Origin of the sequence: Vibrio sp. 99-8-1, assembly GCF_013114595.1 — a bacterium.
Taxonomy (GTDB): domain Bacteria; phylum Pseudomonadota; class Gammaproteobacteria; order Enterobacterales; family Vibrionaceae; genus Vibrio.
In genome coordinates, this window is the sequence record NZ_VTXE01000002.1 from 173015 (window position 1) to 229073 (window position 56059).

At 42.6% G+C, this 56059-nt stretch carries 54 protein-coding genes, 1 tRNA gene, 1 pseudogene and 1 riboswitch (1 of these 57 only partly in view); of the genes and pseudogenes, 20 read left to right on the forward strand and 36 right to left on the reverse strand.

Annotated features, from left to right (window positions below; genetic code table 11):
- Window positions 1-598, reverse strand: partial view of a methyltransferase gene (locus F0227_RS01605; RefSeq protein ID WP_171751460.1) — the 5' portion only. Its footprint begins 533 nt before the window's first position; only the first 598 of its 1131 coding nucleotides appear in the window; its start codon is at window positions 596-598; its stop codon lies beyond the left edge, outside the window.
- Between the two features lie 195 nt (window positions 599-793).
- On the opposite strand from F0227_RS01605, the gene bolA reads away from it, so the two are divergent.
- The 9 genes from bolA to nqrM all read left to right on the forward strand — a co-directional run bounded on the left by bolA (window position 794) and on the right by nqrM (window position 8798).
- Entirely contained in the window at window positions 794-1102 is a 309-nt protein-coding gene (bolA, locus tag F0227_RS01610; protein ID WP_171751461.1) for a transcriptional regulator BolA, read from the forward strand.
- Window positions 1103-1550: 448 nt separating this feature from the next.
- Window positions 1551-2891 (forward strand): Na(+)-translocating NADH-quinone reductase subunit A, encoded by a 1341-nt coding sequence (locus F0227_RS01615; RefSeq protein ID WP_171751404.1) that lies wholly within the window; start codon window positions 1551-1553, stop codon window positions 2889-2891.
- Window positions 2892-2894: 3 nt separating this feature from the next.
- On the forward strand, window positions 2895-4136 hold the full coding sequence (locus F0227_RS01620) for an NADH:ubiquinone reductase (Na(+)-transporting) subunit B (protein ID WP_171751405.1): 1242 nt from the start codon (window positions 2895-2897) through the stop codon (window positions 4134-4136).
- On the forward strand, window positions 4126-4902 hold the full coding sequence (locus tag F0227_RS01625; protein ID WP_171751406.1) for a Na(+)-translocating NADH-quinone reductase subunit C: 777 nt from the start codon (window positions 4126-4128) through the stop codon (window positions 4900-4902). The genes F0227_RS01620 and F0227_RS01625 overlap by 11 nt, the downstream gene beginning before the upstream one ends.
- A complete protein-coding gene (locus F0227_RS01630) occupies window positions 4902-5537 on the forward strand; it encodes an NADH:ubiquinone reductase (Na(+)-transporting) subunit D (RefSeq protein ID WP_171751407.1) in 636 nt (211 codons plus the stop codon). The genes F0227_RS01625 and F0227_RS01630 overlap by 1 nt, the downstream gene beginning before the upstream one ends.
- A 5-nt stretch (window positions 5538-5542) precedes the next feature.
- Window positions 5543-6139 (forward strand): NADH:ubiquinone reductase (Na(+)-transporting) subunit E, encoded by a 597-nt coding sequence (nqrE, locus tag F0227_RS01635; RefSeq protein WP_171751408.1) that lies wholly within the window; start codon window positions 5543-5545, stop codon window positions 6137-6139.
- A gap of 35 nt (window positions 6140-6174) precedes the next feature.
- Entirely contained in the window at window positions 6175-7401 is a 1227-nt protein-coding gene (gene nqrF, locus F0227_RS01640; protein ID WP_171751409.1) for an NADH:ubiquinone reductase (Na(+)-transporting) subunit F, read from the forward strand.
- Window positions 7402-7502: 101 nt separating this feature from the next.
- Window positions 7503-8540 carry an FAD:protein FMN transferase gene (locus tag F0227_RS01645; RefSeq protein WP_171751410.1) on the forward strand — a complete coding sequence of 346 codons (1038 nt, stop codon included), beginning with the start codon at window positions 7503-7505 and terminating at the stop codon, window positions 8538-8540.
- Window positions 8541-8564: 24 nt separating this feature from the next.
- A complete protein-coding gene (gene nqrM, locus F0227_RS01650) occupies window positions 8565-8798 on the forward strand; it encodes a (Na+)-NQR maturation NqrM (protein ID WP_171751411.1) in 234 nt (77 codons plus the stop codon).
- Window positions 8799-8907: 109 nt separating this feature from the next.
- Here the strand turns inward: nqrM and F0227_RS01655 are convergent, their stop codons facing one another.
- Window positions 8908-10137 carry a response regulator gene (locus F0227_RS01655; protein WP_171751412.1) on the reverse strand — a complete coding sequence of 410 codons (1230 nt, stop codon included), beginning with the start codon at window positions 10135-10137 and terminating at the stop codon, window positions 8908-8910.
- A 175-nt stretch (window positions 10138-10312) separates the two neighbouring features.
- Between F0227_RS01655 and dinB the strand changes: the two genes are divergently transcribed.
- The 3 genes and pseudogenes from dinB to F0227_RS01670 all read left to right on the forward strand — a co-directional run bounded on the left by dinB (window position 10313) and on the right by F0227_RS01670 (window position 12752).
- Window positions 10313-11395, forward strand: a complete 1083-nt coding sequence (gene dinB, locus F0227_RS01660; protein ID WP_345775787.1) for a DNA polymerase IV — start codon at window positions 10313-10315, stop codon at window positions 11393-11395.
- 46 nt (window positions 11396-11441) lie between these two features.
- Window positions 11442-11947, forward strand: a pseudogene (locus tag F0227_RS01665) (GreA/GreB family elongation factor).
- Between the two features lie 52 nt (window positions 11948-11999).
- Window positions 12000-12752 carry a DUF2884 family protein gene (locus tag F0227_RS01670; RefSeq protein ID WP_171751413.1) on the forward strand — a complete coding sequence of 251 codons (753 nt, stop codon included), beginning with the start codon at window positions 12000-12002 and terminating at the stop codon, window positions 12750-12752.
- A gap of 86 nt (window positions 12753-12838) precedes the next feature.
- Here the strand turns inward: F0227_RS01670 and F0227_RS01675 are convergent, their stop codons facing one another.
- From F0227_RS01675 to metN, 13 genes are all read right to left on the reverse strand, one after another.
- A complete protein-coding gene (locus F0227_RS01675; protein WP_171751414.1) occupies window positions 12839-13030 on the reverse strand; it encodes a DUF4250 domain-containing protein in 192 nt (63 codons plus the stop codon).
- A gap of 14 nt (window positions 13031-13044) precedes the next feature.
- Window positions 13045-13248 carry a YaeP family protein gene (locus tag F0227_RS01680; protein ID WP_171751415.1) on the reverse strand — a complete coding sequence of 68 codons (204 nt, stop codon included), beginning with the start codon at window positions 13246-13248 and terminating at the stop codon, window positions 13045-13047.
- Window positions 13249-13424: 176 nt separating this feature from the next.
- Entirely contained in the window at window positions 13425-14102 is a 678-nt protein-coding gene (locus tag F0227_RS01685; protein WP_171751416.1) for a tellurite resistance TerB family protein, read from the reverse strand.
- Window positions 14103-14410: 308 nt separating this feature from the next.
- Entirely contained in the window at window positions 14411-16126 is a 1716-nt protein-coding gene (locus F0227_RS01690; protein WP_171751417.1) for a proline--tRNA ligase, read from the reverse strand.
- A 90-nt stretch (window positions 16127-16216) separates the two neighbouring features.
- On the reverse strand, window positions 16217-16915 hold the full coding sequence (gene tsaA, locus F0227_RS01695; protein ID WP_171751418.1) for a tRNA (N6-threonylcarbamoyladenosine(37)-N6)-methyltransferase TrmO: 699 nt from the start codon (window positions 16913-16915) through the stop codon (window positions 16217-16219).
- Between the two features lie 175 nt (window positions 16916-17090).
- Window positions 17091-17756, reverse strand: a complete 666-nt coding sequence (gene tenA / locus F0227_RS01700; protein WP_171751419.1) for a thiaminase II — start codon at window positions 17754-17756, stop codon at window positions 17091-17093.
- Window positions 17757-17853: 97 nt separating this feature from the next.
- Window positions 17854-18780: an ABC transporter substrate-binding protein gene (locus F0227_RS01705; protein ID WP_171751463.1), complete on the reverse strand. Its 927-nt coding sequence runs from the start codon at window positions 18778-18780 to the stop codon at window positions 17854-17856.
- Window positions 18781-18926: 146 nt separating this feature from the next.
- Entirely contained in the window at window positions 18927-19727 is an 801-nt protein-coding gene (locus F0227_RS01710) for an ABC transporter permease (RefSeq protein WP_171751420.1), read from the reverse strand.
- Window positions 19720-20499, reverse strand: a complete 780-nt coding sequence (locus tag F0227_RS01715) for an ABC transporter ATP-binding protein (protein WP_171751421.1) — start codon at window positions 20497-20499, stop codon at window positions 19720-19722. Before F0227_RS01715 ends, F0227_RS01710 begins: the two co-directional genes overlap by 8 nt.
- Window positions 20500-20501: 2 nt before the next feature.
- Window positions 20502-21311 carry a bifunctional hydroxymethylpyrimidine kinase/phosphomethylpyrimidine kinase gene (thiD, locus tag F0227_RS01720; RefSeq protein ID WP_171751464.1) on the reverse strand — a complete coding sequence of 270 codons (810 nt, stop codon included), beginning with the start codon at window positions 21309-21311 and terminating at the stop codon, window positions 20502-20504.
- Window positions 21312-21346: 35 nt separating this feature from the next.
- Window positions 21347-21455: riboswitch (TPP riboswitch) on the reverse strand.
- Between the two features lie 234 nt (window positions 21456-21689).
- A complete protein-coding gene (locus F0227_RS01725; RefSeq protein WP_171751422.1) occupies window positions 21690-22499 on the reverse strand; it encodes a MetQ/NlpA family lipoprotein in 810 nt (269 codons plus the stop codon).
- Between the two features lie 80 nt (window positions 22500-22579).
- Window positions 22580-23257, reverse strand: a complete 678-nt coding sequence (locus tag F0227_RS01730; RefSeq protein WP_171751423.1) for a methionine ABC transporter permease — start codon at window positions 23255-23257, stop codon at window positions 22580-22582.
- Complete coding sequence (gene metN / locus F0227_RS01735) at window positions 23247-24281, reverse strand: methionine ABC transporter ATP-binding protein MetN (RefSeq protein ID WP_171751424.1); 1035 nt, start codon at window positions 24279-24281, stop codon at window positions 23247-23249. The genes F0227_RS01730 and metN overlap by 11 nt, the downstream gene beginning before the upstream one ends.
- Window positions 24282-24543: 262 nt before the next feature.
- On the opposite strand from metN, the gene gmhB reads away from it, so the two are divergent.
- From gmhB to treC, 4 genes are all read left to right on the forward strand, one after another.
- On the forward strand, window positions 24544-25098 hold the full coding sequence (gene gmhB / locus F0227_RS01740; RefSeq protein ID WP_171751425.1) for a D-glycero-beta-D-manno-heptose 1,7-bisphosphate 7-phosphatase: 555 nt from the start codon (window positions 24544-24546) through the stop codon (window positions 25096-25098).
- Between the two features lie 55 nt (window positions 25099-25153).
- A complete protein-coding gene (gene treR / locus F0227_RS01745; RefSeq protein WP_171751426.1) occupies window positions 25154-26098 on the forward strand; it encodes a trehalose operon repressor TreR in 945 nt (314 codons plus the stop codon).
- A gap of 358 nt (window positions 26099-26456) precedes the next feature.
- Window positions 26457-27881, forward strand: a complete 1425-nt coding sequence (treB, locus tag F0227_RS01750) for a PTS trehalose transporter subunit IIBC (protein ID WP_171751427.1) — start codon at window positions 26457-26459, stop codon at window positions 27879-27881.
- Window positions 27882-28108: 227 nt separating this feature from the next.
- Window positions 28109-29788, forward strand: coding sequence for an alpha,alpha-phosphotrehalase (gene treC, locus F0227_RS01755; protein ID WP_171751428.1), 1680 nt, complete (start codon window positions 28109-28111; stop codon window positions 29786-29788).
- Between the two features lie 90 nt (window positions 29789-29878).
- Here the strand turns inward: treC and F0227_RS01760 are convergent, their stop codons facing one another.
- Together F0227_RS01760 and F0227_RS01765 are read right to left on the reverse strand one after the other, a co-directional pair.
- Window positions 29879-31021, reverse strand: a complete 1143-nt coding sequence (locus F0227_RS01760) for an amidohydrolase (protein ID WP_171751429.1) — start codon at window positions 31019-31021, stop codon at window positions 29879-29881.
- 69 nt (window positions 31022-31090) lie between these two features.
- Window positions 31091-31699, reverse strand: coding sequence for a YitT family protein (locus F0227_RS01765; protein WP_171751430.1), 609 nt, complete (start codon window positions 31697-31699; stop codon window positions 31091-31093).
- Window positions 31700-32079: 380 nt separating this feature from the next.
- Between F0227_RS01765 and glyA the strand changes: the two genes are divergently transcribed.
- Entirely contained in the window at window positions 32080-33330 is a 1251-nt protein-coding gene (gene glyA / locus F0227_RS01770; protein WP_171751431.1) for a serine hydroxymethyltransferase, read from the forward strand.
- A gap of 130 nt (window positions 33331-33460) precedes the next feature.
- Here the strand turns inward: glyA and F0227_RS01775 are convergent, their stop codons facing one another.
- Window positions 33461-33787 (reverse strand): hypothetical protein, encoded by a 327-nt coding sequence (locus F0227_RS01775; RefSeq protein WP_171751432.1) that lies wholly within the window; start codon window positions 33785-33787, stop codon window positions 33461-33463.
- 311 nt (window positions 33788-34098) lie between these two features.
- Between F0227_RS01775 and dcuC the strand changes: the two genes are divergently transcribed.
- Window positions 34099-35469: an anaerobic C4-dicarboxylate transporter DcuC gene (dcuC, locus tag F0227_RS01780; protein WP_171751433.1), complete on the forward strand. Its 1371-nt coding sequence runs from the start codon at window positions 34099-34101 to the stop codon at window positions 35467-35469.
- 68 nt (window positions 35470-35537) lie between these two features.
- Here the strand turns inward: dcuC and lipA are convergent, their stop codons facing one another.
- The 12 genes from lipA to leuS all read right to left on the reverse strand — a co-directional run bounded on the left by lipA (window position 35538) and on the right by leuS (window position 48278).
- The gene (gene lipA, locus F0227_RS01785) at window positions 35538-36503 is read right to left on the reverse strand and encodes a lipoyl synthase (RefSeq protein WP_171751434.1); all 966 of its coding nucleotides are present in this window, start codon (window positions 36501-36503) and stop codon (window positions 35538-35540) included.
- A 2-nt stretch (window positions 36504-36505) separates the two neighbouring features.
- On the reverse strand, window positions 36506-37150 hold the full coding sequence (gene lipB / locus F0227_RS01790; RefSeq protein ID WP_171751465.1) for a lipoyl(octanoyl) transferase LipB: 645 nt from the start codon (window positions 37148-37150) through the stop codon (window positions 36506-36508).
- A gap of 333 nt (window positions 37151-37483) precedes the next feature.
- Complete coding sequence (gene ybeD, locus F0227_RS01795; protein WP_171751435.1) at window positions 37484-37753, reverse strand: DUF493 family protein YbeD; 270 nt, start codon at window positions 37751-37753, stop codon at window positions 37484-37486.
- A gap of 224 nt (window positions 37754-37977) precedes the next feature.
- Window positions 37978-39150 (reverse strand): serine hydrolase, encoded by a 1173-nt coding sequence (locus F0227_RS01800; protein WP_171751466.1) that lies wholly within the window; start codon window positions 39148-39150, stop codon window positions 37978-37980.
- 126 nt (window positions 39151-39276) lie between these two features.
- On the reverse strand, window positions 39277-40053 hold the full coding sequence (locus F0227_RS01805) for a septal ring lytic transglycosylase RlpA family protein (protein WP_171751436.1): 777 nt from the start codon (window positions 40051-40053) through the stop codon (window positions 39277-39279).
- Window positions 40054-40076: 23 nt separating this feature from the next.
- Complete coding sequence (rodA, locus tag F0227_RS01810; RefSeq protein WP_171751467.1) at window positions 40077-41198, reverse strand: rod shape-determining protein RodA; 1122 nt, start codon at window positions 41196-41198, stop codon at window positions 40077-40079.
- A gap of 2 nt (window positions 41199-41200) precedes the next feature.
- Window positions 41201-43084, reverse strand: a complete 1884-nt coding sequence (gene mrdA / locus F0227_RS01815; RefSeq protein WP_171751437.1) for a penicillin-binding protein 2 — start codon at window positions 43082-43084, stop codon at window positions 41201-41203.
- Between the two features lie 6 nt (window positions 43085-43090).
- Window positions 43091-43561 carry a 23S rRNA (pseudouridine(1915)-N(3))-methyltransferase RlmH gene (gene rlmH, locus F0227_RS01820; protein WP_171751438.1) on the reverse strand — a complete coding sequence of 157 codons (471 nt, stop codon included), beginning with the start codon at window positions 43559-43561 and terminating at the stop codon, window positions 43091-43093.
- 3 nt (window positions 43562-43564) lie between these two features.
- The gene (rsfS, locus tag F0227_RS01825) at window positions 43565-43882 is read right to left on the reverse strand and encodes a ribosome silencing factor (RefSeq protein WP_171751439.1); all 318 of its coding nucleotides are present in this window, start codon (window positions 43880-43882) and stop codon (window positions 43565-43567) included.
- 80 nt (window positions 43883-43962) lie between these two features.
- Window positions 43963-44976 (reverse strand): DNA polymerase III subunit delta, encoded by a 1014-nt coding sequence (gene holA / locus F0227_RS01830; protein ID WP_171751440.1) that lies wholly within the window; start codon window positions 44974-44976, stop codon window positions 43963-43965.
- 13 nt (window positions 44977-44989) lie between these two features.
- Window positions 44990-45565 (reverse strand): LPS assembly lipoprotein LptE, encoded by a 576-nt coding sequence (gene lptE, locus F0227_RS01835; protein WP_171751441.1) that lies wholly within the window; start codon window positions 45563-45565, stop codon window positions 44990-44992.
- A 139-nt stretch (window positions 45566-45704) separates the two neighbouring features.
- Window positions 45705-48278 (reverse strand): leucine--tRNA ligase, encoded by a 2574-nt coding sequence (gene leuS, locus F0227_RS01840; protein WP_171751442.1) that lies wholly within the window; start codon window positions 48276-48278, stop codon window positions 45705-45707.
- A gap of 147 nt (window positions 48279-48425) precedes the next feature.
- On the opposite strand from leuS, the gene F0227_RS01845 reads away from it, so the two are divergent.
- Window positions 48426-48896 carry a zinc ribbon-containing protein gene (locus F0227_RS01845; RefSeq protein ID WP_171751443.1) on the forward strand — a complete coding sequence of 157 codons (471 nt, stop codon included), beginning with the start codon at window positions 48426-48428 and terminating at the stop codon, window positions 48894-48896.
- Window positions 48897-48954: 58 nt separating this feature from the next.
- Here the strand turns inward: F0227_RS01845 and lnt are convergent, their stop codons facing one another.
- The 5 genes from lnt to miaB form a co-directional block, all read right to left on the reverse strand.
- On the reverse strand, window positions 48955-50496 hold the full coding sequence (lnt, locus tag F0227_RS01850; protein WP_171751444.1) for an apolipoprotein N-acyltransferase: 1542 nt from the start codon (window positions 50494-50496) through the stop codon (window positions 48955-48957).
- A gap of 19 nt (window positions 50497-50515) precedes the next feature.
- Window positions 50516-51412: a CNNM family magnesium/cobalt transport protein CorC gene (corC, locus tag F0227_RS01855; RefSeq protein WP_171751445.1), complete on the reverse strand. Its 897-nt coding sequence runs from the start codon at window positions 51410-51412 to the stop codon at window positions 50516-50518.
- 66 nt (window positions 51413-51478) lie between these two features.
- The gene (gene ybeY, locus F0227_RS01860; protein ID WP_171751446.1) at window positions 51479-51937 is read right to left on the reverse strand and encodes an rRNA maturation RNase YbeY; all 459 of its coding nucleotides are present in this window, start codon (window positions 51935-51937) and stop codon (window positions 51479-51481) included.
- Window positions 51937-53007 (reverse strand): PhoH family protein, encoded by a 1071-nt coding sequence (locus F0227_RS01865; RefSeq protein WP_171751447.1) that lies wholly within the window; start codon window positions 53005-53007, stop codon window positions 51937-51939. The genes ybeY and F0227_RS01865 overlap by 1 nt, the downstream gene beginning before the upstream one ends.
- An 87-nt stretch (window positions 53008-53094) precedes the next feature.
- Complete coding sequence (gene miaB, locus F0227_RS01870; RefSeq protein ID WP_171751448.1) at window positions 53095-54519, reverse strand: tRNA (N6-isopentenyl adenosine(37)-C2)-methylthiotransferase MiaB; 1425 nt, start codon at window positions 54517-54519, stop codon at window positions 53095-53097.
- Window positions 54520-54728: 209 nt separating this feature from the next.
- Here miaB and F0227_RS01875 point away from each other — a divergent pair, with 209 nt between their 5' ends.
- Window positions 54729-55892, forward strand: a complete 1164-nt coding sequence (locus tag F0227_RS01875; protein WP_171751449.1) for a 2-octaprenyl-3-methyl-6-methoxy-1,4-benzoquinol hydroxylase — start codon at window positions 54729-54731, stop codon at window positions 55890-55892.
- Window positions 55893-55956: 64 nt separating this feature from the next.
- Here F0227_RS01875 and F0227_RS01880 read toward each other — a convergent pair.
- A tRNA-Leu gene (locus tag F0227_RS01880) sits at window positions 55957-56041 on the reverse strand.
- Window positions 56042-56059 lie beyond the last annotated feature (18 nt).

Sequence of the window (56059 nt, forward strand, 5' to 3'; positions counted from 1 at the left end):
AGTTTTCTCCGTCAACATGCCACTCAACGACAGAAGGAGCTTCGGCTGGATTGATATTATCTGCACGACTAAAGATGAGTCGATGCTTTTTCTTGGCTAAAGAGGTTGTTGTAGTGCCCAGGTGCTTTTCAAAAAGAGCTAAGGTTGAGTTATGAATATCCTTCGCTTTATTAACGGCAATGACTGGACAGTCTTTCCTTATACTTCTCTTTAACTGAGATAACTGCCAGGTTAGTAAGCGGTTACTTTTGGGTAGTTGGAATAGCACCAAATCAATATTGTCAGCGATATTGTCTAAGCAGTGCATAAACTGGATGTGAGGTGATTGGTTTCTTTTTAAATTGTTAAGCGTACCTTGGTGAGAAATGTAAGAGTCGCTCATTAAGGTGACATTGTGCTTTTCGGCAAACCAACAAGAAAGAGCACCGAAATGATCGTTGAGTATGAGAATATTTCGCTGCTCTTTGAGGTCCATCTCTTCAACGTAGTGAATTAAATATTCATCACCAGCATCCCAAGCTTGAAAAGATTCATTTGCTCGTTTAGGGAAACGCAGCAGCGTCAATATGCGTTCATTATATGTAAACTGTGTTTTAATTTCGTTCATTTATAGGATCGGTACTGAAAGTATCTGTTTATTGTCTCAAAAGTGCTGTAAACAGTGAACCAAAAATTACATAGTTGTCTACGGTGCTTTTTTGTGATGGTAACGTAAGCAATTACTCATAATTAGGTATTAAGGTCGTATAGAATGATAAGTATCATTACTCGGCTAAGGTTTAGAGATAAAAACATGCTACAAGAACAGATAGAAACCAAACTACACAATGCGTTTTCGCCAATTTATCTTCAAGTTATAAATGAAAGTTATATGCATAATGTACCGGCAGGATCAGAAAGCCATTTTAAAGTGGTGGTGGTCAGTGATGACTTTGACGGAGAGCGATTAATTAGTCGGCACCGTAAAGTTAATCAAGTTTTGATGTCGGAGTTGCAAGAAAATATACATGCTCTTTCCATTCATACCTATACTCAGTCAGAGTGGAAAATTGAAAGCGGCTTGGTCCCTGACTCTCCGAACTGTATGGGGGGCGGAAAGTAGCCAGTCAATAATGCATCTGAGTAGCGGTGGCTACTCGGTTAACCTGCTGAAGGTTGAATTTCATCTAGCACATACTTATTTCAGTAACAATGTAAAAATGTTCAGTATTATTAACAAAAATGCAAGATATAAAGAAATGCGATGAGGTAATATATAATGTTTTTTAACAATTGTGCTTAACTTCAAAGTTATTAGGATTAGATCCCATTCTGAACGAAATGTGCATAAGAAATAGTGTTTATCAATAGGATTGGTATTGGCGTCTAGACAACAAAAAATGCTAAACTACCGAACCTGAAAATTCTTCTTACATTTTATGTAAAGAGAATTTTAACGAAATGTTGCGATTTTGGTGCCAAAGAAGCGCCGAAACCGGACACAATTCATGTCGTGTCTATAAGTTACGCAATTAAAGAATCTTTTTTCCGATAAAATAGTGCAAGTGCGTATGATTACAATAAAAAAGGGTTTAGACCTTCCGATCTCGGGAGCTCCTGCCCAGGTGATTAATGACGGTAATCCCGTCAAAAAAGTCGCCTTGCTAGGCGAAGAGTACGTGGGAATGCGTCCAACAATGCATGTCCGCGTAGGTGATGAAGTGAAGAAAGGGCAAGTTCTTTTTGCAGATAAAAAGAATCCTGGTGTTATTTTCACTTCACCTGCAAGTGGTAAAGTTATCGAAGTAAACCGTGGTGCTAAACGTGTACTCCAATCTGTTGTGATTGAAGTAGCCGGTGAAGAGCAAATCACGTTTGATAGCTATGCAGCCAATGAATTAGTTTCTCTTGATCGTGATGCGATTAAAAAGCAACTGATTGATTCTGGCATGTGGACTGCTTTGCGAACTCGTCCGTTTAGTAAGGTTCCGGCAATTGATGCCCACACTAAAGCGATCTTTGTCACTGCAATGGATACAAATCCATTGTCTGCTGATCCTGAAGTGATAATTAATGAACTATCTGACGCCTTTGTGGCAGGGTTGGATATTCTCTCCCGTCTGTCTGATGACAAAGTGTATGTATGTAAGAAAGGCACAAGCCTTCCTAAGAGCAACGCCTCTAATGTGGAAGAGCATGTGTTTGACGGCCCTCACCCTGCAGGGTTAGTCGGTACACATATGCATCATCTATATCCTGTTAGTGCAGAGCATGTCGCTTGGAGCATCAATTACCAAGACGTTATTGCTTTTGGTCAGTTATTCTTATCTGGTGAAATTTATACTGATCGCGTCGTGGCATTAGCGGGTCCTGTTGTGACTAACCCTCGTTTAGTCAGAACGCATATGGGTGCATGTATTAATGATATCGTTGAGCGCGAGATCATGCCGGGTGAGGTACGTGTTATCTCAGGTTCGGTGTTGTCTGGTGTTCATGCTCAAGGGCCTCATGCTTACTTGGGTCGTTATCATCAACAAGTCTCTGTACTGCGCGAAGGCCGTGAAAAAGAACTGTTTGGCTGGGCGATGCCGGGCAAAAACAAGTTCTCAGTAACGCGCTCTTTCCTTAGCCACCTGTTTAAAGGTCAGCTTTTCAATATGACGACATCACTGAATGGTGGTGAGCGTGCCATGGTGCCAATTGGTAACTATGAAAAAGTGATGCCTTTAGATATGGAGCCAACGCTTCTCCTTCGTGATTTATGTGCTGGCGACAGCGATAGCGCTCAACGCCTAGGGTGTTTAGAGCTAGACGAAGAAGATTTGGCATTGTGCACCTATGTATGTCCGGGCAAATACGAATTTGGCGTCATGCTTCGTGATGTTCTGGATACGATTGAGAAGGAAGGGTGATCCATGCTTAAGAAATTATTTGAGGACATAGAACCGCATTTTGAAGCGGGTGGTAAACTTGAAAAGTGGTACCCACTTTTTGAAGCAACCGCAACTCTGTTCTACACCCCGGGTACAGTAACCCAAAGAAGTTCACACGTACGTGACAGTGTTGACCTTAAGCGCATCATGATTATGGTGTGGTTTGCCGTGTTCCCAGCAATGTTTTGGGGCATGTACAACTCTGGTCATCAAGCTGTTGTTGCTTTGAATCATATGTATCAAGGCGCGCAATTGGCAGAAGTCATTGCGGGTAACTGGCACTATTGGTTGGTCGAAGCTATCGGTGGTACGGTGAGTAGTGAGGCGGGCTGGGGCTCGATGATGCTACTTGGTGCAACTTACTTCTTGCCTATCTACGGTGTGGTATTTGCTGTTGGTGGTTTCTGGGAAGTACTGTTCTGTATCGTGCGTAAACATGAAGTGAATGAAGGCTTTTTTGTTACTTCTATCCTGTTTGCACTGATTGTTCCGCCAACATTGCCACTATGGCAAGCAGCACTGGGTATTACTTTTGGTGTTGTTGTCGCTAAAGAGATATTTGGTGGTACTGGGCGTAACTTCCTTAACCCTGCATTAGCTGGTCGTGCTTTCCTATTCTTCGCTTATCCTGCACAAATTTCGGGTGACGTTGTATGGACAGCAGCAGATGGCTTCTCTGGTGCAACTGCATTAAGTCAATGGGCGAATGGTGGCAGCGGTGCGTTAATCAATAACGTCACTGGCGATACCATCACTTGGCTTGACGCTTTCATCGGTAACATTCCTGGTTCTATCGGCGAAGTTTCTACCTTAGCACTTATGATTGGTGCTGCGATGATCGTTTACATGGGCATTGCTTCATGGCGTATTATTGCTGGCGTTATGCTGGGTATGATTGTTACTTCAACGCTGTTTAACGTTATCGGCTCTGACACCAACCCGATGTTCCAAATGGCTTGGCATTGGCACTTAGTGCTTGGTGGTTTTGCATTCGGTATGTTCTTTATGGCTACGGACCCTGTATCCGCATCATTTACCGATAAAGGTAAGTGGGCTTACGGGATACTAATTGGTCTTATGTGTGTGTTGGTTCGTGTGGTTAACCCTGCGTACCCAGAAGGAATGATGCTAGCAATACTATTTGCTAACCTGTTTGCACCACTGTTTGACTACTTAGTAATTGAGAAGAATGTGAAGCGGAGGCTGGCGCGCTATGGCAAGTAATAACGATAGCATTAAGAAAACGCTGTTTGTTGTTATCGCATTGAGTTTAGTGTGCTCAGTTGTCGTATCGGCAGCCGCAGTATTCTTACGCGATAAACAGCAAGCAAACGCAGTTTTAGATAAGCAGAGCAACATTGTTGAAGTTGCGGGTCTAACTGGAAAAGAAGGCTCTATCCCTGAGTTATTTGCTCAATATATTGAACCTCGTTTAGTTGATTTTGCCACAGGTGATTTTGTAGACGGTGATGCCGCTACATATGACCAACGTAAAGCGGCAAAAGAAACCAAAGGTGATGTATCTATCAAGCTTAGCTCTGATGAGGATACCGCTAAAATTATTCGTCGTGCCAATACAGGCCTTGTTTACCTTGTAAAAGAAGATGATAAGATTTCGAAAATCATTCTTCCTGTTCATGGTAACGGTCTATGGTCAATGATGTACGCATTCGTTGCCGTTGAAACCGATGGTAATACAGTTGCGGGTATTACTTACTACGAGCAAGGTGAAACTCCTGGGCTAGGTGGTGAGATTGAAAACCCTCGCTGGCGTGGTCAGTTTGTTGGTAAGAAATTGTTTGATGATGAAGACAAACCAGCAATTGAAATTGTTAAAGGCGGAGCACCAGCGGGCTCAATGCATGGTGTAGACGGTCTATCTGGCGCTACATTAACAGCGAACGGCGTGCAAAATACCTTTGATTTTTGGTTAGGTGATATGGGCTTTGGTCCTTTCCTTGCCAAAGTTCGTGATGGAGGACTGAACTAATGTCAGCAGATATTAAAGACATGAAAAAGAACCTTCTTGCTCCTGTAATGGACAACAACCCGATCGCCCTACAGGTGTTAGGTGTTTGTTCTGCATTAGCGGTAACTACAAAACTAGAGACGGCGTTCGTAATGACCTTAGCGGTTATTTTTGTAACCGCATTCTCTAACTTCTTCGTTTCGGTTATCCGTCACCACATTCCAAACAGTGTGCGTATTATCGTACAGATGGCGATTATTGCCTCTTTGGTAATTGTTGTCGATCAGGTATTGAAAGCGTACCTATATGACATCTCTAAACAGTTGTCAGTATTTGTTGGTCTTATTATTACTAACTGTATCGTAATGGGACGTGCGGAAGCATATGCAATGAAGTCTGCGCCGCTACCATCATTGATCGATGGTATTGGTAATGGCCTAGGTTATGGTTTCGTATTAATTACCGTAGGTTTCTTCCGTGAGCTGTTTGGCTCAGGAAAACTGTTTGGTATGGAGGTTCTTCCTCTCGTTTCTGAAGGTGGTTGGTATCAACCGAACGGTATGATGCTTCTAGCACCATCGGCCTTCTTCTTGATTGGCTTTATGATTTGGGGTATCCGAATCTTAAGACCTGACCAGATTGAAGCGAAGGAGTAGGCATAATGGAACATTATATTAGTTTGCTGGTTAAATCGATTTTTATCGAAAACCTAGCTTTATCGTTCTTTTTGGGTATGTGTACTTTCCTTGCGGTATCAAAGAAAGTAAAAACATCCTTTGGTTTAGGTGTTGCCGTTATCGTGGTATTGACTATCGCGGTACCAGTGAACAACCTACTTTATAACCTAGTATTGAAAGATAGCGCCCTAGTTGCTGGTGTTGATCTGAGCTTCTTGAACTTTATTACCTTTATCGGTGTTATTGCTGCGTTAGTTCAGATTCTAGAAATGGTTCTAGACCGTTTCTTCCCGCCGCTGTATAACGCGTTAGGCATTTTCCTTCCGTTGATTACCGTAAACTGTGCCATCTTTGGTGGTGTGTCATTTATGGTTCAACGTGACTATAACTTTGCTGAGTCTGTCGTGTACGGCTTTGGTTCTGGTGTAGGTTGGATGCTAGCGATTGTTGCACTTGCGGGTATCCGTGAAAAAATGAAATATTCAGACGTACCTCCAGGGTTACGTGGATTGGGTATTACATTTATCACAACGGGTTTGATGGCGTTGGGCTTTATGTCTTTCTCCGGTGTTCAACTGTAAGTCGGGTAAACGACACAATAAATAAGGAATAGTCAATGCAAAGCATTATTCTTGGTGTAGTGATGTTTACCGTGATTGTACTCGCGCTTGTGCTCATCATTTTGGTGGCCAAATCTAAGCTTGTACCATCAGGTGACGTTACTATCACCGTTAATGGCGATCCGGAAAAAAGTTTTATTACTTCTCCGGGTGACAAGCTACTGAGCGCAATGGCGGGCAGTGGTATCTTCGTATCTTCAGCATGTGGTGGCGGTGGCTCTTGTGGTCAGTGTCGTGTGAAAGTGAAAGCGGGTGGTGGTGACATTCTACCTACTGAACTGGATCACATCACCAAAGGTGAAGCTCGTGAAGGCGAACGTCTAGCTTGTCAGGTTGCTGTGAAAGCTGACATGGATATCGAGCTACCAGAAGAGATCTTCGGTGTTAAGAAGTGGGAATGTGAAGTTCTTTCTAATGACAATGAAGCGACCTTTATCAAAGAACTGGTTCTTAAAATTCCTGAAGGGGAAGAAGTACCGTTCCGTGCTGGTGGTTATATCCAGATCGAAGCTGACCCTCATCATATTAAATACTCTGATTTTGATGTACCTGATGAGTACCGCGAAGACTGGGATAAGTTTAACTTATTCCGCTACGAGTCTATCGTTAAAGAGCACTCTATCCGTGCTTACTCAATGGCTTCATACCCAGAAGAGAAAGGTCTGATTAAACTGAACGTGCGTATCGCAACGCCTCCGCCAAACAACCCAGACGTACCACCGGGCATCATGTCCTCGTATATCTGGTCATTAAAAGCGGGAGATAAGTGTACTATTTCTGGACCATTTGGTGAGTTCTTCGCTAAAGAAACAGATAATGAAATGGTATTTATCGGTGGTGGTGCAGGTATGGCTCCAATGCGTTCTCATATCTTTGACCAGCTACTGCGTCTTCAGTCTAAACGTAAAATGACATACTGGTACGGTGCTCGTTCTAAGCGTGAAATGTTCTACATCGAAGATTTCGATAAGCTAGCGGCGGACAACGATAACTTTGAGTGGCATGTTGCGTTATCGGATCCATTACCAGAAGATAACTGGGACGGTTACACTGGCTTTATTCACAACGTAATTTATGAAAATTACCTGAAGGATCATGATGCTCCTGAAGATTGTGAATACTACATGTGTGGTCCACCAATGATGAATGCAGCCGTGATCGGTATGCTGAAAGATCTTGGTGTAGAAGATGAAAATATCTTACTAGATGACTTTGGTGGTTAATTTATACCATTAATGGATATCGGATGTGGCTGGCCCTTTAGGGTCAGCCATTTGTTTTTGAGCAATGCCCAACTACCTTATATAACAAAAAGGAGAAGGCTATGAAGCCTCGCTCTAATACGTTCGTAACGAAATTTAAATTATTGCTACTGGCGCTAAGTTCGCTGTTGTTTGTAACAGCTTGTAGTGACAGTAGAGAGCAAACGCATTTAACAGGCCCAACAATGGGGACCTCTTATAACGTTAAATATATTAACGCGGACTCGGTTCCGGCAAGTGACGTTTTGCAGAAGGAAATTGACCGCCTGTTAGAGCAGGTCAATGATCAGATGTCTACTTATCGAAAGACATCAGAATTAAGTCGTTTTAATCAGTATAAAAGTTCAGATGAGTTTGCCGTATCTAAAGAGACGGTACTTGTCGTGAAAGAGGCGATTCGCCTTAATCAGCTCACTCTAGGCGCATTAGATGTAACGGTTGGTCCCTTGGTGAATCTATGGGGTTTTGGCCCTGAAGGACGACCTGAAGTGGTACCAAGCGATGAAGAGTTAGCCGCACGCCGTGCGAATGTCGGCATAGAGCATTTAACCGTAACAGAGAAGGGATTAAGTAAAGATATTCCTGATTTATACGTTGATCTTTCCACTATCGCAAAAGGGTGGGGAGTGGATGTTGTTGCCAACTATATTGAGTCTCAAGGTATTGAGAACTACATGGTAGAAGTAGGCGGAGAGATCCGCATGAAAGGCAAAAACCGCGAGAATATCGGTTGGCGAATTGCTATTGAAAAACCTGATGTTGATCAACGAGCGGTTCAAGAAATTATTGAGCCGGGTGATATGGCCGTGGCAACTTCTGGTGATTATCGAAATTACTTTGAGCGTGACGGTATCCGTTATTCACATATCATCGACCCAGAAACGGGCAAACCAATCAATCATAAAGTCGTTTCAGTCACCGCATTACATCCTTCTTGTATGACGGCAGACGGCTTAGCTACTGGATTGATGGTGTTGGGCGAAGAAGTTGCGATGAAAGTGGCAAACGAACATGATCTGGCCGTTTTTATGGTTGTTAAGACAGAAGACGGCTTTAAAGAAGTCTATTCAGATGCGTTTTCCCGTTATCTGAAGAAGTAAGTTAATTAATTAGTAGGTGTTTTAGTGAATACATTTCTTATTACATTTGGTGTGTTTTTATTGGTAATTACCGCTATGGCGGTAGGCTATATCTTCCAGAAGAAAGTTGTTAAAGGCAGCTGTGGTGGACTTGGCGCTGTGGGTATCGACAAAGTGTGTAACTGCCCTGAACCGTGTGATGCACGTAAGCGTAGAGAAGCAAAAGCTGCTGCAAGAGCAGCTAAAATGGCTGAATGGGATAAGGATCGTATTGCTTAGTCATTTGTAATATCGCTTCTGTAACCTCAATGTGGGATAACAGAGTTGTCGTCGCTTGTTTTTGCAATGAATAAACCAGCACAACGACTCAAATTATCCTAGATTGAGGTTAAACTAAGCAATCATCGTTATAAATCACTTGGTTTCGACCATTCTCTTTTGCCAGATACAACCTATCGTCTGCATGGCGTATCATGGTATCCAAGTTGCGAATTGCTCTAGTTGCACCAATGCTAATCGTGAGATTAATCTGCTTGTTGAGATAGTCAATCGGCGTTTTTTCTACCCGCGTGCGTAACCGTTCTAGTCGCTGTACGAACTGCTCATAATCGCCGTAATTGATAATACAAAACTCTTCCCCTCCGAATCGAGCCACCAAATCTTCGGAAAAGTAGATAGAGATAATATGGCTTAAAGTCACTAGCGCTTGATCGCCTCCCTCATGGCCATAATGGTCGTTTATTTTCTTAAAGTAATCGATGTCCAACATGGCGACATTACAGTTATCTTTGGATGTTGAAGCATGCTGGAACAGATAGCGTCTATTCCATAATCCAGTCAATGCATCTTGGTTGGCCATTTTATACAACTCATCACTGATGTCTCTCATCTCCAGCATATTGTTGATACGGCAAAACAGCTCTTCTTGGTTAAATGGCTTATGCAAAAAGTCATTCGCGCCAGCTTTAATAAAGCGCGCCGTAATGTTGTGAGACTCACTACTGGATATACCTAATATGGCCAATTGAGATCGATCATATTGTCGACGAATCTCTCTTGTCATAGTAATTCCATCTTTAACGGGCATATTGTGATCTGCGATGATCAAGGTAATATCTCGGTGTTGTTGCAGCAATTCAATCGCCTGCTGCCCGTTCTCCGATTGCAGTGTGGTGATATATTGATGTTCTAATAGTGTGGCTAAATGTTGTCTGACAACGTTAGAATCGTCGACGATGAGCGCCTTATGATGTTTATTATTGTTTAAGCGAGATATTAAAGGCAATAGATAGGAAACAGATGCCATATTCTCTTTTAATATGTAGTCTATGACTCCTTTTTCTAAAACGGAATCTCTTGTCTGCTCGTCAAAATTAGCGGTAAGAACAACCACTTTTAACTTTTTGGTTAGTGCATAATCGATGACTTCGCCATGTTGGGCGTCTGGTAGGCAATAATCTAAAACTGCACAGAGGAAGTTTACGTCTTTATCGATGATCTCTTTGGCCTGCTGAAATGACTCACACAACACCACTTGTAAGTCGATTTTCGAAAACTGGGATTCAAGATAGCTGCGATAAACCTTGCTATCTTCCACAATCAAAACTCTATTGTTCAATGTACTCTCCTATATAAGTTATATAAAATATAGCCTGTATAACTATGAGTGTCTGGTGCAATTTCAAATATTTAGAATGTCAGCAAAATAGATTATACTGTATTTATGTACAGTTTATGGTTTTGTAATCGTGCCAGATAAAAGAGTTGTGGCAGAGAGCGATGTGGCAGAGAAAGTGACAGTTCAAGAGAAGAGCACTAAGCAGAGAAAAATTATTCATGTGGACATGGACTGTTTTTATGCTGCGGTAGAGATGCGAGACAATCCTGACTATCGTGATCGCCCTATAGCGGTGGGTGGAAAAGAGCGTCAGCGAGGTATTATTAGTACTTGTAACTACCAAGCGCGTGAGTTTGGTGTGCGCTCAGCCATGCCGACCGGCCAAGCGATTAAACTCTGTCCTCAACTGTTGGTTGTTCCAGGCAGGATGCAGGTATATGTCTCTGTATCTGGTCAAATTAGAGAGATCTTTCAGCGTTATACTCAATTGATTGAACCGCTTTCATTAGATGAAGCGTTTTTAGATGTGACGGACTGTGAAAAGCTACACGGTTCCGCAACACTGATTGCCGAAGCGATACGCAGGGATATATGGCAAGAGTTACATCTTACGGCTTCTGCCGGCGTTGCTCCGATTAAATTTTTGGCTAAAGTGGCTTCTGATATGAACAAACCTAATGGTCAGTTCGTGATTCCACCGGAAGAGGTACAAAAAGTAGTAGATAAATTGCCATTAGAGAAAATTCCCGGCGTGGGGAAGGTCGGTCTAGAGAAGCTTCATCAAGCAGGCTATTTTATTTGCGAAGATATTAAAAACAGTGATTACCGTGAGTTGTTGCTTCAATTCGGTCGACTCGGTGCTTCGCTGTGGAATAAAAGTCACGGTATAGATCACCGCTCAGTTGAACCAGAGCGAGAACGAAAATCGGTGGGAGTCGAACGAACCTTCAGCCAGAATATCGCCACTTATCAGCAGTGCTGGCAAGTGATTACCGATACTTTATATCCCGAGTTAGACAAACGTTTAGCGAAAGTGGATGCCAATAAACGGATTGTAAAACAAGGCATTAAAGTGAAGTTTGCGGACTTTCAACAAACCACGATAGAACATGTTCATAATGAGCTGGATCTCGATTACTTTAGTCAATTGTTAAAAGAGATTCTTAAACGTCAGAAAGGTAGAGAGATACGCTTACTTGGATTAAGTGTTATGCTGAAACCTGAAGACCAAAATCGTCAACTGACGTTGCAGTTGTAACCATTAAAATAGAATTTGGATGTAAGAACCTATCTTGAATGTAAATGTGAATAAGACAGAACTACTCAATGTAATTTTAGATGAGTTATATGCTATACATAAAATCGCCTGTAATGCGACACAAAGGGCGATTGAAGCGGCGACCGACGAAGAGACGATACCAGAACACAAATATGATACTTTGGCGTTGGAGGCTTCTTATTTAGCGCATGGGCAGGCGTTGCGAGTACAGCAGAGTGAAGCAGATATCGCGGCATACCGTACATTAGCTGCGAGCCCGCATCATGTTAAACATCGTTGCGAAACGGATAGCCAAGCCACTGTCTCATTAGCAAGTATTGTCACCGTATGCGATGAAAACGATATCGAGCAGCTTTTTTTGTGGGGCCGCGTGCCGGTGGTGTGTCGGTTTGCCATCAGGGAAATAAAATTGTTATTGTTACCAGCAAAGCGCCATTAGGTGGTGCTCTACTAGGGAAAAGTGTCGATGATGATGTTGAACTTGTGCTAGGAAACAAAAAAGTTTGCTATACCATAGTCGATATTATTTAGATTTCGTCTCAGATTAGACTTAACCTTAACTTACCAGCGTATTGAGGGAACCATGAAAAAAACAGTGTTAGCGTTAATGATGTTTGTAGCAGTTAATGCTCACGCCCAAGTTCAAGGGCAGTGTAATGTGGACATTCAAAACGAAGTGCATTTAGATGGCAATAAAGTGGAGATTTATCAGCAAGACTCTCCTCAAGTACTGATTGATAAAGACAATAATGTTTTTATTAATGGTGAAAAGCTGGATTTAGACGCTGTTCAGCGGGAAGCGGTTGAGAAGTATCGTCAAAGCATGAACGAGTATCTGCCTAAAGCGAAAGAGATTGCCAGAAATGGCTTAGATCTTGCGAAAAGTATATTAGATGATATATCTGCTAGTTTCAGTGATTCAGCAGCATTTAATAGTGTTAAAGAGGCGCTTGAAGAGTTCTTTAATGGTCTAGAAAAACGTTACCAAAAAGGCAACGAGTTTGTATTGCAAGAAGCTGCTTTTAGTGACGCAATGGCAAATTGGAAAGAAGATTTTGCCGAAGCGAAAAAGACCTTCAATGCAGAGTTCTTTAGCAGTGCTTTTGATGCATTGACGGAGAAGATGAAGCAAGAGGGCGGTATTAACTTAACGGAGTTAAAGGATAAACTGGCTGACCTGCAAAGTACCTTGGATGATAAAATTAGCACGCAATCTAAAGAGATTAAGCAGGATGCAGAGCAGTATTGTGATGATCTAGAAAAAGTAGCAGAAGAAGAGAAAATGCTACATGAAAAAATTCCACAACTGAAAGATTACAAAGTGTTTTTGATTTAGCCCGGTGTAGCGGTAACAACAGAGAATAGAGAGGCGAGCCATTACGGCTCGCCTTTTCACTACTTTAACCCGCCGAACATAGCTATTTATCTAAACTGTTTTGCTTCAGGCAAAAACTCAAACCCCGCAGTTGCCAACTTCTCTTCCAACGCCTTTCGGTCAATATCGAAAAACTTGACCAACTCATCTAGGTCGCCATCAAAATCATCTCTAAGTTTTAAATTAACGATACTCATAAGCATTATGGTATCCATGCTGGCGAAGTTCGACAAATCCATAATAGGTACCTTAATTAATCTTGATGATCGGATATAAGCAAGTTTGCCGCGGCAAAGGCTGCTCTTTCTCTACTTGCCAAGGGAAGTGACTCATCCGCAGCAATATCATTTAATGTTTTTAAAGCACAGGTGATGGCTTGAGGTATATAACCTTGGTCGCCACTGCCTATTTGAGCATAAAGTTCGCGAACCAGATTGCAACAGTCGTATATTTTCATTATCAATTCCTAAATGGCAATATCCGTACAACACTTATTGCTGGTTTAGCACCTTGCTGAACAAGTATGTTGTACGGAGATATACTCAAAAACTTTGAGCTTACTGAGGTATATCCGTGTCTAATGGCAAAGAATATACCGCTATAGCGGAACAAGCTCAAGGTTGAGAAATAATGTTAGCTACTTACTTGCTGCTCAAGTTGCAAAACCAGATCATCCGCTAGACCTAACTGTGTTGCGAGCTCTTTTAAGTAGGCTTTTTCCATAAAATTCTGCTCATCTGCAACCAATAGTGAAGCGAGGTAAACTTCTGCAGCTTGTTCTGGTGATGAGACATTTTGTGCCACTTCACTTGGATCAAGAGGTTTCTCTAGTTCGGCGGTGACGAGGTTATTAACTGCGTCATCAGCGCCTAAGCTGGCAATGGCTTGCTGGATTTTCTGTTTCTCTTCTTCATCCACATGACCATCAGCCTTGGCGGATGCAATCATCGCTTTGAGAATTAATACGCTGTGTTGGTTTTCGTCAAGAGATGAACTGGAACTGGGTTCTGTCGCCGTTTGTGGCTGATCTCCTTGTTGAGACTGCCAGTCGTTATAAACTTTAAATGCTAATGCGCCAAGTGCTGCCGCACCACCGACACCAGCTACCTTTTTGCCCATTTTGCGTGCCTTTTTTGAACCCATTAATAACCCAACTAATCCGCCACCGACGGCACCAGCACCAAGTGCAGAGAGGTTATTTTTATCTTTTGCCATATTGCCAAGGCCAGATGCGCCCTGTTTAAGTGATGTTGAGCCCTGTTTGACTAGATCAGAATTTAAAGCTTGGTTGAGTAAGTTTTTTAAATCCATTGTTCACCTCATTATGTATTAACACCGATCGCATTAATTATGTCGCGAAAACAAGTTCGACGACGCAGACCTTTCTTAGAACTTGATGTCTCAAGGGGCAAAATTCAATCATATTTACATTTCTATACAAAATTTACCGTCTTGTTCACTTTATTGCGGTTGTGCTTTGTATGGTCTAAGGAAAAGTGTTTATCTAATTTATGTCTTAGGTTAGTAGCAGAGGCGAGAATTTGGCAACAATAAGAAGAGACTAGGCAAAAAAAAGCTGCCATTGGCAGCTTTTTTAATCAGTCACTATAAATAACGAGCTATTTAAGTTGGCTGCGAATATGTTCTACAGCACTGCTCATTTCGATAGCCACTTTCTCACCGTTACGACGGTTCTTATATTCGAAGTTGCCTTCGTCCATGCTGCGATCACCGATAACGATAGTATGAGGAATCCCGATGAGTTCCATGTCTTTAAACATGACACCCGGACGCTCTTTACGATCATCAAACAGTACTTCAATCCCTTGTGCCGTTAGATCGCTGTACAGCTTCTCTGCGGCCTCTTTCACTCGCTCGGATTTATGCATATTCATCGGTACAATCACAACTTGGAATGGCGCTATGGCTTCTGGCCAGATAATACCGAACTTATCATGGTTCTGTTCAATTGCAGCAGCGACAACGCGTGTACAACCAATACCATAACAACCCATTTCCATTACTTGGTTTTTGCCATCAGCACCAAGAACGGTTGCATTCATTGATTTAGAGTAGTTATTACCTAGCTGGAAAATATGACCAACTTCGATGCCACGCTTAAGTTGAATAACACCTTGGCCACATGGGCTAGGATCACCTTCAACAACGTTACGTAAGTCTTCAACCTGACCTAATTCAAGGTCACGATCCCAGTTAATACCGAAGTAGTGTTTGCCGTCAATATTTGCGCCGGCAGCGAAGTCACTCATGGCAGCGACACTGCGATCTACGATAAATGGCAGTTTAAGTTCTACGGGACCTAATGAACCAGGGCCGGCACCAACTAGTGCTCGAATCTCTGCCTCTTCAGCCATCTCTAACGGAGAAGCAACTTGAGGTAAGTTTTCTGCTTTGACTTCGTTTAGCTCGTGATCGCCGCGAATAATGAGGGCAACAATATCGGCATCAACTTCTTCAGACGCTTTTACATATAGCGTCTTCACGGTTTTCTCGATAGCAAGACCATGTTGTTCAACCAGTTCTGCGATGGTTTTTGCATTTGGAGTATCAACCAGTACCATCTCTTGGTTTGGTGCTTGACGACCTTCGGCTGGAGCTAGCGCTTCTGCTTTTTCTATATTGGCGGCGTAATCTGATTCGCTTGAGAAAGCGATCAAATCTTCACCACTTTCTGCTAGTACGTGGAATTCATGAGAACCACTACCGCCAATAGAGCCTGTATCAGCTAAAACCGGACGGAAGTCTAAACCCATGCGGCCAAAGACATTACAATATGCTTGGTGCATTTCGTTGTATGTCTCATTCAAGCTCTCTTTATCTAGGTGGAAAGAGTAGGCATCTTTCATGATGAATTCGCGTGAACGCATAACACCAAAACGTGGACGAACTTCATCACGGAACTTGGTCTGAATCTGATAGAGATTCAGCGGAAGTTGTTTGTATGATTTCACTTCATTGCGAATCATATCGGTAATGACTTCTTCGTGTGTGGGGCCCAGTACAAACGGTCGTTCATGGCGATCTGCAATTCGTAGTAATTCGGGGCCAAATTTGTCCCAACGCCCTGTTTCTTGCCATAGTTCAGAAGGTTGAACTACGGGCATCAGCGTTTCTACAGCACCTGCATTGTTCATCTCTTGGCGAACAATATTTTCGACTTTACGCAGAACACGTAGACCGGTTGGTAGCCAAGTATAAAGACCTGAAGCTAGCTTGCGGATCATACCTGCACGTAACATTAACTGGTGGCTAATGACTTCTGCGTCGTTTGGAGTCTCCTTCAGAGTTGAAAGAAGATATTTACTGGTACGCATTTATGGTATCCGTTTGTCTTGATTAAAAGAAAGGCGACAGCGTGTGCGGTGGCCAATTAAGCCAGTAATAGTAGCAGCCATTTGCTTTTGTCAAAAGCGTTCTATTGCCGTGACGGTAACTATTTGTGCCGATATTTTGAATTTTACGTTTAAATCGAACAGGTTTACCGCATATTCTTTTGTATCGACCTTATTTTTTTTATAGGCAGGCCTCGGATCTTGTGCCAGTACCTCACTGATAACGGCTCTAACTTGAGCTTGGTTAGCGTGAAAACGCAACTGTTGATCGGCATGCTGGCTAAAGGTGACCGGCAGTAAATCTGGCTGGGTTTGTGCAAAGCCACCATTGGCATCGCTAATAGAATCTGAATAAGGAATATAGGGTTTGATGTCGATAATGGGTGTGCCGTCTACAAGGTCAACGCTGCCCAGTTCAAGCCATACTTGGTTATCTTCTATCACAACATTTTTTAATTCTACAGCCGACATACCGATCCCATTGGGACGAAAAGGGGCTCTTGAGGCAAATACGCCAACTCTTTCGTTACCACCCAGCCTAGGTGGGCGAACGGTAGGGTTCCATCCTGCTTCTAAGTTTTTATCAAATAGAAACAGTAACCATATGTGACTAAACTGCTCAATACCACGAACCGAATCGGGAGAGTTTGCGGCTCCGGTAAGAAGAAGCTTAGACGTTGCGCTAGCAGTCAATCTAGGTTGACGCGGCACAGCAAATTTTTCTTTAAATGGTGTTTGTATTACGCCAATAGGTTCTAGCGAGTAAGTCATCGATTACCAGTACTTAATTACAATGACCACCAAAATAGCATAAACAATGCGGGTTATTCCAACTAGCGATCATTGAACAGAGTGAAATCAATCTATAAGCGCTAATTTTGGTGGTGAGCGACATTGTGCTTGGCGGTTAAATGCCTTATCAGAAAACGGAGCTTGTTAGGCCGTATTACTTTTCAGCATCCAACCCCTGTTGCCAAAACGCTACTTCCATACGAGTTGCTGTTGCAAACACTTGACACAGTTGCTGGCCACGTTGACTGTTCCGATCGATCTCAGAGAGTAATTGATCTAGTTGTTCAGCCGCTAATTTCGCGCCCGCTTGAAATTCTTCACCACTGTATAAATCTATCCAGCTTTGGTAAGGATTTTTGTCATCTAAACAAGATGATTGGCTGTTAAGGTTTCTGCCAATTTCAGCATAGCCTAGCGAGCAAGGCGCTAGTGCGACATAGAGGTCAATTAGATCTCCGGTCATTCCAGCATCGAGGACGTAGCGAGTATAAGCCACGGTGCCAAAGCTCTCTTGCTCGGCTTCCATATCTTGTTCAGTTAATCCCCACTTCTCACAGTATTCTACGTGATGGGATATTTCTGTTGCCAATAGTGCTTGAACACTCGGCAGTGCCATACGCATGTGAGCAAGGGTGCGAGCCTTATAAATAGCAAGAGCATACGCGCGTGCATACTGCTTTAGAAACAGGAAATCTTGTTTTAAATAATGGATGTAGGCGTGGTGGTTTAAGTTTCCAGATGAGAGTTGATGGACAAAGTCGTGTTGAATGTACTGCTGCCAATCACATTTGCATGCATTAATAAGATCTTGATGATTCATTATGTATCCTTGGATTACTGAGCTGGGTGAGAAAGTGATTTAGTCGTTTGAACACCTGCTATGTATGCAGGTGTCCATAGAATCGACATGGTCGCGATTAGAGAGTGGGTACTAAGTCGCGAGCGTTGGGTTTGCTGTTGATAATGCCATTTTGAAATAGAAACTCGGTGAAATGGTCGTAACGATTAAGATCCACCGCTGATGGACGAAGGTCGAAACGGGTTAACGTATCATTCCAGGCGCGTTTATTTAGTTCATTGTCCAGTGTGTCTGGCGAGTATGCGACAAACTCGGCCCATGACTCTTTGGGATGATTGATGATATAAGTGGTGGCTTGTTCGATGGCTTGATTAAAGTGTCGGATGGTGTTGGCATCGTAGTTTTCTGAATTGGCAACAACAACCAACTCATCGTAAGAAGGAACACCATGCTCTTCAGGGTAGAAGGCTTTGGATTGATACCCTTCAATCGCTAACTGGTTTGATTCGAAGTTGCGTAATCCTCCCCAAATGGCATCCACTTTTCCAGATGCAAGAGAAGAAGAGAGTGCCCAACCAACATTAATGATCTCCACTTCATCAAATCTCACACCTGCGGTTTTTAACATGGTACCAATGGTCGCTTCTTCATTTCCCGCAATCGCAATACCAATCTTTTTACCTTTAAGATCCGCTAAGCTGTTTATCTTGCCATTGTCCAGCACCATTAAGGTATTTAACGGGGTAGAGATCAGCGTTGCAGCCCGAATTAATGGTAACCCTGCTGCTGCATCTATGGTTAAGCTTGTTTGGTAGGAGATGGCCATATCAATTTTATCGGCCGCAACGAGTTTTGCCGGAACGCTAGGATCTGCAGGTTCTTGAATGGTGATGTTTAAACCTTGTTGAGCGAAGTAGCCCTTCTGTTGTGCAATAACGATAGGACCGTGGTTAGGATTGACAAACCAATCTAACATCAAGGTGACTTGTTTCTCTGCGGCATTAACGGAGAGAGAGAAACATAGCGTGATAATGGCGATAGTCATTTCAGCAGTCACTGCTTTTTTACGCGGCTTTTTAGAGAAAAAAGTCATCATAGTGGTGTTTTCCTTTTCAATTTTCTGTGTGTGTTTGTTAGCTAATATTTGGGAAACTATCTGAGGTGCAGATAGGTGAGTTACTCGGTTTACATTTATGGTTGCCATGGAATCAGGCGTTTTAATAGTTTGTCGGTAATAAAATAGAGAGAGACGGAAAATGTCGCTAAGATAAACAGTGCCGCGAACATTTCATCGATCATCATGCGGGCGTTGGCTTGCAGCATGAGGTAGCCCAGCCCTTCACTTGAACCAACCCACTCTCCAACCACGGCCCCAATCGGAGCGACCACCACTGCGACTCGTATGCCTGATGCGATCGCTGGTAATGCAGCGGGAAAGCGGATATAGCGAAGCGTGGCCCATTTGGTGGCAGACATGGTTTTGGCGAGATCTAAATAACCTTGTGGCGTTGAGCGAAGTCCGTCATAGCAACAAGTTGTTACGGGAAAGAAGATAATGAGTGCGGCCATTACGACTTTTGAGGCAATGCCATAGCCGAGCCACAGCATCAAAACTGGCGCTATAGCGAATACTGGGATGGCTTGGCTGGCAATAAGAAGGGGTAACAACCAACGTTTAACGGGCTTGAACAGTAACATTTGTAGGGCGAAAAAAAGTCCAAATATCAGACCGATAGCCAGCCCTAATACAATCTCTTTGCCGGTGACCAGCGCGTGATAGAACAGAACATCAACTCTTTGTACAAGCTTGCTGAAGACGGCAATAGGAGAAGGGAGGATGAAACTGGGCATGTTAAATAGGCTAACCGTCAGTTGCCATAAACTAAGTAATACTGCCGCGGTAATGACAAACTGAATGAGGGTGCTGTGTGGATAGCTCACTTGCTGCTTAAGACTCATTTGGCGTTGTTGAAGTTGACTCATCTCAGACATAATCGTGCTCCAGATTATTGAGAATAGATTGCTGATAACTGGCTAACTCAGCGGTATATTCTCTAGGGATAGTAGCGTTAGGTGGTGTGAGTCGGATCGCTTCTGCCGGGGTGCCACGCATAATATATATTTGCTCGCCAAGCCGAAGTGCTTCTTGAGGATCGTGAGTGATGAGAACGACGGTTTTGTTCTTTAGTAGATGAGCAGACAGGTTTTGCAATTTATGGCGTGTCACCGCATCTAGCGCGGAAAAAGGCTCATCCATCAATACAACGGGCTTATCCTGCATAAGCGTACGAGCAAGGGCTACACGTTGGCGCATTCCTCCGGACAATTGCTGGGGCAATTTATCGATGTGATCAGAGAGTTCTACCTGTTCGATTAACGATAAGGCGAGCTGTTTCTCTCGCTGATTAGGCTGGCGGTGCGCTAAGCCGATATGTAAGCAGACATTGTCAAATACATTCAGCCACGGCAGTAGCAGATCTTGCTGGGCCATATAGGCGAATTCTGGTTTAATGTGCCGGTTTTCATGCGGGGTATTTTCGCTGCTATTGCTTAGCAAACGGATCTCTCCGCTCCACTCTATTTTGTCGTCGAGCAGACCTGCTAAGTAGCGCAATAAAGTCGATTTCCCACAGCCACTCCTACCTAAAATACAACTCCAACTATTGGCTGATAGTTGCATATTCAGATTGGCTATCACGGCGGTATTATCATCGAGATACTGCAAGCGGCCGTCGACAATGTTAATGGCAATCGTATTTGTCATGGCTACTGCTCTGTCTCTTCATTGGTTGCGCTTGTAAAGGGATGTGCAGCAAAAAAATGATGAACAGGCCCATGCCCATGACCAATTTGCAACTCATCCGCATGAGCAATCGCGCCTGTAATGTACTTTTTCCCTTGCTGAACGGAATGCGATAATGAGTGACCTTGTGCGAGATAACTTGCAATAGCGGAAGAGAGCGAACAGCCCGTTCCATGAGTGTTAAGAGTATGAATACGTTTAGTCGTAAAGGTGGTGGTGGTGTGTTTATCAATAAGAAGGTCATTACTCGAACAGTCATGCTGCAAATGACCGCCCTTTAGTAGTATTGAGTTGTAATTTAAAGTGCCAAGCTTTTCAACCAAGGACAGCATTTCACTGCTAGTGCGGGGAGTACTGCTACCTACTAGGGTGGCGGCTTCTGGAAGGTTAGGTGTGATGATATCTGCGAGAGGAAGTAGCTCACTTTTTAACGTGCTAATGGCGCTCTGTTCTAATAGCAAGTCGCCACTGGTAGCAACCATCACCGGATCAACCACGATATGCTTGGGGGTGTATTTTTTTAGAGCGTTGGCAACAGCATGAATAATGTTTGTATCTGCCAACATGCCGATTTTTACCGCTACGATGTTAAGGTCGGAAAATACAGAATCTAGTTGCTTCGAGACAAAATCAGCACTAATGGGATAGATGGCGCTAACACCTTGTGTGTTTTGCGCAGTAAGGGCTGTGATGACAGAACAAGCATAGCCACCAGTGGCGGATATGGATTTTATATCGGCTTGAATACCAGTTGTACGTATAGGAAATAACAGCTGCCAAAAAAAACCGCTACCGTTGGGCTGGGTCGATGGCAAGACTACTAGTTCCCTACGTCAGTGTTAACTGCATCAGGTTCAACGGGTCCCATCGAAATGGTCTCAGCTTTAGGTTTCCCCTTAGCTCCCCGACTAATATCAAAATCAATTTGTTGTGAGCAAGAATAGCACATACGGCTGCGACTTCAATAGCCTTGTTTGAGCAATATTTATCTTCCCTTCAGTGTGTGAGTGATTGTCAATTTAGCGGGCAAGGGTAGCTTGTTGGTGGAACAGATATGGAACGAGAAGAAAGACAAAAAAGGCTGAATGAATCATTCAGCCTTTCGGTTAGAAGAGGAGGTTAATCGAATGGTTCGTATTAACTTCTATCCATTACCAACCTTTAACCACACCGCCTTTAAAGATGTCTGATGCGGCGCTGTATACATCTTCAGTTTGGTACGCTTTTACAAAGTTCTGTACGTTTTCTGCTTGAACATTGTCTTCACGAGCAACGATTAGGTTTACATAAGGTGACTCTTTATCTTCAACAAATAGCCCATCTTTTTGCGGAGTTAAATCAATGCTGCTTGCGTAAGTTGTATTGATGATGGATAGCGCGACGTCGTCAAGAGAACGAGGAAGTTGTGCTGCATCCAGTTCAACAATGGTGATGTTTTTAGGGTTCTCTACGATGTCGCGAACGGTTCCTTGCAGGCCGACATTTTCACGCAGTTTAATTAAGCCCTGCTGCTCAAGAAGAAGCAGTGAACGTCCAAGGTTTGTTGGATCATTTGGTACTGCAATACGTGAACCTTCAGCAATAGCATCCACAGATTTAACTTGCTTAGAGTAGCCTGCAATTGGGTAAACAAATGAGTTACCAGCAATAGAAAGTTTGTAACCACGGTCAACAATTTGTTGATCAAGGTATGGTTTATGCTGGAATGCGTTAATATCAACGGAACCATCATCCAATGCGGCGTTAGGGGTGACATAGTCAGTAAACGTAACGAGCTCAACCTCAAGACCATATTTCTCTTTAGCGACTTTTGCGGCTACTTCAGCGACTTGAGCCTCTGCACCTGCCATTACACCTACTTTGATTTTACTCACATCTACTTCTTTCTCTCCACACCCTGCTAAGATAAGTGCAGAAGCTGCGGTGGCAATGGTTAATGCGCTTTTAAGACTAAATTTCATATGGTTTTCTCCTGTATAATTTTTATGCTGTTTTGCAATAATGTGCTGTTTTTACCGTAAGTTGAGGTAACAGCTTTAATTTATCTATGATCTACACGGCGTACAACGGCGTCGCCAAGAGACTGAATTATTTGAACAAGTATGATTAACATAACCACGGTAACGGCCATAATGACGACGTCATAACGGTGAAACCCGTATCTAATGGCGACATCACCTAGGCCACCACCACCAACGGTTCCTGCCATTGCGGAGTAGCTAACAAGGGTAACCAAAGTGATGGTGACAGAGTTAACAATGGTAGGCAGCGCTTCCGGTAGCAGAACCTTAGTTATGATTTGAGTTGGGGTCGCCCCCATTGACTGAGCCGCTTCCACTAGGCCAGAAGGAACTTCTAACAGTGCGCCTTCAATAAGACGAGCAACAAATGGGATGGCGCCAATAGTCAAAGGTACGATTGCAGCGGTAGTACCAATAAAAGTGCCGACCAGTAGTTTAGTGACCGGGATGATGGCAACCATTAGAACAAGAAAAGGTACAGAACGACCAACATTAACAATGGCCCCTAAAATTGAATTTAGTTTGCTGTTTTCTGCCAGTCCGCCTTTTTTGCTGATATGCAAAATAACCCCTAATGGAATGCCAACAGCGAAGCCCACAATGCCAGACACCGCAACCATGTATAACGTTTCTCCAGTGGCACCAATTAGTAAGCTACTATTTAGGCTTAACCATTCTGTGATTGAACTAAAGGACATAACCTAGCACCTCTACTTTTACTTTATGTTGCTTGAGAAACTCAATAGCTTGTTGCTCATCTTCTTCGTTGCCGAACAGTTCAGCCACCATCATGCCGAACTTAACCCCTCCGGCATAATCAAGGTCTGAACTTAAGATACTGATATCAATATTGAATTTTCTTGATATCTGGCTTACCAGTGGGGCATCAACCGTTTCGCCCGTAAATTCTAGTCGTACCAGAGGATGACTATTGCTTACACGTTCGGCTTGTAATCTGGCTTGGTAATCTTCAGGGATAGAAAGATCCAAAGTGGAACGAATAAATTGGTGCGCTAAGTTTGTTTTAGGGTGAGCAAAAATTTCACCCACACTGCCTTTTTCAACTAATTCGCCATCACCGATAATCGCCACTTGGTGGCAGATGCTTTTAACCACATCCATTTCATGTGTAATCAGCAAAATAGTAATATTCAGCTTACGATTGATCTCTCTTAACAACTCTAAAATAGATTGGGTTGTTGCTGGGTCAAGTGCGCTGGTGGCTTCGTCACACAGCAGTACTTTAGGATCAGAGGCTAATGCTCTAGCAATCGCGACTCGCTGCTTTTGACCACCGCTTAAATTCGCAGGGTAGGTATCTCGTTTATCTAATAAACCTACCAGAGAGAGAAGTTGGTTGATCTTATCTTCAATCTGCTGCTTATTTTTTCCTGCTAACTCTAAAGGTAGAGCGATATTGTCAAAGACTGTACGAGACGATAACAGGTTAAAATGCTGAAAAATCATGCCAATATTCTGCCGAGCCTGGCATAAGTCGGCTTGGGTCAGAGTGGTGAGGTCTATACCATCTACAACAACATTTCCCGACGTTGGTGCTTCAAGCATGTTCACGCATCGAATTAGGGTACTTTTTCCTGCACCAGACGAGCCAATTACTCCAAATATCTGGCCTTGAGGGATAGTTAGGTTGATCTCTCTCAGGGCATTGATCTGTTTTTCACCCTGATAAAAAACCTTATTTACATTACTGATCTTAATCATGCATCAACCTATTTAGAATAAAATTTTGACTTGCGTCTCACTTAGTAGATGATGCTATTGCTTCCCCAATTTATTGTCAATAGATATTTTTACGTCTAGACGTCTAAATTGCCAATTAGTAAGATTTGATTTGTTATGAGATATAAAATTTAGTTATATAATGAGCTGGTTAAGAGGAATGTTATGCTTTCTTGCATAAATGATGTTAAGTGTTGGAAAGCGTGTAATAATCTGAAATTAAAAGGTGTTTGAGGGTAAGACTTTGGCTAAACCAGCGGTGTTTTTAGATAGAGATGGCGTAATCAATGTTGATCATGGTTATGTACATGATGAGCATGATTTTGAATTTATTGACGGTGTTTTTGCTGCTACCAAGAAACTGCAGCAGATGGGTTATCTGTTAGTTTTAGTGACCAATCAATCAGGTGTCGCGCGCGGTATGTTTAGTGAAGAGCGCTTTCTTTCGTTAACAGAGTGGATGGATTGGAACTTTGTTGATAACGGTGTAGAACTGGATGGTATCTACTATTGCCTTCATCACCCAGAACATGGAATTGGTGAGTACAAGCAAAATTGTGATTGTAGAAAGCCTAAACCGGGGATGTTTATTTCTGCTAGAGACTTTCTCAAAATAGATATGGAAAAGTCAGTCATGGTAGGAGATAAAGCGGAAGATATGATGGCGGCAGATGCGGCTGGAGTAGGAACGAAAATTCTTGTTCGCACTGGTAAACCGGTTACTGACGCTGGAGAAAAATTAGCATCAGTGGTATTAGCCAGTATCAAAGATGTTCCTGACTATTTATCAGCAGAATGATTTACTAGAATAATCTAACTAATTGAATTTATATTCTACGGGACAAGTAAGATTTATGAGCAAAAAACTGACCATTCTTGATATTGCTAAATTGGCCGGCGTTGGTAAATCTACGGTATCTCGTGTTTTGACTAATGATCCAAAGGTAAAGCCTGCGACACGAGAATTAGTTGAAAAAGTGATTGCAGAATCAGGCTTTGTTCCCTCTAAGTCGGCCCAGTCTATGCGAGGAGGAAGCCAAAAAGTCGTTGGCGTGATTATCTCTCGTTTGGATTCCCCATCCGAAAATCGTGCTATTAGTAGCATCCTTCAACGTCTATATGCTGCGGGTTACGATGTTGTGATAATGGAAAGCCAGTTTGATCGAGATAAGACCAATGAGCACTTGGCGGTGTTAAAGAAACGCAATGTCGATGGTGTGATTGTTTTTGGTTTTACCGAGTGCGATATTGACCAACTGGTGAGCTGGAAAGACAAAATGGTGGTTATTGCCATGGATGTCGATGGTGTCTCTTCCATTAATTATGATAACCATGGGGTGATACATCAGTCGCTGGATTATCTTTTTAAGAAAAAATTGACCAATATTGCTTATATTGGTGTCGATCCTGCGGATAAAACGACCGGGGAAGCTCGGCTTAACTCCTATTTGAGTTGGTGTAAAGAGAGAGAGATTAAGCCAAGTTATCAAACTGGTTTGCTTGATCATGAAAGTGGCTATTGTCTATTAGATAAAGTGTTAACAGAGGATACTCAAGCTGTGGCGTGTGCTAGTGATACGCTTGCCTTGGGGGTAATTAAGAGGCTTCAAGAGTTAAATAGAGAAGAGGTTTTAGTGACAGGTGTGGGGGGAAATACCATGCTCTCTTTCCTATTCCCTAATACTTATAGTGTTGATCCAGGCTATCAGCAAGCTGGTGAGGCCGCCGCTAGTTTATTAATCGAGCAACTTTCTGGTGCCGTTGGTGAACAGCATTTAACACAGAAACCACTCAGTTAATCTGATTTCATAAACCGAGCAGGATTCGTTCCATCCTTATCCCTTTCTTATGTCTAAGGTCAACAGACCTTAGACATAAGCGACTCAAATAATATTTTATGATTTTCAATCTAGTGATTCTGCCCTGTTTGGCATGCTATCGCGTTTCTTGTTAGTTCATATTTTCTACTTGAATGTCTCTCTTGAGCTAAGGTGATTTGACAAAATTGATGTGATCTTGCTCAATTAATGGGAATGTTCCCATTTTATCTTTCTTTATTATGGTGCACTATATAATTCACTTTTGGGAATGTTCCCATTTTAATGCCGTCACTTTGATGGTGTAAACTTTAATTAGCCAATAAAACGGGTGAGAATGATGAGTAAGATTGCAAAACAAGACATTGCACGTCTTATCGAGTTAGTAGGTGGAAGTGACAATATTGCGAGTGTGAGCCACTGCCTGACACGATTGCGTTTTGTTCTTAGTGACACAGAAGCTGCTGATGTTAAGAAATTAGAAGAGTTACGCATAGTAAAAGGATGTTTTACTAATGCTGGTCAGTTTCAGGTTGTGATCGGAACCGAAGTTGACGAAGTCTATAAATTACTGATTGAGATGTCAGGCAAGAGTGCGTCTTCTAAAGATGATGCGAAAGTAGCGGCACGTCAGAATATGAATATTCTGGAACGAGGTATCTCCCATTTAGCTGAAATTTTTGTACCTCTGCTACCTGCTATCATCACTGGTGGTTTGATTCTTGGGTTCCGTAATGTCATTGGTGACATCAAAATGTTTGATGGCCAGACGCTGACGCAAATTAGTCAGTTTTGGGCAACGGTACACTCATTCTTATGGCTGATTGGTGAAGCGATATTCTTCTTCTTACCTGTAGGGGTTTGTTGGTCGACAGTGAAGAAGTTGGGTGGAACACCTATTTTGGGTATTACTTTGGGTGTCACTCTCGTTTCGCCGCAATTAATGAATGCTTATGCGATAGGTAAAGAGGTGCCACAAGTGTGGGACTTTGGTCTGTTTGTTATCGAAAAAGTGGGTTATCAAGCACAGGTTATTCCTGCAATGTTAGCGGGTGTCGCTCTGGCGTTTATTGAGACCAACCTTAAGCGAATTGTTCCTTCCTATTTGTATCTTGTGGTTGTGCCATTTGTTTCCATCATTTTGTCTGTGATTCTTGCGCACTCTCTGATTGGCCCTATTGGTCGTACCATTGGTGACGGTGTTGCTTTTGCTGCTAAGGCTGCAATGACAGGTGATTTTGCAATACTAGGTGCAATGGTATTTGGTTTCTTCTATGCACCATTAGTTATTACTGGTGTGCACCACACAACCAATGCGGTGGATCTACAACTTATGCAAGAGTTGGGTGGCACACCTATCTGGCCATTGATTGCACTGTCAAATATTGCGCAAGCATCGGCTGTTGTCGGCATTATCATCATCAGCCGTAAGCATGGTGAACGCGACATCTCTGTTCCAGCGGCTATTTCTGCGTATTTAGGGGTAACAGAGCCTGCAATGTACGGTATTAACCTTAAATACAAGTTCCCTATGTTGAGTGCGATGGTTGGTTCTGCAGTTGCTGCTGCAATCTGTGGTAGTGCTGGCGTGATGGCAAATGGTATCGGTGTCGGTGGTCTGCCGGGCATTCTATCGATTCAGCCGCAATACTGGACAATCTATTCTATTGCAATGCTGGTTGCGATTTTACTTCCTGCTGCATTAACTCTTTTCTTCTATAAGCGTGCAGAAGCGAAAGGCGAACTACAAGTCGCTAGTGCGTAATTGTTGTATCAATTGTTGAGTGGTCAATTTGACCACTCTTTTCTGTTGTTTCAATGGCATTAATTTAGTGTTCAAAATGAGTTCGATAAGCTGAGCCGTGAGTGGCAACCTTTTTTTAAGGTTGTACCGCTAACCTATTTAGTTTGCTTTAGTGAGGCTAACTTAATTTGGTCAGAGTCGTTCAGAAAATTAGTGACATTGATTTAGTTGGTGAGAGAGTTTTTCAAATGAGTACAATCGATCCGCAGTGGTGGAAGACTGCTACGATTTATCAGATTTACCCAAAAAGTTTTTGCGATAGCGGTGACAAAGGCACGGGTGATCTACAGGGTATTATTTCTAAGTTAGATTATTTGCAACTTCTCGGTGTTGATGCGATATGGCTAACTCCTGTTTATGAGTCACCAATGGTGGACAATGGCTACGATATCTCGGACTACTATGCCATCAATCCACAGTTTGGTTGTATGGATGATTTTGATGAACTGTTAGAAAAAGCGCATCAAAAAGGTATTCGTGTTGTTATGGATATTGTGGTTAACCATACATCCACGCATCATAAATGGTTTCAAGATGCTCTGGGCAATCTCGATAGTCCTTATCGTGATTACTACATTTGGAAGGATCCAATAAATGGCCTGCCACCCAATAATTGGCAGTCAAAATTTGGTGGTAATGCTTGGGAGCTGGATAGTGAGACCGGCCAGTACTATTTACATCTGTTTGCTAAAGAGCAGGCAGATCTTAACTGGGAAAATCCAACAGTTAGAGAAGAAGTTAAACAGGTCATTAGCTTTTGGGCAGACAAAGGGGTAGATGGGTTCCGCCTTGATGTAATCAATCTTATTTCTAAGCAGCAAGATTTTGTCGATGACAACATTGGAGACGGTCGACGTTTTTATACTGACGGTCCTAGAGTTCATGAATATCTTCAGGAGATCAGCGAAGCGGTATTCCAAAAATATGGTTCGGTCACGGTTGGGGAGATGTCTTCAACATCCCTTGAGCACTGCCAACAGTATTCTAGTTTGGATCAGCGTGAGCTATCTATGGTGTTCAATTTTCATCATTTAAAAGTGGATTATACCGATGGAGATAAATGGACCAAAGCGCCTTTTGATTTCTTACAGCTTAAGCAGATCTTCAATCATTGGCAGAGAGGCTTAAATAATAATGGTTGGGGCGCTCTATTTTGGTGTAACCATGATCAACCTCGGGTAGTTAGCCGATTAGGTGACGATAAAACATTTCGAGTCGAGTCGGCAAAAATGCTGGCGGCCTCTATCCATATGATGCAAGGCACACCTTATATCTACCAAGGTGAAGAGATCGGGATGACCAATCCTCATTACCGCCATTTGTCGCAATACCAAGATGTTGAAAGTACCAATATGTATGACATTATGGTTAATCAGCAAGGTGTAAACGCTGACGATATGATGGCAATTTTGGCGCAAAAATCTCGTGATAATTCACGGACACCAATGCAGTGGAATCGTGAAAAAAATGCGGGATTTTCTCAAGGGAAACCTTGGCTTGATATTGCAGAGAACTACTTAGAAGTGAATGCAGCAAGTGCAGTAGACCAAACTGACTCCGTATTCTACTTTTATAAAAAGTTGATATCGTTGCGTAAAGAGGTTGCGGTGATTACTTTCGGTGATTATCAAGATCTACTGCCAGATCATAAACAGGTGTTCTGTTATAGCAGAAGTGATGAGTCCAGCACGCTAATTTGTATCAATAATTTTTATGGTGAGCGTACGAGTTGTGTATTGCCGAGTGATATAGATGTTCATTCAGCAAGCTGTCTGATTTCTAACTATGCAACGAACGATAAATTTGAACATTTAATAACGTTAGAACCCTATCAAACATTGGTGCTATTGATTAGCCATACTTCATAATATTGTTGATATTGCATTCGGACTTTTGAGGCTCAGTAGGCAGACAACCTATTGAGCCTTTTTTGTTGTTTACTAAGGCCAGTTAGCCATTCACTTATGTAGCCTCTGCGCAATTGAAATGAATAGTGAACTCGCTGTAGCTAATATCTCATCTGGGAAATCATAGTCAGGATTATGTAGTTGTGGATGAGACTCTCCACTGCCGATACAGAAAAGTGCGCCCGGCCATTTTAATAAAAACTGTGAAAAATCTTCTGACCAGCGCATCGGTTCTGACAATTGAATAACTGAAAGTCCGAGTTCTTCCGCTTGTTCTGCGACGATATCGCAGTGTTTAGCACTGTTTACCGCTGCGTTAAAAGGTTCATCCCACTGTAGGGTTATTTTAATATCACTGTTATTTTCTAACTCACTTAGCGTGTTAAGCAACTTTTTCTTCATCTGTTCAAAAGTCGTATTGCATTCGCTACGAAGTGTTGCCATTACTTTGGCGTAACCGGGTGAAACACCAAATGCTTCTTCTCCTAGTTGAGCATGAACAATGGTGACCAAAGTGAAAGTATCAGGGTAATGCTCAGATAGAGTTTGCAGTTGGCGTATTACCGTCATCATGACTTCAACTGGACTGATTCCATTTTCTGGTCGCGCTGCATGAGAGGTTTTGCCTTGAAACTCAATACTGACCCCGGTCGATGCGCAAGCGAAGGTGTCCGGCTTTACTAATATCGAGCCCAGCGGATGTCCGGGCAAGTTGTGGTAAGCAAAAGTGTTATCGACACTTTGTTTATTTAACCAAGAATGTTTCAACATCTCCTCCGCACCTGTACCTGTCTCTTCAGCAGGTTGAAACAGTAAAATGATCTTTCCGCGACTTGGTGGGTGATTCGCGAGGTGCTCTGCCACCATAAGTAATGATGCGGTATGCCCATCGTGACCACATGCATGCATTACACCACAGTGCTGAGAAACATGTTGGTGAGTGGATTTCTCGACAATAGGTAGCGCATCAAAATCGGCTCTAAACAGAGTGGTTTCTCCTGTATTACCGCTGTCAATTACGCATACTATACCGTTACCACCAATGTTTTCTTTAGCGGTTAGACCAAACATGGAGAGCTGTTTTACTATCTTGGCCGCGGTGTTTACTTCTTGGTTTGATAGCTCTGGAAACATATGAAGTTGGCGACGAAACTGCGTGGCATTAAAGGTGTGCGGGTGTGATAAACGAGTCATAAGATGAGTATACAAGAGAGTGAATAGAATATTTGTATACTCATTTTAGCGACTTTTCAATGACTATTTTTAAGTGGCTTTGTTGTAGTTAACTTGATATCTGGTTGGCTTATGGTTCATTGCCAAGACCAGATTTAACATTATTGCACCTAATATAGATATGACGATAATCAGTGGAGAAACAAAGAAAAATGAGGCGATGAGGATAGTGCAATCAATAGCCAGTTGCGTTTTTCCTACTGAAATGCCGGTTTTATCTTGAACGACGAGACAGAAAACATTAAAGCCACCCAAGCTCGATTTATGCCTAAATAGAATGAGCATACCCAAGCCCATTAACAAGCCTCCAGCAATAGCGCAGTACACTGGATTGGCAAACTCTAAACTGATGACTAAATTAAGATGATCGACGAAAATAGACACCAATCCACCGGAAATCGCACTGTTTATAGCAAACTTTTTACCAAACCGCCTCCAGCCTAGCAGATAAAATGGTGTGTTTAGCAAAAAATAGAGTACGCCAAAAGTTAAAGGGACAAATTGGCTGATAAGCAAAGCAAGCCCTGTTGTGCCACCGGTCAAAAGATCGGCAGACTGGAGAAAGAACACCCCTTGTGCCGTGACAAATGTTCCGGTCAATATGGCGATCCAATCTTCTTTACGTGAGTGTTTTTCCATCATGTTTCAATTATGTGGCAGAGAATAGCGCGAATATTAGAGAAAAACTGTTTATTTCGATAGCTTGGCGCGGTAAATTAAAGGTAAGGTCTGTATTCTACAATTTACAGGGTGTAAATGCCTAAGTTGACACTAGGGTAAGCAAGGCTAAATGAAGTTAGATGGTTTGGCATTGCTTTATCGACGCTGACTGTTTGGCGGTCAAATTGAATTATTTTTAAATGGATTAGGAAAATAGCACAAATAAATGCATTGAGCGGCTTTCTGATATTGTACAAATTATGTAGAATATAGCCGCTTATTGTCGACACGAAAACGTTTGCGTGGCGAAATTTGTGCTTTTATTGCAATTTTCAGATTATCTGAGTCAGGAGATACAGATGCTAAAGCGTGATATGAATATCGCTGATTATGATGCAGAGTTATACGCTGCAATTCAGGAAGAAACTCTTCGTCAGGAAGAACACATAGAGCTTATTGCTTCAGAAAACTATACCAGCCCTCGAGTAATGGAAGCTCAAGGTTCTCAGCTAACGAATAAATACGCGGAAGGCTATCCGGGCAAGCGTTACTATGGTGGTTGTGAGTATGTTGATAAAGCAGAAGCATTAGCGATTGAACGTGCATGTCAGCTGTTTGGCTGTGAGTATGCCAATGTTCAACCTCACTCTGGTTCTCAAGCAAATAGTGCTGTTTATATGGCGCTGCTAAACCCAGGTGATACGGTACTTGGAATGAGCTTGGCCCATGGTGGTCACCTTACTCATGGTTCTCCTGTGAACTTCTCAGGTAAACATTACAACATTATTCCTTACGGCATTGATCAAGCTGGTCAAATTGACTATGACGAAATGGAAGCTTTAGCACAACAACACAAGCCTAAAATGATTATCGGTGGATTTTCTGCATATTCTCAAGTGGTAGATTGGGCTCGCATGCGTGAGATTGCGGATAAAGTCGATGCTTACTTGTTTGTTGATATGGCACACGTTGCTGGACTGATTGCGGCGGGTGCTTACCCAACGCCATTACCTCACGCACATATTGTGACTACAACAACTCACAAAACATTAGCTGGCCCTCGTGGTGGACTTATACTGTCAAATGCTGGTGAAGAGTTGTACAAAAAACTAAATTCTGCTGTATTCCCGGGTGGGCAGGGTGGCCCTCTAATGCATGTTATTGCCGGTAAAGCAGTCGCCTTTAAAGAGGCTATGGAGCCTGAATTTAAAGAGTATCAGCATCGTGTTGTTGCTAATGCTAAAGCAATGGTGGCTGAGTTTATTGCTCGTGGTTATAGCATTGTATCGGGTTCTACAGAGAATCATCTGTTCTTGGTAGACTTAATTGATAAAGGTATTACCGGTAAAGAAGCTGATGCTGCTTTGGGTTCGGCCAATATTACGGTGAACAAGAACTCGGTTCCGAATGACCCTCGAAGCCCATTTGTAACGTCTGGTATCCGAGTGGGAACGCCTGCTATCACCCGTAGAGGTTTCACCGAAGAAGATGCTAAGACCTTAGCTGGCTGGATGTGTGATGTATTGGATAATACGGATGATCAATCTGTAATCGATGCAACCAAGCAAAAAGTTTTGGCGATCTGTGCTCGTTTGCCAGTTTATGCTTAGTATGTTGATTCGTTAAGTTATTGCCAAAAAAAGAGCGATAGTTAAGACGAACAGAATGAAATATAAAATGGTCAGCCTTAACGGGCTGGCCATTTTTAATGGTGAACTAGCAATTTGCTATTTTATTGTATTATTTTTTATTGATACTAAGTGTGGTACCAGATTTACATTGAAATGAGTAATAACGGCGGCTTTCATTAAATTTAGAGAGACCTTCACCGGTACAGTAGTCAATATTAATATCTCTCATTATTTCTAAAGTGCTTTCACTGTTCATGGTGAACTTTGAACCGTCAGCACAAATAATACGTACTCGACCATCGTCACTCACGGAGTACACATCTACTTCTGTATTACAAAGCTCGAAGGAAGCATCTAAGTAATTATCTTGTTGGGTATTGGAAGAACACCCCATTATTGCAATAGACAGAATTGCGATTAATCCAATATCTTTCACGGCAGAATCCTTTGTCGACGTTATCTCTTCTTATTGTAATGGGTATTTAGCAATAGATAAACACCGCTATTTCTCGATGCTTATCTTGGTGGTTTTTATTATTAAGCTTAAATAGATGAGTTATTACGAGTTAATTGAATTGAAATAATATCTTAATTCTGCACTCATACATGGTTTGTTATGTGTTCTTTTGCGCAAAATGTAGTTTTTATTTTCATTAATGACCGATAAGTTAGCTTGGATCACTGTTTATGCACTTGGTTTTCTATAGTTTCGTTTTGATTTTGTCTGGCTAAATTATAGAGGTACAAATGCTAGAGTTGCTTATTGGTCTAATTGTTACGATTGGTGTTGGTTACTATATCGTTAAAGGGTATAGAGCTGCAGGGGTGCTACTTAGCGCGGGGTTATTACTGTTGATTCTAACGGGCTTGCTCGGTCATACGGTTTTGCCTGCTAAGGTCGCAGCGACAGGGAATTTTCTGACAGATTCTCTGGAATACATTAAATATATGCTTAAATATCGCGGTGGTGGCTTGGGGATGCAAATTATGCTGTTGTGCGGTTTTGCGTCTTATATGACATTTATTGGCGCGAATAATGTGGTAGTAAAGCAGTTTTCTAAACCTTTAGCATTTATTAAATCCCCATACATTTTATTGGTTGCAGCCTATATTGTGGCTTGTTTAATGTCATTAGCCGTCAGTTCTGCTACCGGTCTTGGTGTGTTATTAATGGCGACACTGTTTCCTATGATGACGGCTATGGGAATTTCTAGGCCTGCCGCAGTTGCCGTTTGTGCTTCACCCGCGGCCATCATTCTTTCGCCTACATCTGGAGATGTTGTTGTTGCGGCAGAAAAAGCGGGGATGGATTTAGATGTGTTTGCTGTCCAAACGGTGCTGCCTGTTTCTCTATGTGCGATTGTTGTTATGGCGATAGCGGCCTATTTTTGGAATAGGTATTTGGATAAAAAAGAAAACACACCAATGGAGAAGGTGGATATCTCTTCTATTGAAGTGAAAGCTCCCGCTTATTACGCCATGCTCCCTTTTCTACCCATTGTTGGTGTTTTTCTATTTAACGGTAAAACCATACCCGGTTTAAGTTTGGATATTTACACTATTGTCGTCTTGGCTATCTTCTTAGCAGCATTGACCGACTTTGTTAACAAAGGTTTTAAAGGTAAAGAAACATTGGAAGACCTAGACTCTTGTTATGAGGGGATGGCAGAAGCCTTTAAAGGTGTTGTAATGCTGTTAGTTGCTGCTGGGGTATTTGCTCAGGGTCTGATGTCCATTGGTGCCATTGATAACTTGTTACACCTTGCTGATCAAGCTGGAGCGGGTGGTGTTGCATTAATGCTTCTATTGACGACTCTTACTGTTGCAGCCGCCGTTGCTACAGGATCGGGGAACGCGCCTTTCTATGCGTTTGTTGAACTTGCTCCTTCGCTTGCTGCAAAACTGGGGTTGAATCCAGCTTTCCTGATTATTCCTATGCTGCAGGCTTCCAATTTAGGTCGTACAATTTCTCCTGTATCTGGCGTCGTGGTTGCTACGTCAGGTATGGGTAAAATTAGTCCTTTTGAAGTGGTGAAGCGTACATCTGTGCCTGTGTTTGCAGGATTGATTACCGTTATTATAGGAACCATAGTTCTGGTTCCTATGATGGCAAACTAACTTTTCTGCTAAATGGCCAGTCATAATGACTGGCCATGATTGATCAAGGGAAATAAATACAGCGTGCTTTATTTTACTTCTTCACCTTTAGCTTGCATGTCTGCATGATATGAAGAGCGAACAAATGGCCCACAAGCGGCGTGAGTAAATCCAAGATCTAATGCTATTTCTTTTAGTTCATCAAATTCAGCTGGTGGTACATAACGTTCAACTGGCAAGTGATGTCGGCTTGGTGCCAAGTACTGTCCTAACGTTAGCATAGTGACACCATGAGCACGCAGATCTTTAAGTACCTCAATGATCTCTTCTTTGGTTTCACCTAGCCCCATCATTAAACCAGACTTAGTTGGTACTTCTGGATGTAGGGCTTTAAACTCTTGCAGTAATTTTAGAGACCATTTGTAGTTAGCTCCAGGTCTTGCCTTGCGGTATAAGCGTGGTGCTGTCTCCAAATTGTGATTGAACACATCTGGTGGGTTATCGTTTAACAACTCTAGTGCCGTGTCCATACGACCACGAAAATCTGGAACCAGAGTTTCGATCTTGATCTGTGGATTTTTGGCTCTGATGGCTTTGGTACAGTCAGCAAAATGTTGTGCACCACCATCTCTTAAGTCATCTCTATCAACAGAGGTCACCACCACGTACTTTAACTTCATATCACTAATGGTTTGAGCTAAGTGAGCGGGTTCATTGCTATCAGGTGTTATTGGTCTGCCATGGGCAACATCGCAGAAAGGACAGCGACGTGTACAGATTGCTCCCAAAATCATAAAGGTTGCGGTACCGTGGTTAAAGCATTCTGCCAGATTAGGGCATGATGCCTCTTCGCAAACTGAATGCAGCGAATTCTTACGCATAGCAGCTTTAATATCTTGAATGCGTTTGCTGTCTGAAGGAAGTTTGATTTTCATCCATTCAGGTTTGCGCAGCACTTCTTTCTGCTCTTCAGGCATGTTCTTAACAGGAATTAATGCCATTTTATCAGCGTCTCTGTATTTGACGCCTTTTTCCATTTGAATTGGTTTGCTCATGATTAATTGCTTTCTTTTATTATGTCGACATGCTCATAGCTCAGTAGGGTAGTGAGCGCTGATATTATTGCTTCGCTTACGGTGGAGATGTTATCCGGCCCACCAAGTTCTTTTACTTGTATCATTTCCATCCCCTGATATCCACAAGGATTAATTCTTAAGAAGGGGGATAGATCCATATCTATGTTCAAGGCTAGTCCATGGAAAGAGCACCCTTTACGAATCCTAAGTCCAAGAGAACAGATTTTTTTGTTATCTACATAAACACCGGGGGCGTCAGGACGAGCTGAAGAGGTGATGCCAAAACTGGCTAATGACTCAATGACAATATTTTCTATCTGGGTAACTAACTCTCTTACACCAAGATTTTTTCTTCTAAGATTGATAAGAAAATAGGCCACTAGTTGACCGGGTCCATGATAAGTAACTTGCCCGCCACGATCACTTTGTATGACTGGAATATCACCTGTGTTTAAAAGATGTTCTTCTTTTCCTGCTTGTCCTTGTGTGAACACTGGGTTGTGCTCTACCAGCCATACTTCATCTACAGTATCCTCTGTTCGTTGGTCAGTGAATTGATGCATCGCTTTCCATACAGGCTCGTAGTCTCGTAAGCCAAGGTGTTTAATGACCAGCCTGTTTTCAATATTCTGCAAACTAACTTCCTTACCTATAAGGCATTACAAGAAAATATAACTATGACGTTATCCTCGCCTGTTCGATGACATCTTTCTGATTAACTCATTAATTTAATGGGCATAACCGAATAAGTAGGCGGTATAACTGCGGTGATTGGTATAGCACTGCATTGGCATGATTATATAAAGAAAAAACATTATAAACCCCTAGGTAAATAATGTGAAAATGTTTTTATTCGCTGTAGTGATTCGTTGGAGAATTTGAAAATTGAGTTGAGATTGATGTTGAGCAGAGGCTAATTATAAAAACAGCGGCCTATAGCCGCTGTTACCGTGTGGTTGCTATAGAACCATACGAACAATATCAATGTCGCCCAACTCTTTATAAAGAGTCTCAACCTGCTCAACTGAAGTAGCAGTAATAGTAATAGACACTGAATTATAAGTCCCTTTACCACTCGGCTTAACGCTTGGGCTGTAATCCCCAGGGGCATGTTTTTGGATAACCGCTAGCACCAATTCTGGCAGTTCCGGTTTAGCATAACCCATTACCTTGTAGGTAAACTGACAAGGGAACTCTAATAGGTCTTTTAACTTTGGTTGTTCTTGCATTGTTTCGTCCAGATCGGATGGAATAACAGAAGCGAGATATTACGCTCTCTAGAACAAGATCTCAAGGTATCCTTGCTCCCTTAAAAGGGTTCCTATTTCTCAATAACTGTCGTATTACTGAATCTTAATATCGGCTCTAAGTGGAAATGGATAGAGATAACATAAGGTTATCTTTGCGCAATAAAAAAGCCGCTAATGCGGCTTGTTTAGATTAAGAGGGGCAGTTAAAACCAGCTCTTAAATAGTAAGATAACATAGTCAATTAGACGGCTGAAAATACTGCCTTTCTCTACGTTTTCTAATGCTAGAAGCGGGTATTCTGCGATGTCTTCACCATCTACTTGGTAGTAAAGTTTACCAACAACATCCCCTTCGTTAATCGGTGCTTTTAACTCTTTTTCCAGCACGAAACTGGCTTTTAAGTTCTTAGCTTGGCCTCTTGGTAGTGTTACATAGGTATCTTCTGCAACGCCTAAAGCAACGTTCTCTTTAGAGCCCATCCAGATACGTTCACTAACAAATGTTTCACCCGCTTTATGAGGAGCAACTGTTTCGAAGAAACGAAAGCCGTAGTTGAGAAGCTTTTTGCTTTCTGCTTTACGAGCGTTTGCGCTCTTGGTTCCCATCACTACAGCAACAAGGCGCATTTTACCTTCTGTTGCTGAACTTACTAGGCTATAACCTGCTTTAGAGGTGTGGCCAGTCTTTATGCCATCAACGTTCATGCTTTTATCCCAAAGCAGTCCGTTACGGTTATATTGGGTGATACTGTTGTAAGTAAACTGTTTTTCTGAGTAAATCGCGTACTCTTCAGGAACGTCACGGATAAGTGCTCTACCTAATAGCGCCATATCGTATGGCGTAGAGTATAGGTTTGGATTATCCAAGCCATGAACGTTGGCAAAGTTTGTGTTCTTCATGCCAATTGAGCTAGCCCATGCATTCATAAGATCAACAAACGCATCTTCAGAACCCGCCACATGTTCAGCCATTGCCACACATGCATCGTTACCTGATTGAATGATAATTCCACGGTTTAGATCATCGACACTAACGGTAGTGCCTACTTCTATGAACATTTTAGAGGAGTCTGGGAAGTTTTTAGCCCAAGCATTTTTGCTGATAACCACTTCGTCAGTAAGAGAAATGTTACCACGCGCTAGCTCTTGACCAATGACATAACTTGTCATCATTTTAGTTAAGCTAGCAGGGGATAGCTTGGTGTCTTTCGCTTTTTCAGCTAAAACTGTACCTGAATTATAGTCAATTAAAACATAGCCTTTAGCCGCTATTTGCGGTGGATCTGGAACCACGATTGGTGCCGAGAAAGCGGTTGGTGCTACTACCATTGCCGTGGTAGCAAGAAGTCTTGTTATGGTCCGTTTTGACTTAATCATTTTAGTGTAATCAATGTTCATTGTTTTAAATTGCCCGTATCTTAACAGAATAGTGAGGCTAGGCCATACTATTGATACTGAATGAGTGAAGACGAGTAAGTTCCGATACCTTGTTGGTATTGGGATTTAACGTTTTGTTTTTCTGATAAATGCTTGAGGGTAACCCTCTGTTTGTATCGTTTTTAATACCTGTTCTGCTGTTGAGTAATCATCAAAAGGGCCAAGCAATACGCGATAGTTCTTGTTAATTGCTTCGACAAAACTCTCTACAGACAGTTTTTGACCCAAATCTTTTGCTAAAGTTCGCGTTCTTTGTTCATGATTTGAAGATGCCGCTTGAATAACATAGTTTATGTTTAACTGAGCCGAGTTTTCTTCAGACTTCTGTTTGTGAGTATTGATGTACTCAATATCCACATTTGCCGTACCAGACTGAATAACATCCAATTTATATGCAGCAGCATAACTTAAGTCAATGATCCTTCCTTGATAGAAAGGTCCACGATCGTTAATACGGACAATGGTGGTTTTGCCGTTATCCTTATTGGTTACTTTTACATAACTTGGTATGGGTAAAGTCTTATGAGCGGCAGTCATTGAATACATATCATAGATTTCACCATTAGACGTCAGGTGACCGTGAAATTTCTTTCCATACCAGGAGGCCTTTCCACTCTGCTTGAACCCGTCAGGGTTCTTGTTGATTTGGTAACGGTTACCTCTAAGGGTGTAATCTCGGTTTCCGCCTAAGCTATAGGGTTCATATTTTGGTTGTGCATCCTCAATGTGATCCAAAGTGATAGGAGTGTCAGGTCCAACATCATCCGATATAGAGTAGCGTCCACTAGGTGTTGAACAGCCAGCTAACAGAATGAGTAGCATGATGGAAAGAATTCGTATCATTGATGTATAAACCTTATAGCCAGCTAAGTCGCTTTTGATAACATACTGCGATGTGTGTGTATTGACATTAATATTCCAAATCCAGCCATTAAGGTCACCATTGAAGTGCCTCCATAGCTTATCAGCGGCAGTGGCACTCCTACAACGGGTAATATGCCACTTACCATACCAATGTTGACAAAAATATAGACAAAGAAGCTTAAAACAATACTTCCTGACATCATTCTGCCAAACGCAGTTTGCGATTGGCTAGCAAGATAAAGGCCGCGGCCTATGATGAATAGGTATAAGGTGAGTAAAACCAGTATCCCGAACATTCCCCACTCTTCTGCGATGACCGCGAAGATGAAATCGGTATGCCTTTCGGGCAAAAACTCCAGTTGAGATTGCGTTCCATGAAGCCAACCTTTACCCGTTAGACCGCCTGAGCCGATGGCAATTTTACTCTGAATAATATGGTAGCCAGCCCCAAGAGGATCGGATTCTGGGTTGAATAAGGTTCGCACCCGTACTTTCTGGTATTCACGCATTAGGAAAAACCATAGTACTGGTGCAAAGGCCCCTACGGCACATATAGCCGCAAAAATAATTTTCCAACTAATACCCGCTAGGAAAATAACGAATATTCCTGAGGCCGCAATCAAGATTGAGGTGCCTAGATCCGGTTGTTTGGCGATAAGAATGGTTGGTACACCAAGCATGACCAGTGAAACAACAAGTGTTTTAAAGCTAGGGGGAAGGGGTTTTTTGCCAATATAACGAGCGATCATTAATGGCACAGCCAGTTTTAGTAGCTCGGAAGGTTGAAAGCGCACGAAGCCAAGGTTTAGCCATCGTTGAGCGCCTTTTGACGCTTCCCCAAAAAATAGCACGCCAAACAACAGGCCAACCCCGACGACAAACAGAAAAGGGGCAAAAGCTTCGTACGTTCGAGGTGAAATTTGGGCCAAAACCACCATGACACCTAACGCCAGAGCCATACGCATAGCTTGTTTGTCCATCATTATCATGCTCTGTCCGCTGGCGCTATACATGATAACTAAACCAAACAGCATGATAGTAATAAGCCCGAGCAGCAGTGGGAGATCAATGTGGAATCTTTCAAAAAAGATTCGACTTTTACCTGTGGAGGGATCGAGTTTCATCACTACTCTGCCTTATCTTCTTTATTTAATATCACTTTATCAAAGATCTTTCGCACGACAGGTGCACCGTTAGTGGAGCCACCTCCTGCATTTTCTAATACAATGGTTGCGATAACTTCAGGATCTTTTACTGGGGCAAAACCGGTGAACAACGCATGGTCACGAAGATGCTCCGCTATCTGTTCGGCATCATACTCTTCGTCTTCTTTTAAACCAAAGACTTGAGCTGTTCCCGATTTTCCGGCGCTTTGATAGCCAAGGTTCTGAAAAGCTCTTCTTGCCGTTCCTTTTTTACCATGGTTGACTAAGTTCATTCCTTTTACCGATATGTCCCAAAAGTTATCTGGAACGTTGGTGATTGGAGGATAGGTCTCAATGGCTTCGAGTTTTTGAGTCTCTAATGGCTGATTGTTATCCACGGTTGATCTTAGTAAGTGGGGAGCCATTACCTTTCCTCTATTCACCAATACTGATGTTGCTTTAGCTATCTGCATTGGTGTCGCGGTCCAGTACCCTTGGCCAATGCCCACAGGAATGGTGTCACCTTGATACCAAGGTGTACGGTGTCGGCTCATTTTCCATTCTCGAGTCGGCATGTTTGCCTTACTCTCTTCAAATATATCGATGCCGGTGAACTCACCAAAGCCGAACTTCATCATCCAACTTGAAAGCCTATCTATGCCCAAGTCATATGCAACTTGATAGAAAAAAGTATCTACAGATTCTTCCAATGATTGAGTGATGTTGACTCTTCCATGTCCCCAACGTAACCAGTCTCGGAAAGGTTTTGTTTTTGAGTTAGGTATTTTCCAATAACCGGGGTCATTGCGCGTGGTATATGGGGTAACCACTTCTTCTTGTAAAGCTGCCACCGCAATGAAAGGTTTAACTGTCGATGCGGGAGGATAGATACCTAACGTTGTTCGGTTGACGAGCGGACGGTCACTGTTTTCAAGCAGTTTACGGTACGCTTTTCCTGAAATACCTTGTACAAATGGGTTGGGATCATAGCTTGGTGTTGAAACCATGGCCAGAATACCGTTGTCTTTCGGGTCGAGAACCACTGCTGCACCGCGGCGATTATCCAACAGTCTATAAAGATAGAGCTGAAGATCGATATCTAGGTTTAAAACCAGATCTTTACCCGGTTTAGGTGGAACGTATTTTAATGTACGGATAATACGTCCACGACTGTTTACTTCAACTTCTTGGTAGCCAGCGGTGCCGTGCAACATATCTTCATAGTATCGTTCTATTCCTAGCTTTCCAATATCGTACGTTGCTTGGTAATTGCTGTCTTTTTCTTCGCGAACAAGCGCTTGCATGTCTCTATCGTTGATTCTAGAAACATAGCCGAGAACATGGGTCAGAGCTGAGCCGTAAGGGTAGTAACGCTTTAGTTTTCCGGTGACTTCAACTCCGGGAAAGCGGTATTGATTTACCGAGAAGATCGCGACTTGTTGCTCGGTAAGCTGTGTTAATAAAGGGACTGATTTAAATCGACGAGAGCGTCTTTTCTCTTTATTAAAGTTCGCTATTTTCTCTTCTGGTATTTCTAGGATCTGCTGCAACTGACGGATTGTTTCGTCGCTATCTTTGATCTTTTCTGGAATCAACTCTAGATTGAATACCGGTCGATTTTCCGCAAGTATTTTGCCGTTTCGGTCGTAGATCAACCCTCGGTTAGGGGCAATAGGAACGATTTTAATCCGGTTGTCATTAGAGCGTGTTTTATAATCTTGGTACTGATTAACCTGAATATTGTATAGATTGGTGATGAGCAGGCTGATCATTACTATTATGCCTAGAAAAGAGACAATTGCCCGGCTTTGAAAAAGTAATGATTCTTTGTGGTGATCTCGAATCTGAGTGCGCTGTCGTTTCATGCCACTCTATTCTCTATGGTATGGGTGATTTGCAGTAATACTCCATGCGCGATAGAGGCTCTCTGCCATAACAACACGAACCAAAGGATGGGGGAGTGTTAATGGAGATAGAGACCAACTTTGATCTGCGGCGGCTTTGCATGCCGGTGATAACCCTTCAGGCCCACCAATCAAAATAGAAACATCTCTAGCATCTAACTTCCACTGTTGTAACTGTCCGGCCAACTGTTCGGTGTCCCATGGCTTACCTGGAATATCTAGAGTAACAATTCGATTGCCTTTTGGCACGGCTGCAAGCATGGCTTCGCCTTCTTTTTGCAGTATTCTAACAATATCGGCGTTTTTACCCCTTTTCCCGGCTGCAATTTCGACGAGATCAAGGGGCATATCGTGTGGAAACCTTCTACGGTACTCCTGAAAACCCTCTTCTACCCATTTAGGCATTTTAGTGCCTACGGCAATAAGTTGAATCTTCAAGTATTAACTCCAGAGTTTTTCTAACTGATAAAGTTCACGTTGCTTTTCTTGCATTACGTGCACCATGACATCACCCATATCAACCACAACCCATTCGCCTTCATTTTCACCATCTACACCGTAGGGAGTAAGGCCGACGTTTCTTGCCTCATTAGCGATATTGTTGGCGATAGAGGTCACATGGCGTTTAGATGTGCCGGTACAGATAACCATATAATCGGTGACGCTAGATTTTCCAATGACGTCAATGGTCTTTATATTTTCGGCTTTCATGTCGTCTACTTTATCGACCAAAAAGGCTTTTAACTTATCTTTTTGCAAGGGGAACCTCAGTTTATTGCGCTTGTAAGCGTGATTATATCACTGTTTAACTTTGAAATGGCACTATGAGCCATGACGGGCTAGAGTATCGTACTCGCCGAACAAAACTCCAACGATAGTTGCCTAATTAAGGGCCAGCTTGAATTGTCATACTGGGTTTTAACCATAATTTCGGCACGTGTTAGCTGTTTAATTAGTCGTTTTATCTGTCTGTTATCCAGTCTTTGTAGCGTGGCATTGTATAGCGGCCGCTTAGCTTGCCATATTCTGTTTTTATCAAACACCTGTCCAATTGGTGCCGTTACGCACTCATGCTGAATAGTGAGTAGTAAACTGAGCTCTTTTTGTAGTGTTCTTAATAAAATAACAGGCTCAACACCCTCTGATTCTAACTGTCTTAAAATTCGTTGTGATCGGTTTGGCTTGCCGGCTAGAAGAGCATCAATCCATTGGAAAGGGGTGTAATGATTGTGTCTACTCAGTGCTTGTTCAACACGCATTAAAGAGAGCTGACCGTCAGGATATAACAAGGTTAACTTCTCTAAACTCTGTTTAAGTGCGAGCAAGTTTCCTTCGTGCCATTGTGCAAGCATCTGCAACGCTTCAGCATCTGGGTTAAGGTTTAGTTGATGGCAGCGACGTTGAACAAAATGGGGTAATCTCTGTATATCAGGTGTTAAGCAACTGACCCAAATGCCTTTTTGATTCAGTGTTTTAAACCATTTACTGTTTTCTTGTTGGCGGGTCAGTTTTTGACCTGTGATAAGCAACAAGATATCAGGGTTAAGTTGTTCAGATAGCTCAATCAACTGTTTTGATGCTGCGGCATTAACGCCATTTTCTGGAATTTCTAATTCAATTATTTGCTGAGAAGAGAACAGACTCAGTGCGTTACAGCAATCAAATACGTCTCCCCAGTCCAGACTGGCATCAAGGGTAAAGCGGTGTTTTTCCAGAAAACCTGCGTTTTTGGCTACCGACAATATGGCATCTCTACTTTCTAAAAGAAGTAAAGGCTCGTTGCCAAAGAGTAAGTAAATGCCATTCAATTGACGCTGGAGATTGTCAGCGAGCTTATCCGCAAAAATACGCATTATATATTAACGCTTATTGATTTGCGGAATTCGCGGCGGATGGTTGCTCTTCAATGGGATCAAATTGTGTAAACCCTGAATCGATTTCTGCTTTTAGTCGTGCTAATTGACGCATGATTTGAGTCGCAGTTTGCTTTCTCATTTCATCCACAATCAAATCACGCTCTACCGATTTCGCTAGTGCCGCTCGTGGGTTATCAAGATAGTTTCGGGTAGCATTTGTGGTAAAGGTTTTGCTGCCTACATCAGGGATGGTCACTCTATAAGATGTGGTATAAGTCAGTTCTATCTCTGCTGCCTTGCTATTTTGATAGAGTGACAGTGTTCTTTCACCAACGCTTTCATTGACAAGATGAAGATTTGGAATTGACGCTGATGGTGGAACAAGCTCAATATCATTGAGTCTTAACTGAGCATCAACATCTCGTGTTAGCTGACTGAATTGGTCAAAGCTAGTTAAAGAGATGCTAGATATTTCTTGTGGTACTAGGTAGTTGCCACGTAAATGAAATCCGCAGGCTGATAACGCAGATACGGTTAAAAGCAAAAAAGCCGTTTGAAGTGTAGATTTGACAGAAATACGTTTCACAAAAATAACTCTCTGATGGTTTGAGTTTATATTTATCTAAGTCAAATAAGATCTCTTACTTCACTTAGATAAATATAAACAGGGCGCGGGTAGCCCCCTGTTTATATAGTGTCCATTGTAAGGACATTATCTATCTTGGTTAGTTCGCAACAATATTTAAAAGTTTGCCAGGAACATAGATCACTTTACGTACGGTTTTGCCATCTGTGAACTTAGTAACATTCTCATCGGATAAACCTAGCGCTTCAACGGCCTCTTTTGTCGCGTCTGCTGATACTGTTAGTTTCGCTCGAAGTTTACCATTTACTTGAACCACAATCAGTTTTTCATCTTCAACCATAGCTGCGCTATCCGCGGCAGGCCATGTTTCTGTGTCGATAGATTGGCCGCCAAGTACTTGCCACAATTCGAACGAAATATGAGGAGTGATTGGGTACAGCATACGAACCACCGCTTTAAGTGCCTCATCAAGAATGGCTCTATCTTGAGCAGACTCTTGTGGTGCTTTTGCTAACTTATTCATTAGCTCCATAATTGCTGCAATTGCGGTATTAAAGGTTTGACGACGTTCAATGTCATCAGTCACTTTGGTGATGGTCTTATGCACATCACGTCGTAGCGCTTTCTGGTCTGAGTTAAACTCAGAAGCGTTGAGAGCGGCTACATCACCTTTCTCGTTGTGTTCCTGAACCAATTTCCAAACACGCTTAAGAAAACGGTTAGCACCTTCTACGCCAGATTCTTGCCACTCTAGTGTCATATCGGCAGGAGAAGCAAACATCATAAACAGGCGAACAGTGTCTGCGCCATACTTGTTTACCATCTCTTGAGGGTCGATGCCGTTATTCTTCGATTTTGACATCTTGGTCATGCCAGTATGAACAACGTTATTGCCATCAAGGTCGGTTGCACTAACAATACGACCTTTTTCGTCACGCTCTACGGTAACATCCGCTGGAGAGACCCAAACTTTTGCACCTTTCTCATTATTGTAGTAATACGCGTCCGCAAGTACCATGCCTTGGCAGAGTAGCTTTTTAAATGGTTCATCGCTGGTAACCATACCTGTATCACGTAGTAACTTATGGAAGAAACGTGCATATAAAAGGTGCATACATGCGTGTTCTATACCACCGATGTATTGATCAACAGGAAGCCAGTAATTTGCTGCTTCTGAGTCTACCATCTCATCTGCTTGAGGCGAGCAGTAGCGAGCGTAATACCAAGATGACTCCATAAAGGTATCAAATGTGTCGGTTTCACGCAGTGCTGGTTGGCCATTGAAGGTCGTTTCTGCCCAGCTCTTATCTGCTTTAATTGGGCTGGTTACACCATCCATGACAACATCTTCTGGCAGGATCACAGGAAGTTGATCTGCTGGAACTGGATGTACTTCTCCATCTTCGGTCGTAACCATTGGGATTGGTGCACCCCAATAACGCTGACGAGATACACCCCAGTCGCGTAAACGGAAGTTGACGGTTTTCTTACCTTTGTTCAACTCTTCTAACTTATTGGCAATAGCATCGAAGGCTGGTTTAAAACTCAGACCATCAAACTCACCAGAAGCGAATAGAACCCCTTTTTCAGTATACGCGACTTCAGAGATATCCAGTTCGCTACCATCTTCAGGTTTTATTACTGCAACAATATCTAGACCATATTTATTGGCAAACTCGTAATCACGTTGATCGTGAGCAGGAACGGCCATAACTGCGCCTGTACCGTAATCCATCAAGACAAAGTTGGCGACGTAAATAGGCACTTCTCGGCCATTTAAAGGATGGATAGCGGTTAATCCGGTGTCCATGCCTTTCTTTTCCATGGTGGCAAGTTCAGCTTCTGCAACTTTGTTATTTTTGCACTCATCAATAAATTCAGCTAATTCGGCGTTATTTTTTGCTGCAAGTGCGGCTAATGGGTGTCCCGCTGCGATACCAACGTAAGTCACGCCCATTAGAGTGTCTGGACGAGTGGTATATACTTCTAAATCATCTTGACCAGCAACAGTGAATTTTAGTTCGACACCTTCAGAGCGGCCAATCCAGTTTCGCTGCATGGTTTTCACCATTTCAGGCCAACCCTCTAGATTGTCTAGGTCATCTAATAGCTCTTGTGCGTAAGCAGTAATTTTAACTGACCACTGAGGGATCTCTTTCTGCTCTACAGGTGTGTCACATCGCCAGCAACAGCCATCTTCAACTTGCTCGTTAGCAAGAACAGTTTGGTCATTTGGACACCAGTTTACCGATGATGTTTTTTTGTAGACTAAGCCTTTCTCATACAGTTTGGTGAAAAACTCTTGCTCCCAGCGATAATATTCAGGCGTACAGGTCGCGAACTCTCTGTCCCAGTCATAACCAAAGCCCAGTAACTTAAGCTGGTTTTTCATGTACTCAATATTTTCATAAGTCCACGGCGCAGGAGCGGTCTTATTTTTAACCGCTGCATTTTCAGCAGGAAGACCAAATGCATCCCAGCCAATAGGCTGCATAACATTTTTGCCTTGCAGTCGCTGGAAACGAGAAACAACATCACCTATGGTGTAGTTACGTACATGTCCCATATGCAGTCGACCACTTGGGTACGGGAACATAGAAAGACAGTAAAATTTCTCTTTGCTGGAATCTTCGGTGACGACAAAAGTTTTATTCTCGTCCCAGTGCTGTTGAACTTTTTGTTCAATGTCTTGCGGGTTATATTGCTCTTGCATTTATGAAATCCGGTTATCTTGGAAACTGTGAGATCGGTTTGATCAGATACGTATCGATCGGCATAGAATACCTAAAGGAAGCACGCTCAACAAGCTACAATAAAGATAAAGATTAAGTTAAGCAGAGAATACTATGGAGGTAGAATTATGCCAAAGCGTAAACATGGGTATGAAGAGAAGTTCAAAGAAGTCGTAGAAACCATTAAACATAGTCCTGATGAGCTAAATAAGGTGCTTGAAACCTCTGGTGAAGTGGCACAGGCGGCAACTGATATGACCAAAGATGAACTCTCTTTGGTCTCTGCTTATATGAAAGCGGATTTAAAAGAGTTTGCTGATAACTATCAAGAGAGTAAAGATAGTCCATTTTCTATTATGGTGACGGATTCCATTTGGCAAGCACTGCTAGATCTGACTGATAGAACCAAAGTGGAGTGGGTTGAATTGTTTGAAGATCTGGAGCATCAAGGTGTATATAACACCAATGATGTGATTGGATTAGGGCATTTAGTGTGTGAGAAGTGTGGTGATAAGAGTAAATATATTCACCCAACGGTCATTCAGCCTTGTGCAAAATGCGGCTGTAATGAATTTACCCGAATAGCGTTAAAGCCATAGTGCAGTTTCGTCTGTTTAGGTAAATGGGCATCTTGCCCATTTACCTTTAGCATTTTGGTTAACCTTTTGACTTTCTACGAGTCACTTCAAAAATAGCGAACAGCAGACCCAACATAATCAATAAGTGAGTAGGCCAGTTGCCCGCGATGTAGAAAGGTGTCGTGCCCGTGGTTAATGAGACTTGCGCTTTAAGCACTTCCGTTTTGAACTGAGGAATTTGAGCAACAATTTTTCCTTTGTAATCGGTAATGGCGGTTACACCATTGTTTGTGGCTCGGATCAACGGTTTACCGAGCTCTAACGCTCGCATTCTGGCTATTTCCATATGTTGCAATGGACCAATGGAATCACCAAACCAAGCGTCGTTAGAAAGGGTTAATATGAAGTCGGTGTTTTCGGTGACATTTTTACGAACTTGCTCACCAAATATGATTTCATAACATAGGGCAGGAGCAAAAGCGTATCCTTTTGCGAGGATATTATCTTGAATCAGTTCACCCCGAGTAAATGAAGACATAGGTAAATTGAAAAACGGCGCAAGAGGACGCAATAGTGATTCGAAGGGCACAAACTCTCCGAACGGTAATAAATGGTGTTTATTGTAATGAGGGTGAGTCGCCGCGTTGTATTCATCACTTTGCGAGCGGCCAAGGGTTATAATGCTATTGTAAAAGTTGCCTTGGTTGTTTTTGGTGATTACGCCCGTAATTAATGCACTGTCGTTATTGCGAGCAGCAGAATCAACATTTGTTAAGAAGTTCGTGACCTCTTGTTCCAAAGCTGGAATTGCAGCTTCAGGCCAGATAATAATGTCAGCATCCCAGTTTTCTCTGCTTAAATCGAGGTACTTCATTAGCGTGGGCCAACGCTGATTAGGTAACCATTTTAGCGCTTGATCGATGTTTCCCTGAACCAGTGCAAATCGAGGAGAGTCATCTGATTTTACAGTAACCCAATCAATTGAGTTGAATGAAAGGCCGCCAGCAAAAATAGCTAGAGCTAACAACAAGCTATGAGGACGTTTCACATTTATCGCATAGGCTATGCTAGAGGCGACTAGAACCACACCTAGAGTGATTAATTGCACCCCACCTATTGGAGCAAAGGAGGCTAAAGGGCTGTCTATTTGGCTGTATCCTAGTAACAGCCATGGAAACCCTGTCATAACCCATCCGCGGGCTAAATCTGCCAGTAGCCAAAATACGGGAATAACAATAAAGAAGCGAATGCGGTCTGTTGGAGGAGAGAGTGTGTTTGGGAAATAGCGATTTAGTAATCCAGCAAACAGCATGGGATAAATGGCAAGATAAGAGACCAGCAGAAACATCAAAAATAGAGTTGCTATTTTTGGCATGCCACCAAAGTTGTCTATGCTGATCTGAACCCAACTGATTCCTGTCGCGAACTGGCCAAAGCCCCAGCAAAATCCGATCAATGCTGAGGTTCGAGCAGAAACGTTATTTAGTAATAAAAACAGCAAAGCAGGGCTAATAATGGCCATTGGCCAGAAAGCATAAGGAGCAAAAGCTAGGGTAGTAGAAGCGCCAACAAAAACGGCCAATAAAGGCCGTATTAGGCGATGAGTCTTTTTAAACATCATCTTATCTTATTGTGTTTGGTTAGTTTTCTTCGGTTAAGGTGGCCGTTTCTCCTTCAGGGATGGTCACCTGAAGTTGAACTACGCGTCGGTTATCTGCGGAGGTGACTTTGAAGCTATAGCCATCAATTTCAACAACCTCACCTCTTGATGGAAGATGACCAAAAGTTGTCATGACCATTCCGCCAATGGTATCGACTTCATCATCGTTGAACTTAGTGGCAAAAGTGTCGTTAAATTCTTCGATGGTGGTGAGTGCCTTAACCGCATAGGTGTGCTTGCTGAGCTTGCGAATTTCCGCCTCTTCTTCATCGTCAAATTCGTCTTCTATCTCACCCACTATTTCTTCGAGAATATCTTCAATGGTTACTAGGCCAGAAACACCACCAAATTCATCGACGACAATGGCCATATGGTAACGTTCTTCTCGAAACTCTTTGAGAAGTCGGTCTACTCGTTTACTTTCCGGCACTACAACTGCTTGTCGAATCACTTCACTAATCTGGAAAGGCTCGCTTTTAGAACCGAGATATTTGATTAAGTCCTTCGCTAACAGAATGCCTTCGACGTGATCTTTATCTTCACTAATAACCGGATAACGGGAGTGCTGAGCTTTTGTGATGATCGCTATTAATTGGTCAAGATCATGTTCTTTTTCAACCGTAACCATTTGGGAGCGCGGTATCATAATATCCCGTACTCGCATCTCAGCTATTTCCATCACACCTTCGAGCATATCGCGTGTGTCATGGTCGATAAGATCGTTTTCTTCAGAGTCTCTAATCACATCAACGAGTTCTTGGCGATCTTGAGGTTCACCCTGAAAAATTTTGCCTAGGCGTTCAAAGAAGGACTTTCTACTGGGACCTTCTGATTTACTACTGTTCCCTTCTGAACTGGGAGAGTTGTCGTCGTTCATATTTACTCATAGTTTGACGCTATCAATGTGTGATAGCACACGTCCAATAGTCCGATACAATCTGAACTACTGTTCTAAATATGGATCTAAAAAGCCCATTTTCAACATGATTTCTGTTTCAATGGCTTCCATCTCTTCTGCTTCATTATCTTCTATATGATCATAACCTAGCAGATGAAGTGCACCATGTACAACCATATGCGCCCAATGTGCATTTAAGGCCTTATTTTGTTCTGCGGCTTCTTTTTCAACTACTTGCTTACAAATAATTAAATCCCCTAATAAATCCAGCTCTATGCCTGGAGGGGCTTCGAATGGAAAAGAGAGTACATTTGTTGACTTATCTTTTCCTCGATATTGCAGATTAAGTTGATGACTTTCTTGTTCATCTACTAGGCGAATAGTGACTTCCGCATCTGGCTGAAAAAGTGTGACTGCCGAAGAAAACCAAACGGTAAAATCATCACTATTTGGTAAGTTTTCTTCATTGTTGACTGCAATTTGGAGATCGACATCTATGGCCATTATTTTTCTGCCTCTTGAGCGGCAAGCTGAGCACTTTCACGTTCTGCTCTGCGTCGTGCTTCTGCTGCCTTTCTCTCTTTTTGGTCTTTTGCTTCCCATTTTTCGTAAGCATTGACCACTCTCGCTACCACAGGGTGTCGTACAACATCATCAGCTTGGAAGAAGTTGAAACTAATCTCATCCACTTCAGCCAATACTTCTATCGCATGGCGAAGCCCAGATTTTGCCCCACGAGGTAGGTCGATTTGGGTGACATCACCAGTAATCACTGCACGAGAATTGAAGCCGATACGAGTTAAAAACATTTTCATCTGTTCAACGGTGGTATTTTGACTTTCATCAAGAATGATAAAAGCGTCATTTAGTGTACGACCACGCATGTAAGCCAGTGGCGCGACTTCTATAACGTTGCGTTCAATCAGTTTCTCTACTCGTTCAAAGCCAAGCATTTCAAACAGTGCATCATAAAGAGGACGAAGGTAAGGGTCGACTTTTTGACTTAGATCTCCCGGTAAGAAACCGAGCTTTTCACCGGCTTCAACTGCTGGTCGAGTAAGAAGTATACGACGAATTTCTTGTCTTTCTAATGCATCAACAGCGGCAGCCACTGCTAAGTAGGTTTTACCTGTACCCGCTGGGCCAATACCAAAGCTGATATCATTGTGAACCATATTTACAAGATATTGAGCTTGATTTGGAGTGCGCGGCTTGATCACCCCTTTTTTGGTTTTAATAAACACTTCTTTGCCGTGCTCAATATTTGATTCCGTTGTCTGTTCTAATACTCCGGACTCTTTTATGGCAAGGTGAATGCTCTCGGGTTCAATATCTGGAATTTGGCCTCGTACGGGTGTTGTTTCTACGTAGAGGGTTTTGATGATATCAAGCGCTGCAGCGGCAGTATGAGGTTTACCTACGATTGAAAAAGCGTTACCACGATAGTTGATTTCTACACCGAGCCGGCGTTCAAGATGTTTGATGTTGTCATCAAATGGGCCACATAGACTAGAGAGTCGGTGGTTGTCAGAAGGTTCTAGATCTATTTCTAGAGTTACAATTTTATTGCTCAATTTTGCCTCTCAATTTTGCCATTTATGAGCCCGATTCTGACCGGGCTCATCGGCATTAGTCATTACAGCTTTTATAGCCTATTTAAACTAAGGCGTAAACGTTGCAACGCCTAATTCATCTTCTTTTCGTGTTTTATCCATCATTGCAGCAGGCGATACTGCGACACGTAAGTCCATTTCACTCTCAGTACGAACCAGCTCACCACGTAATGAGTTGGTAAACACATCCGTAATTTTCACATCAACAAACTGGCCGATCAGTTCTGCTGTTCCTTCAAAGTTAACCACGCGGTTGTTCTCTGTACGAGCTCTTAGCTCCATCAGGTTTTTCTTTGAAGGGCCTTCAACAAGTACACGTTGCTCAGTATCAAGCATTTGGCGAGAATAGCGCATAGCCTGGCTGTTCACCTGTTGCTGTAGTTGATATAAACGCTCTTTTTTCTGCTGTTCAGTTAAATCACAAGGATAGTCTGCCGCAGGAGTGCCGGGACGTGGAGAGAAAATAAAACTAAAGCTCATATCAAAATCGACATCTTTGATAAGCTTCATGGTATCTTGGAAATCTTGATCAGATTCACCAGGGAAAGCAACAATAAAGTCCGAGCTAATTTGAATGTCGGGACGTGCTTTACGTAGCTTACGAATAATCGACTTATACTCAATAGCAGTATGAGGACGTTTCATCATGGTCAGAATTCGGTCGGATCCACTTTGCACCGGAAGATGCAAGAAGCTAACAAGTTCTGGTGTGTCTTCGTATACCGCGACGATATCGTCAGTAAACTCTAACGGATGGCTGGTAGTAAAACGTAATCTGTCGATACCATCAATGGATGCAACGAGTCGAAGAAGATCAGCAAAGGAACAGATCTCACCATCATGAGTCGGACCACGATAAGCATTTACGTTTTGACCAAGTAAGTTAACTTCGCGCACACCTTGCTCTGCCAACTGAGCTACTTCATAAAGCACATCGTCCATAGGACGGCTGACTTCTTCACCACGAGTATATGGTACTACGCAGTAAGTACAGTATTTAGAGCACCCTTCCATTATTGATACAAATGCGGTTGCGCCTTCTGCTCTTGGCTCTGGAAGGTTGTCAAATTTCTCTATTTCAGGAAATGAGATATCCATTACCGGAGCATCGTCACTGAGTGATGCTTTGATCATTTCTGGTAAACGGTGCAAGGTTTGAGGACCAAAAATCACATCAACAAAAGGAGCGCGTTGACGGATATGATCACCTTCTTGTGTGGCAACACAGCCGCCAACACCAATCACAACCCCTTCTTTTTTGTCTTTAAGGGTTTTCCAGCGACCGAGTTGATGAAAGACCTTTTCCTGTGCTTTTTCGCGGATCGAACAGGTATTAAGTAAGAGAATATCAGCCTCGTTAGGATCTTCTGTCAGCTCGTAGCCGTTGGCGGCATTAAGCAGATCCGCCATTTTAGATGAATCGTATTCGTTCATCTGGCAACCCCAAGTTTTAATTAGCAGTTTCTTACTCATTTTAAAGTTCGCTCATCATTAGTTCTTTAGTATATATTTCGGGCCAGCGATAAACTGGCAAGCCGCGTATTGTACTGCTTTAAAAACCGCCTGACCAGAGCTGGGATTAATGATTTAAAAAACCACCATTAAGATAGCAAGTATGATGATAGCTATTTGCCTGCCTCTTTGAGTAGAATGGTAGCAGTAGATTTAAAAGAGATAGAGTTATGCAGAAAGAATCGTTTGATATTGTTGTTATTGGTGGAGGAATGGTTGGCGCCGCAACGGCCGTTGGGTTGGCTCAGCAGGGCAAGAGAGTTGCTCTAGTTGAAGGTATCACCCCGCAGCCCTTTTCCGTTGATCAAGCAATGGATATCAGAGTGTCTGCTATTTCAATGGCTTCAGTGCAGTTGCTAGAGTCATTAGGGGCTTGGGGTCATATCAAACAAATGCGTACTTGCCCGTATAGACGACTGGAAACATGGGAGTCACCGCAGTGTCGTACTCGATTTAGTGCGGATTCGCTCAATATGGAACAACTTGGTTTTATTGTAGAAAATCGATTGATTCAACTTGGTCTTTGGCAGCAGTTTTCTCAGTATGATAATTTGCACTGTTTTTGTCCTGACTCGCTGTCATCTATTGAGTTTGGTGAAGATACGCATCGATTAGTGCTGGAATCTGGGCAAGAGTTACAGACGCATTTAGTTATTGGTGCTGATGGCGCTAATTCTAACGTTCGCACTAGTGCAGGAATAGGAATTACGGCTTGGGATTATCGTCAAGACTGCATGCTAGTGAATATAGAGACAGATAAGCCTCAGCAAGATATTACTTGGCAATGGTTTACACCTTCTGGGCCACGTTCGTTTTTACCTCTCACGGGACAGCAAGGCTCACTGGTATGGTATGACAAGCCGCAACGTATCCGACAGCTTGTCGCAATGAGTAATGAGGCACTACGCGATGAAATAATTGCCCATTTCCCTGAAGAGTTGGGCGATATTAAAGTGTTACAGTCGGGATCGTTTCCATTGACTAGACGACATGCGCAACAGTATCAAAAGAATCGTTGTGTGTTGGTTGGTGATTCAGCTCATACGATAAACCCATTAGCTGGTCAGGGAGTTAATTTAGGGTTTAAAGACGTTAGTGCCTTACTAGATGTATTAAAAGAGAGAGAGTGGTATTTAGAGAGTAATTTAGCTAAATATGAAAGAAGGCGTCGAACAGACAATTTGTTGATGCAATCTGGCATGGATTTCTTTTACAAAACATTCAGCAATAATATTGTCCCTGTTAAATTTGCTAGAAATGCGGTGCTTAAGTTTGCTGAGCATGCAGGTCCCATCAAAGCGCAGATCTTAAAATATGCTATTGGCCTTAGCTAATAGCCATTAAAACTGAATCAAACAAAAACAGCAAAGCCCACTTAAAAAGTGGGCTTTGAAATAATGGTGCGGAAGGAGAGACTTGAACTCTCACACCTTGCGGCGCCAGAACCTAAATCTGGTGCGTCTACCAATTCCGCCACTTCCGCATCTGTTCTGTAGTTAAA

What these genes read in the sequence shown, in the direction of transcription:
- bolA (WP_171751461.1), top strand. Translation starts at nt 794, where the DNA reads ATGCTACAAGAACAGATAGAAACCAAACTACACAATGCGTTTTCGCCA.
- F0227_RS01615 (WP_171751404.1), top strand. Translation starts at nt 1,551, where the DNA reads ATGATTACAATAAAAAAGGGTTTAGACCTTCCGATCTCGGGAGCTCCT.
- F0227_RS01620 (WP_171751405.1), top strand. Translation starts at nt 2,895, where the DNA reads ATGCTTAAGAAATTATTTGAGGACATAGAACCGCATTTTGAAGCGGGT.
- F0227_RS01625 (WP_171751406.1), top strand. Translation starts at nt 4,126, where the DNA reads ATGGCAAGTAATAACGATAGCATTAAGAAAACGCTGTTTGTTGTTATC.
- F0227_RS01630 (WP_171751407.1), top strand. Translation starts at nt 4,902, where the DNA reads ATGTCAGCAGATATTAAAGACATGAAAAAGAACCTTCTTGCTCCTGTA.
- nqrE (WP_171751408.1), top strand. Translation starts at nt 5,543, where the DNA reads ATGGAACATTATATTAGTTTGCTGGTTAAATCGATTTTTATCGAAAAC.
- nqrF (WP_171751409.1), top strand. Translation starts at nt 6,175, where the DNA reads ATGCAAAGCATTATTCTTGGTGTAGTGATGTTTACCGTGATTGTACTC.
- F0227_RS01645 (WP_171751410.1), top strand. Translation starts at nt 7,503, where the DNA reads ATGAAGCCTCGCTCTAATACGTTCGTAACGAAATTTAAATTATTGCTA.
- F0227_RS01670 (WP_171751413.1), top strand. Translation starts at nt 12,000, where the DNA reads ATGAAAAAAACAGTGTTAGCGTTAATGATGTTTGTAGCAGTTAATGCT.
- F0227_RS01675 (WP_171751414.1), bottom strand. Translation starts at nt 13,030, where the DNA reads ATGGATTTGTCGAACTTCGCCAGCATGGATACCATAATGCTTATGAGT.
- F0227_RS01680 (WP_171751415.1), bottom strand. Translation starts at nt 13,248, where the DNA reads ATGAAAATATACGACTGTTGCAATCTGGTTCGCGAACTTTATGCTCAA.
- F0227_RS01685 (WP_171751416.1), bottom strand. Translation starts at nt 14,102, where the DNA reads ATGGATTTAAAAAACTTACTCAACCAAGCTTTAAATTCTGATCTAGTC.
- F0227_RS01690 (WP_171751417.1), bottom strand. Translation starts at nt 16,126, where the DNA reads ATGCGTACCAGTAAATATCTTCTTTCAACTCTGAAGGAGACTCCAAAC.
- tsaA (WP_171751418.1), bottom strand. Translation starts at nt 16,915, where the DNA reads ATGACTTACTCGCTAGAACCTATTGGCGTAATACAAACACCATTTAAA.
- tenA (WP_171751419.1), bottom strand. Translation starts at nt 17,756, where the DNA reads ATGAATCATCAAGATCTTATTAATGCATGCAAATGTGATTGGCAGCAG.
- F0227_RS01705 (WP_171751463.1), bottom strand. Translation starts at nt 18,780, where the DNA reads ATGACTATCGCCATTATCACGCTATGTTTCTCTCTCTCCGTTAATGCC.
- F0227_RS01710 (WP_171751420.1), bottom strand. Translation starts at nt 19,727, where the DNA reads ATGTCTGAGATGAGTCAACTTCAACAACGCCAAATGAGTCTTAAGCAG.
- F0227_RS01715 (WP_171751421.1), bottom strand. Translation starts at nt 20,499, where the DNA reads ATGACAAATACGATTGCCATTAACATTGTCGACGGCCGCTTGCAGTAT.
- F0227_RS01725 (WP_171751422.1), bottom strand. Translation starts at nt 22,499, where the DNA reads ATGAAATTTAGTCTTAAAAGCGCATTAACCATTGCCACCGCAGCTTCT.
- F0227_RS01730 (WP_171751423.1), bottom strand. Translation starts at nt 23,257, where the DNA reads ATGTCCTTTAGTTCAATCACAGAATGGTTAAGCCTAAATAGTAGCTTA.
- metN (WP_171751424.1), bottom strand. Translation starts at nt 24,281, where the DNA reads ATGATTAAGATCAGTAATGTAAATAAGGTTTTTTATCAGGGTGAAAAA.
- treR (WP_171751426.1), top strand. Translation starts at nt 25,154, where the DNA reads ATGAGCAAAAAACTGACCATTCTTGATATTGCTAAATTGGCCGGCGTT.
- treB (WP_171751427.1), top strand. Translation starts at nt 26,457, where the DNA reads ATGAGTAAGATTGCAAAACAAGACATTGCACGTCTTATCGAGTTAGTA.
- treC (WP_171751428.1), top strand. Translation starts at nt 28,109, where the DNA reads ATGAGTACAATCGATCCGCAGTGGTGGAAGACTGCTACGATTTATCAG.
- F0227_RS01760 (WP_171751429.1), bottom strand. Translation starts at nt 31,021, where the DNA reads ATGACTCGTTTATCACACCCGCACACCTTTAATGCCACGCAGTTTCGT.
- F0227_RS01765 (WP_171751430.1), bottom strand. Translation starts at nt 31,699, where the DNA reads ATGGAAAAACACTCACGTAAAGAAGATTGGATCGCCATATTGACCGGA.
- glyA (WP_171751431.1), top strand. Translation starts at nt 32,080, where the DNA reads ATGCTAAAGCGTGATATGAATATCGCTGATTATGATGCAGAGTTATAC.
- dcuC (WP_171751433.1), top strand. Translation starts at nt 34,099, where the DNA reads ATGCTAGAGTTGCTTATTGGTCTAATTGTTACGATTGGTGTTGGTTAC.
- lipA (WP_171751434.1), bottom strand. Translation starts at nt 36,503, where the DNA reads ATGAGCAAACCAATTCAAATGGAAAAAGGCGTCAAATACAGAGACGCT.
- ybeD (WP_171751435.1), bottom strand. Translation starts at nt 37,753, where the DNA reads ATGCAAGAACAACCAAAGTTAAAAGACCTATTAGAGTTCCCTTGTCAG.
- F0227_RS01800 (WP_171751466.1), bottom strand. Translation starts at nt 39,150, where the DNA reads ATGATTAAGTCAAAACGGACCATAACAAGACTTCTTGCTACCACGGCA.
- F0227_RS01805 (WP_171751436.1), bottom strand. Translation starts at nt 40,053, where the DNA reads ATGATACGAATTCTTTCCATCATGCTACTCATTCTGTTAGCTGGCTGT.
- rodA (WP_171751467.1), bottom strand. Translation starts at nt 41,198, where the DNA reads ATGAAACTCGATCCCTCCACAGGTAAAAGTCGAATCTTTTTTGAAAGA.
- mrdA (WP_171751437.1), bottom strand. Translation starts at nt 43,084, where the DNA reads ATGAAACGACAGCGCACTCAGATTCGAGATCACCACAAAGAATCATTA.
- holA (WP_171751440.1), bottom strand. Translation starts at nt 44,976, where the DNA reads ATGCGTATTTTTGCGGATAAGCTCGCTGACAATCTCCAGCGTCAATTG.
- leuS (WP_171751442.1), bottom strand. Translation starts at nt 48,278, where the DNA reads ATGCAAGAGCAATATAACCCGCAAGACATTGAACAAAAAGTTCAACAG.
- F0227_RS01845 (WP_171751443.1), top strand. Translation starts at nt 48,426, where the DNA reads ATGCCAAAGCGTAAACATGGGTATGAAGAGAAGTTCAAAGAAGTCGTA.
- lnt (WP_171751444.1), bottom strand. Translation starts at nt 50,496, where the DNA reads ATGATGTTTAAAAAGACTCATCGCCTAATACGGCCTTTATTGGCCGTT.
- corC (WP_171751445.1), bottom strand. Translation starts at nt 51,412, where the DNA reads ATGAACGACGACAACTCTCCCAGTTCAGAAGGGAACAGTAGTAAATCA.
- ybeY (WP_171751446.1), bottom strand. Translation starts at nt 51,937, where the DNA reads ATGGCCATAGATGTCGATCTCCAAATTGCAGTCAACAATGAAGAAAAC.
- miaB (WP_171751448.1), bottom strand. Translation starts at nt 54,519, where the DNA reads ATGAGTAAGAAACTGCTAATTAAAACTTGGGGTTGCCAGATGAACGAA.
- F0227_RS01875 (WP_171751449.1), top strand. Translation starts at nt 54,729, where the DNA reads ATGCAGAAAGAATCGTTTGATATTGTTGTTATTGGTGGAGGAATGGTT.